The sequence below is a fragment of the Caballeronia terrestris genome, assembly GCF_001544515.1.
GTDB lineage: Bacteria > Pseudomonadota > Gammaproteobacteria > Burkholderiales > Burkholderiaceae > Caballeronia > Caballeronia terrestris.
Map to the genome: position 1 here is coordinate 1 of NZ_FCOL02000038.1, position 51,692 is coordinate 51,692.

The 51,692-nt window shown below is 60.4% G+C and carries 42 protein-coding genes and 4 pseudogenes; 30 read left to right on the top strand and 16 right to left on the bottom strand.

The features are described 5' to 3' along the window. From AWB67_RS24490 to AWB67_RS24500, 3 genes and pseudogenes are all read left to right on the top strand, one after another. A partial coding sequence (locus AWB67_RS24490) for a hypothetical protein (protein WP_235025293.1) occupies nt 1-279 on the top strand: 279 nt, incomplete at its 5' end. Between the two features lie 1,094 nt (nt 280-1,373). Further along, nucleotides 1,374-1,580: pseudogene (locus tag AWB67_RS24495) on the top strand (ATP-binding protein); the annotation flags it as partial. Nucleotides 1,581-1,901: 321 nt separating this feature from the next. Continuing rightward, entirely contained in the window at nt 1,902-2,840 is a 939-nt protein-coding gene (locus AWB67_RS24500) for a restriction endonuclease (RefSeq protein WP_087658814.1), read from the top strand. A 1,600-nt stretch (nt 2,841-4,440) separates the two neighbouring features. On the opposite strand, the gene AWB67_RS24505 is transcribed toward AWB67_RS24500, so the two are convergent. From AWB67_RS24505 to AWB67_RS24520, 4 genes and pseudogenes are all read right to left on the bottom strand, one after another. Further along, nucleotides 4,441-5,148, bottom strand: coding sequence for a hypothetical protein (locus AWB67_RS24505; RefSeq protein WP_125477655.1), 708 nt, complete (start codon nt 5,146-5,148; stop codon nt 4,441-4,443). Nucleotides 5,149-5,641: 493 nt separating this feature from the next. Then, a pseudogene (locus AWB67_RS24510) lies at nt 5,642-6,085 on the bottom strand (recombinase family protein); the annotation flags it as partial. A 36-nt stretch (nt 6,086-6,121) separates the two neighbouring features. Next, the gene (locus tag AWB67_RS24515; RefSeq protein WP_087658816.1) at nt 6,122-6,952 is read right to left on the bottom strand and encodes a hypothetical protein; all 831 of its coding nucleotides are present in this window, start codon (nt 6,950-6,952) and stop codon (nt 6,122-6,124) included. Nucleotides 6,953-7,013: 61 nt separating this feature from the next. Further along, nucleotides 7,014-7,580 carry a recombinase family protein gene (locus AWB67_RS24520; RefSeq protein ID WP_087658817.1) on the bottom strand — a complete coding sequence of 189 codons (567 nt, stop codon included), beginning with the start codon at nt 7,578-7,580 and terminating at the stop codon, nt 7,014-7,016. 278 nt (nt 7,581-7,858) lie between these two features. Here AWB67_RS24520 and AWB67_RS24525 point away from each other — a divergent pair, with 278 nt between their 5' ends. Next, nucleotides 7,859-8,521 (top strand): hypothetical protein, encoded by a 663-nt coding sequence (locus AWB67_RS24525; protein ID WP_125477656.1) that lies wholly within the window; start codon nt 7,859-7,861, stop codon nt 8,519-8,521. Nucleotides 8,522-8,523: 2 nt separating this feature from the next. Beyond that, nucleotides 8,524-9,726 (top strand): helix-turn-helix domain-containing protein, encoded by a 1,203-nt coding sequence (locus AWB67_RS24530; protein ID WP_087658819.1) that lies wholly within the window; start codon nt 8,524-8,526, stop codon nt 9,724-9,726. A gap of 717 nt (nt 9,727-10,443) precedes the next feature. On the opposite strand, the gene AWB67_RS24535 is transcribed toward AWB67_RS24530, so the two are convergent. Beyond that, nucleotides 10,444-15,414 carry a DEAD/DEAH box helicase gene (locus AWB67_RS24535; protein ID WP_087658820.1) on the bottom strand — a complete coding sequence of 1,657 codons (4,971 nt, stop codon included), beginning with the start codon at nt 15,412-15,414 and terminating at the stop codon, nt 10,444-10,446. A gap of 54 nt (nt 15,415-15,468) precedes the next feature. Further along, nucleotides 15,469-16,767 (bottom strand): tyrosine-type recombinase/integrase, encoded by a 1,299-nt coding sequence (locus AWB67_RS24540; protein WP_159964919.1) that lies wholly within the window; start codon nt 16,765-16,767, stop codon nt 15,469-15,471. Here AWB67_RS24540 and ychF point away from each other — a divergent pair. The 9 genes and pseudogenes from ychF (at nt 16,766) to AWB67_RS24585 (ending at nt 25,404) form a co-directional block, all read left to right on the top strand. Next, nucleotides 16,766-17,860, top strand: coding sequence for a redox-regulated ATPase YchF (gene ychF, locus AWB67_RS24545; RefSeq protein ID WP_087658822.1), 1,095 nt, complete (start codon nt 16,766-16,768; stop codon nt 17,858-17,860). The two genes, AWB67_RS24540 and ychF, sit on opposite strands and share 2 nt — an antisense overlap. 211 nt (nt 17,861-18,071) lie before the next feature. Beyond that, nucleotides 18,072-18,551, top strand: a complete 480-nt coding sequence (locus AWB67_RS24550) for a YkgB family protein (protein ID WP_087658823.1) — start codon at nt 18,072-18,074, stop codon at nt 18,549-18,551. Between the two features lie 31 nt (nt 18,552-18,582). Next, nucleotides 18,583-18,678: pseudogene (locus tag AWB67_RS24555) on the top strand (DUF3761 domain-containing protein); the annotation flags it as partial. 232 nt (nt 18,679-18,910) lie between these two features. Further along, nucleotides 18,911-20,578 (top strand): energy-dependent translational throttle protein EttA, encoded by a 1,668-nt coding sequence (gene ettA, locus AWB67_RS24560; RefSeq protein ID WP_087658824.1) that lies wholly within the window; start codon nt 18,911-18,913, stop codon nt 20,576-20,578. 141 nt (nt 20,579-20,719) lie between these two features. Next, complete coding sequence (locus AWB67_RS24565) at nt 20,720-21,847, top strand: DUF748 domain-containing protein (protein ID WP_087658825.1); 1,128 nt, start codon at nt 20,720-20,722, stop codon at nt 21,845-21,847. Nucleotides 21,848-21,947: 100 nt separating this feature from the next. Then, complete coding sequence (locus tag AWB67_RS24570) at nt 21,948-22,475, top strand: 2,4'-dihydroxyacetophenone dioxygenase family protein (RefSeq protein ID WP_087658826.1); 528 nt, start codon at nt 21,948-21,950, stop codon at nt 22,473-22,475. A 30-nt stretch (nt 22,476-22,505) separates the two neighbouring features. Next, a complete protein-coding gene (locus AWB67_RS24575) occupies nt 22,506-23,807 on the top strand; it encodes an MFS transporter (protein ID WP_087658827.1) in 1,302 nt (433 codons plus the stop codon). A gap of 16 nt (nt 23,808-23,823) precedes the next feature. Continuing rightward, nucleotides 23,824-24,552 carry an SDR family NAD(P)-dependent oxidoreductase gene (locus tag AWB67_RS24580; RefSeq protein ID WP_087658828.1) on the top strand — a complete coding sequence of 243 codons (729 nt, stop codon included), beginning with the start codon at nt 23,824-23,826 and terminating at the stop codon, nt 24,550-24,552. Nucleotides 24,553-24,606: 54 nt separating this feature from the next. Continuing rightward, the gene (locus AWB67_RS24585; protein ID WP_087658829.1) at nt 24,607-25,404 is read left to right on the top strand and encodes an IclR family transcriptional regulator; all 798 of its coding nucleotides are present in this window, start codon (nt 24,607-24,609) and stop codon (nt 25,402-25,404) included. 9 nt (nt 25,405-25,413) lie between these two features. On the opposite strand, the gene AWB67_RS24590 is transcribed toward AWB67_RS24585, so the two are convergent. The 3 genes from AWB67_RS24590 to AWB67_RS24600 all read right to left on the bottom strand — a co-directional run bounded on the left by AWB67_RS24590 (nt 25,414) and on the right by AWB67_RS24600 (nt 28,209). After that, entirely contained in the window at nt 25,414-26,037 is a 624-nt protein-coding gene (locus AWB67_RS24590; protein WP_087658830.1) for an HAD family hydrolase, read from the bottom strand. A gap of 15 nt (nt 26,038-26,052) precedes the next feature. Then, nucleotides 26,053-27,873, bottom strand: coding sequence for an aminopeptidase P family protein (locus AWB67_RS24595; protein WP_087658852.1), 1,821 nt, complete (start codon nt 27,871-27,873; stop codon nt 26,053-26,055). A gap of 78 nt (nt 27,874-27,951) precedes the next feature. Then, nucleotides 27,952-28,209, bottom strand: a complete 258-nt coding sequence (locus tag AWB67_RS24600; RefSeq protein ID WP_087658831.1) for a hypothetical protein — start codon at nt 28,207-28,209, stop codon at nt 27,952-27,954. 204 nt (nt 28,210-28,413) lie between these two features. Here AWB67_RS24600 and AWB67_RS24605 point away from each other — a divergent pair, with 204 nt between their 5' ends. The 7 genes from AWB67_RS24605 (at nt 28,414) to AWB67_RS24635 (ending at nt 34,474) form a co-directional block, all read left to right on the top strand. Continuing rightward, entirely contained in the window at nt 28,414-29,175 is a 762-nt protein-coding gene (locus tag AWB67_RS24605) for a response regulator transcription factor (RefSeq protein ID WP_087658832.1), read from the top strand. Nucleotides 29,176-29,237: 62 nt separating this feature from the next. Continuing rightward, entirely contained in the window at nt 29,238-30,551 is a 1,314-nt protein-coding gene (hemA, locus tag AWB67_RS24610; RefSeq protein ID WP_087658833.1) for a glutamyl-tRNA reductase, read from the top strand. Nucleotides 30,552-30,647: 96 nt separating this feature from the next. Beyond that, nucleotides 30,648-31,730 (top strand): peptide chain release factor 1, encoded by a 1,083-nt coding sequence (prfA, locus tag AWB67_RS24615; RefSeq protein ID WP_087658834.1) that lies wholly within the window; start codon nt 30,648-30,650, stop codon nt 31,728-31,730. After that, nucleotides 31,727-32,563 (top strand): peptide chain release factor N(5)-glutamine methyltransferase, encoded by an 837-nt coding sequence (prmC, locus tag AWB67_RS24620; RefSeq protein ID WP_087658835.1) that lies wholly within the window; start codon nt 31,727-31,729, stop codon nt 32,561-32,563. The genes prfA and prmC overlap by 4 nt, the downstream gene beginning before the upstream one ends. 109 nt (nt 32,564-32,672) lie before the next feature. Next, nucleotides 32,673-32,987, top strand: a complete 315-nt coding sequence (gene grxD / locus AWB67_RS24625) for a Grx4 family monothiol glutaredoxin (protein WP_087658836.1) — start codon at nt 32,673-32,675, stop codon at nt 32,985-32,987. Between the two features lie 13 nt (nt 32,988-33,000). After that, nucleotides 33,001-33,600 (top strand): UbiX family flavin prenyltransferase, encoded by a 600-nt coding sequence (locus tag AWB67_RS24630; protein WP_087658837.1) that lies wholly within the window; start codon nt 33,001-33,003, stop codon nt 33,598-33,600. A 94-nt stretch (nt 33,601-33,694) separates the two neighbouring features. Then, nucleotides 33,695-34,474 carry a DODA-type extradiol aromatic ring-opening family dioxygenase gene (locus AWB67_RS24635; RefSeq protein ID WP_087658838.1) on the top strand — a complete coding sequence of 260 codons (780 nt, stop codon included), beginning with the start codon at nt 33,695-33,697 and terminating at the stop codon, nt 34,472-34,474. 156 nt (nt 34,475-34,630) lie between these two features. On the opposite strand, the pseudogene AWB67_RS24640 reads toward AWB67_RS24635, so the two are convergent. Next, nucleotides 34,631-34,987: pseudogene (locus tag AWB67_RS24640) on the bottom strand (amino acid permease); the annotation flags it as partial. Between the two features lie 444 nt (nt 34,988-35,431). Between AWB67_RS24640 and AWB67_RS24645 the strand changes: the two are divergent. Continuing rightward, complete coding sequence (locus AWB67_RS24645) at nt 35,432-35,635, top strand: cold-shock protein (RefSeq protein WP_035936159.1); 204 nt, start codon at nt 35,432-35,434, stop codon at nt 35,633-35,635. A gap of 78 nt (nt 35,636-35,713) precedes the next feature. Here AWB67_RS24645 and AWB67_RS24650 read toward each other — a convergent pair whose 3' ends face one another. Continuing rightward, complete coding sequence (locus AWB67_RS24650) at nt 35,714-36,964, bottom strand: Hsp70 family protein (protein ID WP_087658839.1); 1,251 nt, start codon at nt 36,962-36,964, stop codon at nt 35,714-35,716. 211 nt (nt 36,965-37,175) lie between these two features. Between AWB67_RS24650 and AWB67_RS24655 the strand changes: the two genes are divergently transcribed. Continuing rightward, a complete protein-coding gene (locus AWB67_RS24655; protein WP_087658840.1) occupies nt 37,176-38,651 on the top strand; it encodes an MFS transporter in 1,476 nt (491 codons plus the stop codon). Between the two features lie 64 nt (nt 38,652-38,715). On the opposite strand, the gene AWB67_RS24660 is transcribed toward AWB67_RS24655, so the two are convergent. Next, nucleotides 38,716-39,309, bottom strand: coding sequence for a nitroreductase family protein (locus AWB67_RS24660; RefSeq protein WP_087658841.1), 594 nt, complete (start codon nt 39,307-39,309; stop codon nt 38,716-38,718). A 126-nt stretch (nt 39,310-39,435) separates the two neighbouring features. After that, the gene (locus AWB67_RS24665) at nt 39,436-40,719 is read right to left on the bottom strand and encodes an MFS transporter (RefSeq protein ID WP_087658842.1); all 1,284 of its coding nucleotides are present in this window, start codon (nt 40,717-40,719) and stop codon (nt 39,436-39,438) included. 123 nt (nt 40,720-40,842) lie between these two features. Here AWB67_RS24665 and AWB67_RS24670 point away from each other — a divergent pair, with 123 nt between their 5' ends. Then, the gene (locus tag AWB67_RS24670) at nt 40,843-41,508 is read left to right on the top strand and encodes a TetR/AcrR family transcriptional regulator (protein WP_087658843.1); all 666 of its coding nucleotides are present in this window, start codon (nt 40,843-40,845) and stop codon (nt 41,506-41,508) included. Continuing rightward, nucleotides 41,505-42,059, top strand: coding sequence for a DUF1415 domain-containing protein (locus AWB67_RS24675; protein WP_087658844.1), 555 nt, complete (start codon nt 41,505-41,507; stop codon nt 42,057-42,059). Before AWB67_RS24670 ends, AWB67_RS24675 begins: the two co-directional genes overlap by 4 nt. A gap of 8 nt (nt 42,060-42,067) precedes the next feature. On the opposite strand, the gene AWB67_RS24680 is transcribed toward AWB67_RS24675, so the two are convergent. Beyond that, nucleotides 42,068-42,937, bottom strand: coding sequence for a class I SAM-dependent methyltransferase (locus AWB67_RS24680; protein WP_087658845.1), 870 nt, complete (start codon nt 42,935-42,937; stop codon nt 42,068-42,070). Between the two features lie 169 nt (nt 42,938-43,106). Between AWB67_RS24680 and AWB67_RS40885 the strand changes: the two genes are divergently transcribed. Next, complete coding sequence (locus AWB67_RS40885; protein WP_159964921.1) at nt 43,107-43,283, top strand: hypothetical protein; 177 nt, start codon at nt 43,107-43,109, stop codon at nt 43,281-43,283. Nucleotides 43,284-43,336: 53 nt separating this feature from the next. Continuing rightward, nucleotides 43,337-43,657: a hypothetical protein gene (locus AWB67_RS24685; protein ID WP_008344375.1), complete on the top strand. Its 321-nt coding sequence runs from the start codon at nt 43,337-43,339 to the stop codon at nt 43,655-43,657. 97 nt (nt 43,658-43,754) lie between these two features. Here AWB67_RS24685 and AWB67_RS24690 read toward each other — a convergent pair whose 3' ends face one another. Next, the gene (locus AWB67_RS24690) at nt 43,755-44,456 is read right to left on the bottom strand and encodes a FadR/GntR family transcriptional regulator (protein ID WP_087658846.1); all 702 of its coding nucleotides are present in this window, start codon (nt 44,454-44,456) and stop codon (nt 43,755-43,757) included. 192 nt (nt 44,457-44,648) lie between these two features. Between AWB67_RS24690 and AWB67_RS24695 the strand changes: the two genes are divergently transcribed. The 3 genes from AWB67_RS24695 to AWB67_RS24705 all read left to right on the top strand — a co-directional run bounded on the left by AWB67_RS24695 (nt 44,649) and on the right by AWB67_RS24705 (nt 48,728). Then, nucleotides 44,649-45,767 (top strand): mannitol dehydrogenase family protein, encoded by a 1,119-nt coding sequence (locus AWB67_RS24695; protein ID WP_087658847.1) that lies wholly within the window; start codon nt 44,649-44,651, stop codon nt 45,765-45,767. 124 nt (nt 45,768-45,891) lie between these two features. Beyond that, nucleotides 45,892-47,181: an MFS transporter gene (locus tag AWB67_RS24700; protein WP_087658848.1), complete on the top strand. Its 1,290-nt coding sequence runs from the start codon at nt 45,892-45,894 to the stop codon at nt 47,179-47,181. A 5-nt stretch (nt 47,182-47,186) separates the two neighbouring features. Next, entirely contained in the window at nt 47,187-48,728 is a 1,542-nt protein-coding gene (locus AWB67_RS24705; RefSeq protein WP_087658853.1) for a D-arabinonate dehydratase, read from the top strand. A 794-nt stretch (nt 48,729-49,522) separates the two neighbouring features. Here AWB67_RS24705 and AWB67_RS24715 read toward each other — a convergent pair. Then, a complete protein-coding gene (locus tag AWB67_RS24715; protein ID WP_087658850.1) occupies nt 49,523-51,148 on the bottom strand; it encodes an NAD(P)/FAD-dependent oxidoreductase in 1,626 nt (541 codons plus the stop codon). Nucleotides 51,149-51,692: the final 544 nt, after the last annotated feature.

Below are 51,692 nucleotides of genomic sequence, written 5' to 3' on the forward strand. Positions count from 1 at the left end.
AAACATTACGCTGCCGAACTGCAGCGTCAACTGCGCGGCCTGCTCGGCCATGAGCAGATCGTCACGCAAGCCTACGGGCGTCACCTGCTGATCAAACGTCTGGACGATGAGGACCCGACCGTGGTGGCGCGGCTGACCGAGCTTGGCCGCAATCGTTATGGCGCGGCCTTTCGCAGTCATAGTGGACGTTGGGAACCTCTGCCAGGCGCCGGGTCGCTCGACGAGATGGCACAGCTGGTCGTCACGCTCCTGGAGCCGTATTTGCAACCCGATAATTAACGAGGCTAATTATTAAAGCTATTTAGGTGATGTTGTACTAGTGAAGTCGAAGGACTTGTCTTCGCGCAGCGCGTCCGTAGGACGGAACATCGTTCTCAATTGGTTCCGATTGAACTCAGTTTAGCCGTCGCTTCGCGCCGTCTAGGTGTATTAGTTGGTGACGATGTAGCACCTGCGGTGCGCTTCGCTTCGCTCAGGCAACTGGTTTGTTCTGAACTGGTGACTGACTAGTGCTGAACTATCTGGTAACTATGAACAGCGCGCTTCGCGCGAAGAAGGAAACGAGAACCCCCCTAAGAGAAAAGAAGGAGACTGAAACTGAAGCGTTACAGGATCTATAGACGAACAGGGGCCTTCCTAAGGGATGGGTCTACACTAGTTACGTAAGTTGGACTTAACTCCAATCCACCCCACGCTTTCGCGGACGGCTATTATTCCCGTCTCCATGTTTTTCTGCTCACCATCGTTTGATGGGTGGCTAATTGATCTTTCGATCTTTCGCTTTAACGACGACTGCACTTGTTGCTGGTGTTCTTCGTCTATGTCCACGCTGAGGAAGGTCTCAGACGTTTCGTTTCCATTTTGTCACACGGTTTGTTTCCGCGTTTGATGCAGGTGCGGGTCTGTTTCGCCCACCGTTCTGAATCTGCACAACTATTTATACAAATGAATTCTTTGAGAATCTCTCAGAGACTCTTCGCGGTGAGAAATATTCCCCTCGCCATAATATTTAGTCAGGAAATAGGTTCGGTTTCGTGCCGCAAGCATAGGATTCAACTGTTCGACCACTAATCCGTTCTTTATTGTGTAGTAGACTATAAAATCACAATCATTCAAGTAAAATGATGAAAAAATAACATCTTCCCACCGTTTTTCGAGCCAAATCAATGCACGAAATGTTGATTCTTACCGGCTGTTGATGAAATATTTCACCAAACTGGGTTGTTGAATGGCGCCAGCTTCGAAGATTGTCCCCTTCATCCAAATCTTCTCCAACGAATATTGATAACGCTCTCGTTCTATGACGATCACCAAGCAACCCTCACACGGTTCGAGAAGTGTCCCGACATCGGGCCTGATCTCGGACTTCAGCCGACCATCGCAGCAGCGGTCGCGGCATCCTCATCACCGCCCAACTACCCGTCGAGCACTGGCATGCATGGATCGGGGACCCTACCATCGCTGACGCCATTCTCGATCGGCTGATGCACCGCATTCACCGCATCACACTGGCAGGAGAGTCGTTAAGAAAGTCCGCTCAAAAAGCAGGCATCACGCTCAAAGCCGGCGACGCCGCGTAGCCCTTCAGGATAGAATTTGTTCCACGCAACACCTCCCGCCGACCGCCGGTCACGATCGCCGGAATTGCCGATCACGATCAACCGGAAACCGCGGTCACGATAAAACGGAATCAGCGGTCACGATGCCGGAAATGTCGGTCACGATCACCGGAATACGCAATCTCAGGAACTGCGGAAGCAATTTCGCCAAGTCCGAGTCGAAGAATTGACAGGAAATCTGTTTGCTGTGGCACATTGAACCGCTGGCGCTTTGTTTGCCCGACTCCAATCAGCCCGTTCGGCAGCATCCAACCCCAACCTGAGAACAATCAGTAACTTCCCATGCCGATACCGGATTACCAAACCCTGATGCTGCCCGTCTTACGCGCTGTTGCCGATGGACAAGAACATCGTTTCCGTAACGTGGTCGAGAGCCTTGCCGACGAATATCAACTCACTGACGAAGAACGGAACACCCTTCTCCCTAGTGGCACCGCACCACTGTTCGACAATCGGGTAGGTTGGGCGCGAACCTACCTAAAGCAGGCGGCGGTGATCGAGTCCCGAAAGCGGGGCTACTTCAATATCACCGAACGCGGGAAAATCTTGCTTGCGCAAGGTCCCACCCGAATTGATAACAGCACGCTGGATCAGTACCCGGAATTCGTCGCCTTCCGGCAAAAGAAGAGCAGCGATGTACAGGCCATAGTAGCGCCAGTGTCGAAACCCGGAGTATCCATACCCGAGATTGAGGAATCAACTCCCGAAGAATCGTTCGCACAGGCGTATCAGCGACTGCGAACCAATCTCGAAGCCGAGTTGCTGGAACAAGTCAAATCTTCGACTCCTAGCTTCTTCGAAAGGTTGGTGATCGATTTGCTGGTCGCGATGGGATATGGTGGTTCTCGGCAAGACGCCGGAAGCGTCATCGGGCGTAGTGGCGACGGCGGCATCGATGGCACCATCAAAGAAGACAAACTAGGTCTGGATGTGATCTACGTTCAGGCGAAAAGATGGGAAGATACGGTGGGCCGCCCAGAGATACAGAAGTTTGCCGGTGCGTTGCAAGGCCAACGAGCAAACAAAGGGGTCTTCATTACCACATCAGCGTTCACCCGTGAAGCGAAAGAATACGCGGGCCTGATCACATCGAAGATTATCCTTGTGGACGGCGATCAACTGGTCAAGTTGATGGTGGACCACAACGTCGGGGTTTCGACGGTTAGCACCTTTCATGTAAAGAAAGTCGATTCTGACTACTTTGAAGGCGATGCCGTGTAAACTGAGCGTTCGTCCGCCTTGAATCTACGGAATCAAGGCCATCACGAGGAAGCCTGTGACGACCTCCGAAGATGGGTGTAGGCGGCTGGCGTGAAGGTTCAGGGACTGGTGAATCGACATGAGGCGGAACGGGACATGTGCGTTCAACTGACGTTGACTGATGTCGAATGACGGTCCCGCAACAGAGGTTGATCGAAGAACGGAACATGTCTTCTCCGTCGCGCGGAACATGGCCTTGATCTTCACGGAACAAGGTCTTTCGGAACTGGTTGAAGAACCGTTGCTGAATAATGGCTGACCTGTTCGCTGTAGGCTGGATCACCAGTGCTCCACCGATGCCTGACCGGTGCGGAACAAGTAGAAATGAGATTGGACCTGATCTAGTCCAGATGTGGAACGCAGAACCGGTGACATGGAGTCGGATGCGAAGCGGACGGCGAACATGCTTGCGATGGAGCGCAGCGACTGAGCAAGCTGCCATGATGTCAGATGAAGTCCGATTGAATCCCGGTGATACAAACGAAAAAGAAGCCCTACTAGTCGATGACCGGTAGGGCTTCTTTTATTTCACCCATCCGAAGCAGGTGAATTCCAGAACTGGTTCTATGAGCGCAGCGAATGCACCGCAGGTGCTGACATGAAGCCCGATTGAATCCCCTTTTTCATCTGAAGCAGGTGAGTTCCAGAACTGGTTCTATGAGCGCAGCGAATGCACCGCAGGTGCTGACATGAGGTCCAACCAGTCGTATTCGTTCTTATTCGTCACTATGTCTCAATTGCGCAGCGCAGCGGAGCAATCATTGTAATCAATCAGTCACTAATCTGTCCCCTTCGGGGAACTCGCTTCGCTCGTCGTACCTCTTTTTTCAACTTGTTTCTTAACCGGTCGCCAAACCCGTTTAACCATAGTACCGCTTGCCTCAACGGTACTAAAGACGATGCCTACATCTATGGCTTCGAATCCTGAATGAACACTTCCTTTCGGAAGCCAGTTAGGTCATGCATGTTAACTGCTTACGGTCGTTACCCTACTAGCTGAGACAAGGACACGTCGTTCCTTCCTTGTTCAGTCTTCGATGTCGCCAGTGTTGGTCATCAAGCATTCAGGCACTTGATGCACTGCCGTGGTTTTTGGTATTCCACGGTCGATTCCCTTGACGATGCTCAGTCAAAGGCTTTCACTTGCTTCAGCCCGTAAGCCAAGGTGCAAGCTACCTTCACAGATTATTTGAAGACCGAAAACTCCACTCGTCAGCGCCAGCCCTTTCAGGTGGTTGACTTCCCTGTTGATCGTCCGGGAACAGACTTTATATTCGGTTTGTGTTTCTCACTACTATTTATACAAACGAAGATTTTGAGACTTCGTCACGCGTTCTCACGATTGATCATCGTTGAAGGCAGGCGAGTAATGCACGGTCGCGCACGGCTGCCGCACGACGGTCAAGCGAAGCACATCGACTCGGTAAGTCCGTAAGTCCGTAAGTCCGGGGGAGACTTGCTGTACTGCTTGAGGGATTTCATATAGCGCCCGACCAAACAGTCGAAGCGTTGCGACAGAAGTCGCTCCGTGAGGTTCAGCCAATGGCATGAACGAATTCGGTCACTGCATGCCCCAGCTTTGATGGGCTTTCGGGGCTTGGTTCTCTGTGAAGTCGGGCGACCAATCAAAGGAGCGCCCGCACTGAGCTTCCATTGAGAAAAAACGCTGACGCGAGATCGGGCAAGACGGAAATTGCAAACGCTGATCCGGCGACATGTAGGACGAGTTGATGATCCCGCGTAGCCGACTAAAACGCGTCGCAAAATTCATCGCGACAACTTTGTAATACTCTTCGGGGATCGGAGTGCTCAGTGCGACTATCAACTGATAACTGCCAGTGGGACGTGGCTTGACCGTATGGCTATGCGTGCTATACACAAAGGAAGCAAGTCCATCGACGCACGCGAGAATGTCCTCGGACTGCGTGAAAGCCCACATCTTCTCGAACTTGAACGATAGGAAGTTACATTCTCGTGCATTGTATCCGTCGTGGAGCAACGAAAACGTGAACGGCGAGAAGGTAGGACCGTCGTTTCTCGATCTGCTCTCGGGGGTCCTGCATCGCATCGCCAACTCTTGGAACGATTCCGTTATGCGTTGCGGGACCATCGAAGTTCGATCTTTGAAGCAAGAGTACGTCACTGCCGAATCGAACTGATCGTCGGCGCGATGAAATGCGTAAGAAGCTTTTACGACGGGAGCGAGCGTTGAACGTTGGATCGTTGGTTGTTGCCGAGTTGTCTGTTGGTTTTGATGTTTCAGATTCATTTCGGAATTACTGCGTCTATAGTCAGCACTTCAAGCCGTCAGCCTTACCCCTACGCATCGCCGAAATGACGTATGCGACGCAGGGAAAGCCTTAGGACGCTTGAAAAGATGAATGTTTTGCCAAGGAAAGTTCCCGGACATCGCTTTACGGCGACGGCAAAGCACAGCCAACATTCGCACGAATGCGACACCGGCTAGGGCAGGGAACTGCTAGGGAAATTCATATAGACGCGCAACGAGATGCGGTTGCCGCGTTGTGCGCGTTCGACATAACCCGCCAAACGTCACTCAGTAGAAGTCTTCTTAGGATGCTCAACATCTGGTGAACGCTTCGCTCACTGAAGAGCAACCATTATATCGCATTGCGAACGATCCGTCAACAGAAACATTGACATGCCGTCGATTTTGTTGCAATCGATTCAACATAACAGCGATGATGGACGGTCGCAACTCGAAACGACGATCAGTGCTGCTGTTCCCCTCAGTATCGCTGTCAGGCCACAGCGACTGCTTCCACCTTCACCGTTTCCCGCACCTGCATGATCGTCTGCCCGCTGGTCTTCATGTCTCTCGCGATCTGAGCGACAGGAATACCAGCGTCAAGTGATCCACGACCACGGCGCGTTGCGCTCCCGTTAAGGCCGAAGGCCGCCCAAACACCTTGCCCTCTGCCTTTGCTCTCCGAATCCCCCCGTGAGTCCGTTCAATGAGCAAGTCCCGCTCGAACGTAGCGACGGCGTTGATGACCTGCATCGTTATCTTCCCTGCCGGACTGGTCAGGTCTACCCCGCCGAGTGCCAAACAGTGAACCCGGACCCGGTGGCTTCCAGTCGTTCCACTGTCGCTCGGACATCAATGGCGTTTCGACCTAGTCGATCCAGCTTGTCACAATCAGCACATCGCCCTCTTCCAGCTTGTCGAGAAGCTTGGTGGCACCATCACTCGCTCCGTTTCGCGCCCGCCGCTATTGCCATCACGAACCCGGTAATTGGAAACCAAACGCAGAAGCAATCGCTTGCGCACTCTCGATCAAGGCAGGTACATCTTTAACGACGCCGATGCCACCCTTGATCAACGCCCTAATCCTGCCGGTATCCGGCTTGCCTGCGTTCACATCGGCTTCGCATGCTTGGGCCTCTTGAACGAGCGCATCCCGATTTGGTAGGCGGTCGGGCGAAACTTTGCGCAACTCCTCTATCAGGATCGCGAATTGATGCGCAACTTTAGAAAGGTCGTCACCGGTCAATCCCTGATGGACGTTCGCCGTGGCACCTTCGCCGGTCTGCAATGCACCCACGTTGCCTTGAATGTTGAAGGTGTTACTACCCGGTGGCTGCGCCATGCTTTGCCTCGCTGCGATATGTTGAAGTACTAGTAAGCGCACGTTTCTTTCGAGAGACGCACGCAATCGTGTGTTTGACTCAACGATCAGATCGCTGCCCGCCAGAAGCGCGTTCTCCGGAAAACTCGACGGAACGTTGGCTCTCAATAAAGCGTCGCCTATCGCCTCATCCACTAGTGCCGACAACGCCAAGGACTGCAATTGCGCCGTATCGCTGCTCTCAACCGGGATATGCAATGTTGTGCATAGGGTTCTAATCTCGCTTTCGATGTCCGCTGCCGCCCGCTGATTTGCCTGCGCAAGAATGGTAACAATTGCGTGAACGAAACCGCCGCCCATTCCATCCCTCGCAGCCCGTCGTTTGGCTGCTTCAATCTCAGCCTGAACAGGGTAGCGTGCATTGTCGCCTGCCGCCATGACATGATCGCGCAGCAAAGCCATGTGTTCGACCGAGATAGACATTCCATCTCCCATTTGTCCCGCCGTGATCGTTGACTGCCGCTGTTCCGCCATCACCGCACGTCTACGGATTCACGACAGCTAGTACGCTTGCACGCGAGATTCCGTACTGCCGCGCCAAAGCGCTGACTGTTTCGCCTGCCACGTACTTGCCCTTCATCTCTTCGCGTTGCGCTGGCGTCGTCTTTGACGGTCGGCCAAGGATTTTGCCTTCCGCCTTTGCGCGTGCAAGACCGGCTTGCGTTCGTTCGACCAGCAGATCGCGCTCCATAGCGGCGACAGCCGAGAGCATCGTGAGCATCAGTTTACCGGCGGACGATCCGAGATCAAGCTTGCCAAGCTGAAGGACGACGACCTCGATCTTCCGCTCAGCCAGTGTCCGTACTGTGCGCAGTACATCCTCCGCGTCCCGACCTAGCCGGTCAAGTTTCGTCACAACCAAGGTCTCACCATCCCTGATCTTGTCCAGCATCGCGACGAACTGCGGTCGCTGTGTCGCATGCGTCTTCCCACTGATTCCGTTGTCGGTGAACCAGTAATCGACCTTGTAACCAGCGTTCTCGATTTCCAGCCGCTGATTCTCTGTGGTCTGTTCCCGCGTACTCACCCGACCGTAACCGAAGATCGCCATTGACCACCCGAACCGTTGGAAATGGGTGTCAGAATATCACCGGATGTCGGAAACGGTCAACCCTATATTTTCAACATCCGCGCTATGGTATTTGGGCGCTGTTAGCAATCGGTCTGTTTCCAACGCCCCACCGGCACGCAAGTTTGCGTAGTCAATTGACGGTTTACATCCGATGCTGTCATTTCATATCCGGTTAGCGATATACTATTGATGCATTCAGCTTCAAAACGAAGAATTTTATGGCCTTAATCCGTATCACAGGTCGATAGGAGCCTACTTTGAACCTGCAAGCTGTCCGCCGTCCGCTGAAAGATGATCTGATCCAGTACATTGCTTCTCGCACGCCAGCAGTTTTCTTTCAGCGTGTCGTGGAAGAAATCGAAGCTGGACATTCCGATGCGCATCGGCACGCGGTCACGTTCGATGACCCGGAAAGGTTCCGGGTGCACCCGCAACTACAACACTACCGGTCGAGCGAAGCGTTGCGCAAGGCGGCAAATCACGCCGGGATGATTGTCGCGGCCCCGCACACCGAACCCAAAGGCGAACGCTTCAGTCTTGTCGCCAGCGGTGAGATACGCTTTGGTCAGATTTGCGTCCCCTTCAACAACAGCACGCCAAGACAGGCCAAGCATCGCCGGATGATTGCTGCCGTCAATGATCGACTGGAACCAGCAAACCGTGACCTGTTCACCGGGAATGCGGAACCACTTCCCGAGGGCTTGGGCTGCTTGATCGTTGCGATAAAACCGCACCGGCGAGAGCCGCAGTCGGTACCCTTCGGCGTAATGGTCGGAGTGCCGTATAGCAACCTCACAGACTGGCATCTGTTCGTACCTGTCTCCGATGTGATGGCTGCATACCACCCAGAAGAGAAGATCGAAGTCCCAGACTTGGCGTTTGCTACCTTGAAGCGCCGTATGGGCGAATCGGAAAAGTAACAATGCGAATCGGAGTTTCAGGCTTCCAGCCCGAACGCCTTACACAGGCACGTCTTTGCCGGGGATTGACGCAGACAGCGTTGGCGGCGAAGGTGGGGAAGTCGTCGGGTACCGTCTCGAAGTGGGAGAAGGGCGACCAAGTTCCTGAATCGGAAGCGCTTCAGCGCTTGGCCGATCATCTTGGTATGCCGACTTCTTGGTTTCTCACCGCACTGCCAGGCTACGGCGACAAGGTCTGTTTCTTCAGAAGTACGGCAGCAGTCACCAAAGAAGCACAGACCATAGCTGACATTCGCCTGAAGTGGCTGAATGAGATCAGTCTCGTTCTTCAGGATTGGGTAGATTGGCCTACGGTGAACGTTCCGCGTCTCGGCGCGAATGACCACCTGAAGATCACCGATGCCGACATCGAGCAAGCGGCGCAGGAGTGCCGACGACAGTGGAATCTCGGCCTTGGTCCGATCTCCGATATGGTGCTGGCGTTGGAGAACGCGGGCGTCATTTGTGTCCGGGAAGAACTTGGTTACACGCGGATGGACGGCGCATCACAATGGTTTGACACCGATGGACGTCCCTATGTGTTTCTTGCTGCGGACAAAGCAAACGGTGTTCGCAGTAGATTTGACGCGGCACACGAACTGGGGCATCTGGTACTCCATCGAGACATCGACGATGTGGAGTTCATGAAGCGGTATCCCGAGATCGAACGGCAAGCGCATCTGTTCGCCGCTGCATTCTTGCTACCAGCGGAAACGTTCGCAGCAGAAATGATTCGTCCTAGCCTTGACACCTTTCTCGCACTGAAGCTGCGTTGGAAGGTATCGGTTGCTGCAATGATTATGCGCTGCCGTCAGTTGGAGATCATCGACGAAGCCTACGCGACCCGCCTATGGAAAAACTACAGCGCACGCGGCTGGCGGAAAGGTGAACCTCTTGACGACCGACTTGGTTTTGAGTCGGTACGCCTACTTCCCCGAACTATCAATCTGCTTCTGTCCGAAGGCGGATTGACGAAGGAAGGGCTTCTTGTGTCAGTGGGGTTTGGCGCAACTGATTGCGAAGGGCTTTGCGGACTGCCGGAAGGATTCTTTAGTCATCAATCAAGCGTTTCATCGCTGGACGCGGTTCGATTGAAGAAGCAGTCCGTAGACGGGTCCCCGCCGTCCCCGGCAGGAACAGTGTTGCAATTCCCGCGTAAGGCTTGACAGTGAGATTTGCAGTGTCAGCGCCAACCGACCGGGCGGCGCTGCAATCACATCGGTCACGACAGTACTGGCGTAATCGACCATCGCGAAATGGTCGGCGGCTGGAACGACGGTGTACCGGCAGTTCGACCTCAACCGTTGCCGACACGACAGTTAACAGCATCACTGGCATACCGCCCTCATATCACCGTCACCGACGTACCACTATCGGTGGGTAGTACCATCACCGACTACCAACATCATCGACATACCGCCATTACGTGTAACAGGACCATCGTCGGCAACACCATCACTGGTAACACCATCACTGGTAACACCATTACTGGTAACACCTGTCACCGGCAACACCATCATTGGCAACATCTGTCATCGACACCACCGTCACTGGCAACACCTCACCGGCAACAACTGTCACCGGCAGCACCGTCATTGGCCCGCCGACAGGTACACGGCGAAACCATTGACCAAGCCGCCCACCGTCGAGACTAGGTTATTCGCGACCTGACCTGAGATGGCCCCGGTTCCAAGCCGTATCAACACGAAGCCGCCGAGCCATCCACCCATGAATGCCCGGAACCCCGAGAGCGCCTACGCCGAATTATCGCGGATGGTGTAGAGGAACCACTGTCGCACGAATTGCCGTACCTTCTTCCTATTCATCCGGCCAACCCGATGCTCGCCTTTTTCCCGTTCATATCTGCGGCTGATGAAAATCGCTCACGCCGTCATTGCATCCGAAGCACCAGTCGGTGCCACCAGCTTATCAACCGTGACGCCCGGCTGCTGAATATCGAGAGGCGGCAACGACTTCACGATCTTCATCGTTTCGAGACTGACGGTCACGACCCGTTGAAACAGTTCCAACGGGTAGCGAGGATTGTTCATCGTCTCAGTCGCGTAGTCGTTCGCGTCATTGACGATGCCGCTATCTTTCTCAGTCTTGACGCACTGCCGTTCGATGACCCAATCAAGCGCGGGCTTGCCGTTGACGACATATTCGTAGGCTTCCACGGGAATACCCGTCAGCGTGATCTTATTGTTGTATATCAACGTAGTTAGGTCTTTGTCCTTGCCATTCTTCCCGTTGCGCATCTTCTCGACACGGTAGTCGGCGTCGGTCAACAGCAGTCCACCACCCTCGATCTGCAACGGATGCTTCTCCACCGTCTCGTAATTGACGTGCAAGTCCGCCAGCTTGCGCCCAGCCTTCGAGAACGCCCAGAAGTCGGCAGCCGTCTTTACACAAGGAATGCGCGGTAGTTCCTTGCTGAGATTGTCAGCGTATCGTTCCCGGTACTCCGGCGAATGCAGCAAACCGTAAACGTAATAGAACAGGTCTTCCTTGCAGATTGCTTCGCCTTGATAGGCCCCTTGGAAGGATCGCAAGGCTTCGTCTGTAAGCGCATCGCGCCGCCGATGGCGCAGTGCTTCTACACTTTCGTCCGTTTCGAATAACTCTTCGTTGGCGGATACATCGAACGACGTTTCTTCTCCGGTGGCTTCGTAGAGATAAAGCGGAAAACACTGACCTGTTTGCATCAAGTGCAAATCGGCCAAGTGGTCCGACATAAGAACGGAGAAATCCTTCTGAGCGCCTACCGCATTCATACAGATAATTCGATTCTCCGCAACTTCGTTGGGGAAAATTCTGTTCATCTGGTAGACCATGTTATTCATGCGCCTGTTGAAGTACATCCACGTTTTTGTGAATGGACGATACATCGCACGAACTATTGACTTTGGTTCGAAATTTAGCGGCTTACCCCGCAAAATGTCGTTTTTGAGAGCGCGCCCCCAGCTTATCTTTGTTGAGTCAAAATCCAAGAAGATGTCAAGGTCTGCTTCTCCGCTCGTCTTCCCGCGAGTTATGTTGAAGCGCGCAAGCTCCGAATTGTAAAAATCAATGCTTTTCCGTATGTTGGGTTCAAGATGCGCTTTGGAGAAGTTATAGCACCACGCGTCCTTACTTGTGTCAATACCTTTCGAGTAATTAGCGAACACCTTCGCTTCGTCGCCCTTTTTATCGCCCAAGACAATAAAATCGGAAAAGCTCGTATTACGTTGACGAAGCCAATCGCCATGCTGATCGGGCGTGACGACTCGCCAACCTTCGCTTTTTGTTACCCCCGCCACGCTGCCGAAGTTTGCGACCCTCAATAGCTTTTCATCACGGCTCAGGTAGTCACCAATGTCATGATAAAAAATCTGCCCGTGTTGTGCGGCACGGGGATTCTTGACCAAGATCGAAATTGCGACCGGTGCACGGCTCCCGACGCCAAATATGTTGTCTTTTTCCTTTCGACGTGCCTCTCCTGACGTGCGGGCATTGCCGCGCAGATGAAATACGTAGATGCTAGAAAACTCTTCTGTCAAACACTGGCGCAAACCGCCAAAAGTGCCCGTTTCCAAGAAATTGGCGTTTGTCACGAATCCGATCACTCCACTGTCACCGACGCGATCACTAGCCCAGCGGATCGCGCGAACATAGCTATCATAGAGCGCATTCTTCAAAGTCGCATTTGACCTCTCGGCGTAAGTTCGGCGGATACGTTCGTCCAGGTGTGTATATGCGACGTTCTGGTTATTGTCGTTCGCATTCTCTTGGACACCTGAATACGGCGGGTTGCCTACGATAACTCTGATGTCTAACTTCTTCTGCTTCTTTCGCCGGGCGCTGTTCTGCACCAATAAAGCGTCAACCATGTCTTCCTTTTCGTACATCTGGAAGGTATCTGAAAGACAGATGCCTTCGAAAGGCTGGTACTCGCCGCCGACAATGCCGTGATACACGGCCTCAATATTGACCGCCGCAATGTAGTACGCCAGCAGCACGATCTCGTTCGCGTGAATTTCGTGTTTATACTTGTGCGGCAGTTCTTCCGGCTTTATGAGTCCGCTTTGTAACAGCCGCGTCACGAACGTGCCCGTACCGACGAACGGGTCGATGATGTGCACGCCCTTACTTCCCAAGGTCTGGCCGAACTCAGCTTGCAAGACGTGGGCGACGCTGTGGATGATGAAGTCCACGACTTCAATCGGCGTGTAAACAATTCCTAGTTTGTCTCTTAGAAGCGGGAACGCCTTCGCGAAGAAGTTGTTATAAAGTTCAACGACGATCTTTTGCTTACCAGCCGCGCTGTTGATGCCCTCGGCCCGCATCTTCACGCTTTCATAGAACCGGTCCAGCGTATCAGCTTCCTTGTCGAGTCGGTGTTCCTGCAACGCGTCCAGCACATCCTGCATCGCAATCGACATCGGGTTGTGCTTCGCGAAGCTGTAATCCTCGAACAACGCGTCGAACACTGGCTTGGTGATCAGGTGCTGCGCAAGCATCTCGACGATTTCGCCGTCCGTGATGCTGCCGTTCAGATCGTCACGCAGTTCATGGACGAACGCATCAAAGGCTTCACGTTCCTTTTTGTTCTCGGGGTTCTCGATAATGCCGGTAATGCGGTCGATATGCGTTCGGGCAATCTTCGCAATATCATTGGCCCAATCCTCCCAATGGTGCCGATTGCCGACCTTCTGGACCAGCTTCGCGTAAATCGCCTTCTCGATCTCGCCGATCTCGAATTCAAGGTCCCCTTGCGTCGGTTCCGTCTTCTTCTTTGCGACCTTTCCGAGGTTGAAGCTGCCTTTTCCGGCGTCCTTTTTCGTGCCTTTCCCCTTTTGCTTCTTCTGAACCTTGTCGGTGATGGCGATCACTTCCATCTTGCTGGTGTCCTTGCCGATCAGGTCCAGCTTGTTCACCATCGCATCGAACTTGTCGTCATGCGACCGCAGGGCTTGCAGCACCTGCCACACAACCTTGTAGGTCTGGTTGTCGTTCAAGGCTTCGTGCGGTTCGACCCCTGCCGGAATCACCACCGGAAGGATCACGTATCCGCGCTTCTTGCCGGGAGCGTTGCGCATCACCCGCCCCACTGACTGAACCACGTCCACTTGTGAATTTCGCGGTGTGAGAAACAACACGGCATCAAGCGCAGGAACATCAACGCCCTCTGACAAGCACCGCACATTGCTCAGAATCCGGCAAGTATTGTCGGGCACTTCGGCCTTCAACCACGCCAGCTTGGCGTCTTTCTGGCTGGCGTTCATGCTGCCATCGACGTGTTCCGCTTCACAAACCAGACGCGCCGCCTGTTCAAACTCTTCCGTCGCTTCCGCTTCTTGGTACGCTTCGACAACTTCTTGAAACATACCAGCGATCTGCTTTGAACTAACTTTCGCACCCTTCGAAATCTCGATGACCTGACAAAAGGCCACCGCACGTTTCATCGGATCACCATCGCCCACCAGTTGTTCGGTCAATCCTTGCTTCGAAAGCGCCTTCCAGCAGCCGACGATCCGGGCAGCGTCGTCTACCTTCAACTGGTTGTTCTCGTCCTTCAACAGGTCTTGAAGTCGTCGGCTGACGTGCGCCTCTTCGACTGCCAGAACGATCACCTTGTAGTCAACCAGAAGACCGCGCTTGACCGCTTCCGAGAATGTGAGGACGAAAAGCTCCTCGCCGTACAGTGCGCTGTCGTCCATCGAACACAGCGCGACGTTATCCCGTTCCGCAGTCACCTTGGCAGAATCACCATAGATGCGCGGCGTCGCCGTCATGTACAGGCGCTTGGCGGCACGGATGTAATCGGCATCATGAACACGAACAAAGGTGCTCTCGTCCTCGCTATCGAACGTTGCACCGGTCGTCCGGTGTGCCTCATCACAGACGATCAGGTCGAAGTCCGCCATCCCACAATCCTTCTGCGCGCGGCTGATAACCTCAATCGAGTGATAGGTGCTGAAAACCACGCTCATGTGGTCCGCGTCGTGGCGCTTTGCCATTTCGGCAGCGAGCTTCGCCGAATTCGTCGTCGCGGGATATTGAAGTTCGTGGACGTATGTCTGGATCGAGTCGTCTTCCTTCTTGCCCTTCTTCTTGCCAACGTCACTATCCGAGCAAACTGCGAAGCTGTGGAGCGGCGTCCCGCTCTCCTGCGTCCATTCAGTCAGTGTCTGCGACAAGAGCGAAAGGCTCGGTACGAGAAACAGAACCCGCTTACCAGCGCCCGCCAATTTTTCTGCGACTTTGAGGCTGGTAAAGGTCTTGCCGGTTCCGCAGGACATGATAAGTTTGCCTCGGTCGGCTTCGGTCAAACCGTGTTCGACTCCGTTCAAGGCAGCAATCTGATGGTCCCGCAACTTCTTCTTGGGCTTGATAACCGGCGCCGTCTTGGGCTGATACTTCGCCCAATCGATCTGGCTGATTTCGAGGGCAGCCATGTCGATCTTCGTTACCGGTGTTTGCTGGTCGAACAGCGCGTCCTCAGCGTGGTTGCTCCACGGGGCGCTGGTCGTGGCTACGATGATGCGATGCGTGAAAGGCTTCTTGCCGGAGGCAGTGAAGAAACTATCGATGTCCGACTTCTGAACCTTGTAGTCTGCCGCGTACATCTTGCACTGAACAGCATGGACCTCCCCGGTTGCTGTCTTCGCAACCAGATCAATGCCAGCGTCTTGTTTACTGAGACCATTCAGCGCCGCCCATTCCCCGTAAGTCCACACGTCGCTGTACAAGTCCCGATATGTGGCCTCGTTGCGGAGATAGCAGAGGATCAACTCCTCGAAATAGGTGCCCTTTTCTTTTTCTGATACGGCAGCTTTGCGGAAGGATTCTAGGAGCGTTTCGAGAGCGGTCATAATTTCCTGTTTTTCGATAAAACACTGCTGACATTATGCCGTCTGATGATACTTTTACAGTATCGGTTTTGCCGACGACTGAACGACGGTTGACTGAATTCGCTGCAACGATTCGCCGATGTCCGCCGCTTCAAGACTGACGTAGTGGCGGTGCAAAACGTCGCCGCGCTTGGGGGCGTGGCCCAGAATTCGTCGCAAGATGGCGTCCCCGATTTCCAACCTTGCGCCGATACTCGCGAGGAGCTTTCTTAGGTCATGTAGCGTGAATTCCGGCGCACCGGCTCGCGTTGCCATTTCCGTTACATGGTCCGCTGACAGGCCGTCGAATAACAATTGTTGCGGTTCCAGTCCGTGGCAACGCCGAACCAAGATATGCCGCATGGATTCGGTGATCGGTAGAGAGTGCGGCCTCTTTCCCTTTGTCTCCGGGATCGAAAGCACCTTGTTATCAAGGTCAACGTCTCTGCGTCGGACGGCACGACCCTCATTTTTTCGAAGCCCTGTGAACACGATCAGGCGGAGATAGTCGCCTTGTCTTTCGGGAAGGCTATCAACCGCCTTCCACCATGCAGGAAGGTCCCGCTCACCGAGGTTTCTCGAACGCGGTTGCGGGCGATCAGGCATCAGACCAGCAGCACTCAGGCGGAGAAACGGGTTCTCGATGCTGACGCTGTGGACCGCGAAGAGGAACTTGATGATCGATCCAACGAGTCCACGCCCCAGATCGACTATCGCAGCGCCCTTCGTCTGAGCGAACGCATAGCAATGGGCGCCAAATGCCGGTTCCTTCAAAGCGGAAACCGGTCTGTCAAACCAGTCGGCGAAATGGGTTTTGAGGACGGACTCGTAACGCGCCAAGCTGGACGCCTTCACTTTCTTTGCCTTCCCGTATTCCGGCAGAACCTGTCTGAGGGTCGGCAATTGCGCCCGTACCGGGGCGACGATGTACTCCCCGGCGCGGCAACGTCGAAGGATCGGCAACGCCAATTCCCGCGCCTCATCCACTGTCAGCAGCGGCCAACGCCCGAGAGTTACCCTGATTTGTTTTCCGCGAGAAGTCGTCGCAACAACAAAAGTCTGAGTTCGCGCCCCGATTCTGAGACAAAGACCGCAGAGCCTTCGATCCCGCAGAACGCTTCCAGCCTTCCCCGCACCCTTGCCTATCAGGGCATCCGAAAGAGTTACAATCGCCATTTCCGTGACAAAACTCGCACAAATCGTTGAGCCAACGCCCCGATTTGGTGGCTTGTCTTGTCCCGTTGCGGTCACTGCCCGCGTCTTGATCGGTGTCAATTGGACCGAGCTACTACGCAGAGTCATCACGCAACCTATTGATTTCCCGAAGGATTCCATGAGCCTCCAATGCGGCATCGTCGGCTTGCCTAACGTCGGCAAGTCCACTCTTTTCAATGCACTGACCAAGGCGGGGATCGCCGCCGAAAACTATCCGTTCTGCACGATCGAGCCGAATGTCGGCGTGGTCGAAGTGCCGGACGCGCGACTCCAGAAGCTCGCTGACATCGTCAAGCCGGAGCGCATCCTGCCGGCGGTGGTCGAATTCGTCGATATTGCCGGGCTGGTCGCGGGCGCGAGCAAGGGCGAGGGCCTGGGCAACCAGTTCCTCGCGAACATCCGCGAAACCGATGCGATCACGCACGTCGTACGCTGTTTCGAGGACGAGAACGTGATTCACGTCGCGAACAAGATCGATCCGCTCGCTGATATCGAAGTGATCAACACCGAACTCGCGCTCGCAGATTTGGCGACGGTCGAGAAGGCACTCACGCGCTATTCGAAGGCGGCGAAGTCGGGTAACGACAAGGAAGCGGGGAAGCTGGTCGCTGTGCTGGAGCGAGTGCGCGCGCAACTGGACCAGGCGAAGCCGGTCCGCGCGCTCGATTTCTCCGACGACGAGCGTCTGCTGATCAAACCGTTCTGCCTGATCACGTCGAAGCCGACGATGTACGTCGCCAACGTGAAGGAGAACGGGTTCGAGAACAATCCGTATCTGGATGCGGTGAGGAAGCATGCTGAGACGGAAGATGCGCCGGTGGTCGCGGTGTGCGCGGCGATCGAAGCGGAAATCGCTGATCTGGATGATGCCGACAAGCAGGAGTTTCTCGCGGATATCGGCATGGAAGAGCCGGGGTTGAATCGGGTTATTCGGGCGGGTTATAACCTGCTTGGTTTGCAGACTTATTTCACGGCGGGTGTGAAGGAAGTGCGCGCGTGGACGATTCATATTGGTGATACGGCGCCTCAGGCGGCGGGCGCGATTCATACTGACTTTGAGCGTGGGTTTATTCGCGCGCAGACTATCGCGTTTAATGATTTTATTGGTTTTAAGGGCGAGCAAGGCGCGAAAGAGGCTGGGAAGATGCGAGCGGAAGGGAAGGAGTATGTGGTTCATGACGGTGATGTGATGAACTTCCTTTTTAACGTGTAAGCGTCAAGAACTGTTGTAAAGCGCTTGTCAAAGAAAGCGGAGTCCCCGATAAAGGGGCTCCGCTTTTTTTTGCCCGTTTCATTCGCATAACAGATGAAGCGCCGGCATTCCTGATCTGCCGATCCCCAAACCGGAAGCGACGCTGAATCACGGAGAAGCGGAAAAATAAATGCAGCAGTTTAATAACCGTTAATCCTTAGGATAGCCACTGATGTCGTCAATCAAACAGACCTTGAACCGCTTCTCGCAACCGACGCTGGACATTTCGTATCTTCGCGGCGCAATGATCGTCATCTTTTTCTTCTTCGGCTATGCGAAGTGGTTTCCCTATGAAGCCGAAGGGCTCTTTCCGCTGCTGAGCCACAGCCCCGTTCTTTCGTGGATGCTCGACGCTTTTGGCAAGCAAGGCGCGAGTCATGCGCTGGGCATCGCTGAATGGACCATCTGCGCCTTGATGATTCTGGGGGTATGGTTCCCGCGTCTGGCGGTCGCGGGCGCATGCGGCTCCATCGCGACCTTCGCGACGACCACCACGCTGATTTTCTCGACGCCGGGTGCATGGGAAGCATCGGCCGGCGGCTTCCCGGCGATGGGCGGCGCAACCGGCTTCCTCCTCAAGGACATCGTGCTTTTCGGCGCATCGCTCGTGTTGCTGAAGGCGGGGTTGAACCGGGTCCAGCGGCGGGAGTGAGCCGCTGAGACCGTAAGCCGTCGTTGACGGTGGCGTCTCCGCGCAGTGCCGCGACGGCGCCTACAGCTTCAGCCGCCGTCGCTCCGGCATGTGCTCGCGGCATGGTGGCGTGGCGGCGCGGCAATAGCGCCGCGCTCGAATTCCCAGCGGCCTCGGCCCACCCCGCCCGTCCCCTCGAAGTACAATGACTCCTCTCCCGCAGGCGCCGTTCGCGCGACTCCGGGAACGCGCGCCGCCCGGTCAGCATCGGCGCAACGCGCGAAGCAGACGACGCATCGCATCCGCGGGGCTCGCGCATCCGTTGCCCGCGCGCGCAAACCGGGCCCTCTCCCCGACAACCCAACACCTACCGCACACACATGGCCCAATACGTCTTCACCATGAACCGCGTCGGCAAGATCGTGCCGCCGAAGCGCCAGATCCTGAAAGACATCTCCCTTTCCTTCTTCCCCGGCGCGAAGATCGGTCTGCTCGGCCTGAACGGTTCCGGCAAGTCCACGCTGATCCGCATCATGGCGGGCGTCGATAAAGACATCGAAGGCGACGCCACGCCGATGCCGAACCTCAACATCGGCTATCTCCCGCAGGAACCGCAGCTCGACCCGCAGCAAACCGTGCGCGAAGCGGTCGAATCCGGCCTCGGCGACGTCTTCAGCGCGCAAAAAAAGCTCGACGAAATCTACGCGGCCTACGCCGAACCCGACGCCGACTTCGACGCCCTCGCCGCCGAGCAAGCCAAATACGAAGCGATCCTCGCGACGAGCGACGGCGGCTCGCCCGAGCAGCAGCTCGAAGTCGCCGCCGATGCGCTGCGCCTGCCCGCGTGGGACGCGAAAATCGAACACCTGTCGGGCGGCGAAAAACGCCGCGTCGCGCTCTGCAAGCTGTTGCTGCAAAAGCCCGACATGCTGCTCCTCGACGAACCGACCAACCACCTGGACGCGGAATCCGTCGACTGGCTCGAACAGTTCCTGACGCGCTATCCGGGCACCGTCGTCGCCGTGACGCACGATCGCTACTTCCTCGATAACGCCGCCGAATGGATTCTCGAACTCGACCGCGGCCACGGCATCCCGTGGAAGGGTAATTACTCCAGTTGGCTCGACCAGAAACAGGACCGTCTGAAGCAGGAAGAATCGACGGAATCCGCGCGGCAGAAGGCGCTCAAGAAGGAACTCGAATGGGTGCGCCAGAACCCGAAGGGCCGTCAGGCGAAATCGAAGGCGCGGATCGCGCGATTCGAGGAACTGAACAGCCAGGAATACCAGAAGCGCAACGAAACGCAGGAAATCTTCATCCCCGTCGGCGACCGGCTGGGCAACGAAGTCATCGAGTTCAAGAACGTCACCAAGGCCTATGGCGATCGCCTGCTGATCGACAACCTCAGTATGAAGATTCCGGCGGGCGCGATCGTCGGGATCATCGGGCCGAACGGCGCCGGGAAATCGACGCTTTTCCGCATGCTTACCGGCAAGGAAACGCCGGATTCGGGCGAAATCGTCACTGGTCCGACCGTCAAGCTCGCCTATGTCGACCAGAGCCGCGACGCGCTCAATAGCACCAAGACCGTCTTCGAGGAAATCTCCGGCGGCGCCGATGTTCTCACGGTCGGCAAGTACGAAACGCCGTCGCGGGCGTATATCGGCCGCTTCAACTTCAAGGGCGGCGACCAGCAGAAGAACGTCGGCAGCCTCTCGGGCGGAGAGCGCGGGCGTCTGCATCTTGCGAAGACGCTGATCGCGGGCGGCAACGTGCTGCTGCTCGACGAACCGTCGAACGACCTCGACGTCGAAACGCTGCGCGCGCTCGAAGACGCGCTGCTCGAATTCGCCGGCTCGGTGATGGTGATTTCGCACGATCGCTGGTTCCTCGACCGGATCGCGACGCACATCATCGCGTTCGAAGGTGATTCGCAAGTGACGTTTTTCAACGGCAACTATCAGGAATACGAGGCCGACAAGCGCAATCGCCTCGGCGAGGAAGCGGCAAAGCCAAAGCGCCTGCGCTACAAGCCTATTACACGCTGATGAGCGCGCTAACCCGCTGATTTGTATTAGCAAAACCGCGCGCCCAATGCGGGCGCGCGCACCGACAACAGGCATAAAAATAGCGACCGTACAGCGCAATACGCCGCCTTGAAGCGCGGCGCCAACAAGGAGACTTGCGCAATGGCGGCAGCGAAAGCGCGGCGGGTGGGAACCTGGGCAGTCGGCATCGTCGTCGCGTTGCTCGTGATCGCGGTCGGCGGATGGTTCTTCCTCGTCCACGAGATGAAGCAGCGTATCGTCGAGACGCTCGGGCCGCTTGGCTCGGTGGAGGAAATCGACGTCGGCTTCCCGCAGATCACGCTCTCGCGCGTGCGCCTGCGCGGCCCCGAAGGCTGGCCGACCGCCGATGCCATGCGCGCCGAGCGCATCGTCCTTGAACTCGACTTGCGCGACGCGCTGCGCAATCGCGTGCATCTGCGCAACGTCACAGTCGACAACTATTACCTCTCGATCTACCGCTCGCCCGACGGCCGCGTGCGTCTCCTGCCCGACTTGAAGGAAGCCGCGCAAAAAGCGGACGCCAAGGCGAACGACGAAGCCATCAAGCGCGCGAACGAGGAAAAGCTGATCGATCACGTCTCGTTCGAGCGCGGATCGATGGAGTTCTTCGACGGCTCCGTGCAGCAACAGCAGCCATATCGCGTGCTGATCAGCGACGCGCGCGCGACCGTCGATCACGTTCATCTCCCCGCGCTCACCGAACGCACGTCGCTCTCGATGACGGGCTCGATCAAAGGTCCGTCGCACACGGGCGCCGTGACGTTCGGCGGCTGGATGGTGATCGCGACGAAAGACTCGCAGACGCGCACCACGTTGCGCAGCGTCGACATCTCGACGCTCGATCCCTATCTGCTGAAAAAATCCGGTGCGAAGGCGACGGTCACAGGCGGCACGATCGACCTCACGCTCGATGCCACCGTGCGCGATTACCGCATCCACGCGCCCGGCACGGTGGTGCTGAACCATCTGCAACTGAGCGAAGGCGGCAATCCGCTCGACACGTTCATGTCGATTCCGATCAAGGCCGCGATCGCGGCGCTGAAGGACCGCAAGGAACAGATCAAGCTCGATTTCGTCCTCGATGGCGATCTGCGCGATCCGAAGTTTTCGCTCAACGAAAGTCTCTCGAAGAAACTCGCGGCGGGATTCGCGAAGGCGCTCGGCGTCAGCGCGGAAGGCGTCGCGAAGGGAGCAGGAGACACCGTCAAAGGCATCGGCAACGCGCTGATGAACCTGCTCAAGAAGTGATGCACTGCACAACGATCGTGTCTTGACACTGCCCGCCTTCGAGGTGGAGCATATGTCCATAATCTGATTCATCGATCCACATTATGGACAAGGAGATGCGATGGCAGCCCCACAAGCTGCGGCGGACGCAATGACGCCGTACCAACTTCCCCAACCCGCCGAGGCGCTCAAGGAAATCGTCGTCGAATCGGCGATTCCGAAAGACGAGCGCCTGTGGGTCCCGCAAGCCGAGAACGTCTGGTTCCGGCCGCTTTGCCTGAACGTGTCCACCGGTTACTGGATGAATCTGCTGCGCGTGCGCAAGTCGGGCGTGCTGAGCCGTCATCGTCATCCGCAGGCGGTGCACGGCATGGTACTCAAGGGCCGTTGGCGTTATCTGGAGCACGACTGGGTCGCGACCGAAGGCAGCTACGTTTTCGAGCCGCCCGGCGAGACGCACACGCTGTACGTGCCGGAAGACGTGGAGGAAATGATCACGTATTTCCAGGTCAACGGCGTGATGTTCTATTGCGATCCGCAGGGCAACTACACCGGCTACGAAGACGTGTTCACGAAAGTCGACATGTGCCGCAAGCATTTCGAGGCGGTCGGCCTGGGTGCGGATTACGCCGACCAGTTCATCCGCTAAAAACTCAAAAGAGCACCGGAGGAGACACCCGTGCAAGCCAAATCACCGCGCTTAAAGCGCATCCAGTGGATCGCCCTCACCTTTCTCACGCTCGCGGGCATCGTGAATTATCTCGACCGCAGCACATTGTCCATCGCGAATCATTCGGTCAGCCAGGAGCTGGGGCTGTCGGCGTCGCAGATGGGGCTGCTGCTGTCCGCGTTTTCGTTCGCCTATGCGTTCTCGCAGCTGCCGATCGGCGTGATGCTCGACCGTTTCGGCGCGCGCATCATGCTCGGCCTCGGCATGTTCGTGTGGTCGGTTGCGCAACTGTGCGGCGGGCTCGTCACGACACTGCACCAGTTCCTGTTCGCGCGGATCGCGCTCGGGATCGGCGAGGCGCCGCAGTTTCCGGCGGGCGCGAAAGTCGTCAGCGAATGGTTCGCGCTACGCGAACGCGGCAAGCCGACCGGCATCTTCGTGACCTCGTCGACGATCGGCCCGGCCCTCGCGCCGCCGATTCTCACCGTGCTGCTGCTCAGCTTCGGCTGGCGCTACATGTTCGTGATCATGGGCGTGCTCGGAATCGCGGTCGCGATCGGCTGGTATATCGTCTACCGGAATCGCGCGGATATCGCGCTGGAACCCGCGGAAGTCCTGCATCTGACCGAAGACGAGCCGCAGCAGCGCGCCGAGCGCCGCATGACGTTCGCCGAATGGCGCGGCCTGTTCGGCAAGGCGACCACCTGGGGCATGATTTTCGGCTTCATGGGCGTCATTTACATGGTGTGGCTGTACCTGACGTGGCTGCCCGCGTATCTCGAACACGAACGCCATCTCACCATCGCGAAAACCGGCTGGATCGTGTCGATTCCGTATCTGTTCGGCACGCTCGGGATGCTGTCGAGCGGCTTTATCGCCGACGGCCTGATGAAGCGCGGCGTCGCGCCGATCCGCAGCCGCAAATGGCCGATCTGCACGGGCCTGCTCGGCGCGGCGCTCTTCACCGTGCCCGCCGCGTTCACCCCGAACCTGGCGCTCGCGATCACGTACCTCTCGGCGGCCATGTTCTTCGTGAACATGGCGAGCGGCGCCGCGTGGGCGCTCGTCAGCGTGGCCGCGCCGCGTCACATGGTCGCGTCGCTCGGGAGCATCCAGAACTTCGGCGGCTATTTCGGCGGCTCGTTCGCGCCGTTCGTCACGGGACTCGTCGTCGAACGGACGCATTCGTTCGTCAATGCGTTTCTGATCAGCGCGGCCGTCGCGTTCGCGGCGGCGCTCGTCTATATGTTCGTCGTGCGCTCGCCGATCCAGGATTCGGAAGCGAGCGTGGCGACGGTTCCGGCCATTTGAAAATGCACTGCACAACATGACTTTCCAAAAGGATCTGTTCGACGGTAAGACCGTTCTCGTGACAGGCGGCACGCAAGGCATCGGCGCGGGCATCGCGCAGCAGTTCGCGGCGCTCGGCGCGCGCGTGATCGCAGCGGGCATAGCGCCGACCGATGCGCAGCGTGAAGCGCTCGGCCCGCGCATCGAAGTCGCGCCGCTCGACGTCAGCGACGACGCAAGCGTCGCCGCGCTGCTCGAAAACGTCCCGTCACTCGACGTGCTCGTGAACTGCGCCGGCATGATCCGGCGCGGCGACGAGCACGCCATCGACGTGTTCGAACGCGTGATCGCCGTGAACCTGAGCGGCACGATGCGCCTGTGCGCCGCCACGCGCGAGCGGCTGAAGGCGACGCGCGGCGCGATCGTCAACACGGCGTCGATGCTGAGCTTTTTCGGCGGCGGCCTCGTGCCCGCGTACAGCGCGAGCAAGGGCGGCGTCGCGCAACTGACGAAATCGCTCGCGATCGCCTACGCCGCCGACGGTATCCGCGTGAACGCCGTCGCGCCCGGCTGGATCGTGACGCCGCTCACGCAGGCGCTGCAGGAAGACGAGGCGCGCTCGCAGCCGATCCTCGATCGCACGCCGATGAAGCGCTGGGGCACGCCGGAGGATGTCGCGCAGGTGGTGGCGTTTCTGGCGTCGCCGGCGGCGGCGTTCATGACGGGGGCGATCGTGCCGGTCGATGGCGGGTATTTGACGGCGTAGCGCGGGAGGGCGTCGATATAATCGTCGCCGCTCCCTCCGCTCACTACTCACGCCATGCCGCCCGCCGCCGATCCCGATTCCGCCAAAGCCACCGGCACCGCCGCGTTCTCGAAATTCATGGCGGTGTTGCAACTGATCGCCGATGCCGCCGAGCCGCAGTCCATCCCGCAACTCGCCGCCGCGTGCGGCTATCCGCGTCCGACGGTGTATCGGATCGTCGGAGCGTTGATCGCGGAGGGACTCGTCGTGGAGACGGCGCGCGGCAACACGTTTTCGCTTGGGCCACGCCTGTTGACGCTCGCGAGCCGAAGCTGGGAGCGCTCGGATTTACGCGTCGCCGCCGCCGATGCGCTCCACGAACTGCGCGACGCGACGCAGGAAACCGTGCATCTCGCGGTGAAAAGCGGTCCGGACATGGTGTACATCGAGAAGCTGGAGAGTCCGCACGCGGTGCGGATGGCGTCGCGGATCGGCACGCGTGTGACGCTTTATTCGAGCTCGGTCGGCAAGGCGTATCTCTCGACGCTCTCAGGCGACGAACGCGCCGCGCTGCTGCAAAACGTCACGCTCGAACGCTTCACGCCGAACACGATCACCGATCGCGACGCACTCGACGCCGAACTCGACGCCACCGCCGAGCGCGGCTATGCGGAAGATCGCGAGGAAAACGAAGCGCAGATTTTTTGCTACGGCTGCGCGATCCGCGATGCAAACGGCCGGCCTCTCGCGTGCGTGAGCATCAGCATCCCGCTGTTCCGGAAATGCGCGACGCCGCTCGATACCTACGTCGCGCCGCTGCGCGAAGCGTGCCGCGTGATCGGCGAGCGGATGGGACCGGCCGCCGCGCGCTGAAAAAACGCGTCAGATCGGCACACCGAGCGCGCGGAGTTGCGCTTCGGTATGCGCCGCGTCCGTGTGATGCACGCCGTGCCAGCCGAGTGCCGTCGCGGCCTCGGCGTTGTGCAGGTTGTCGTCGATGAAGACGAGTTCGTGCGGCGCGATGCCCGGCAGATGCCGCTCGATCTCCGCACGCATCAGCGCGAAGATCACCGGATCGGGCTTCACGACGCCCACCCGCCCCGACACGATCACCTCCCTGAACCGCTGCAGCACCGGATAGCACTCCCACGCATACGGGAACGTCTCCGCCGACCAGTTCGTCAGGCCGAAGAGCGGCATTTGCGCGCCTTCGAGCGCATCGACGAGTGCGACGCCGTCCGCCAGCACGCCGCCGAGCATCTCGTGCCAGCGCTCGTAGAACGCGCGAATCAGCGCCTCGTGCTCGGGAAACTTCGCGATCAGCTCGGCGGTGCCATCGGCGATCGTCTGGCCGCCGTCCTGCTGCACGACCCACTCCATCTTGCAGACGTTGTCGAGAAACCAGCGGCGCTCGGTTTCATCGGGAATCAGGCGGCTGTAGACGTACTCGCGCTTCCAGTCGATCAGCACGCCGCCGAAATCGAACACCACTGCCTTGATCGCCATGCGTCGCCGCTCCGTTCAGATGGGTTGAGTGCGCGTTTCAAGCCACGCCTTCGCCGCGCCCGATACATGCGGCGACACGCGCTCGCGCACCGTCGCGTGATAGGCGTTCAGCCACGCGCGCTCGTCGTCGCGCAGGAGCGCAAGGTCAATGCAGCGCGTGTCGATCGGGCAGAGCGTGAGCGTCTCGAATTCGAGGAAATCGCCGAATTCAGTCTTGCCGGCCGGCTGGTTCAGCACCAGATTCTCGATGCGAATGCCCCACTTGCCCGGCCGGTAAATGCCCGGCTCGATCGACGTGATCATGCCCTCTTCCATCGCCGTCCACGGCTCGGCGGGCGCGTAGTGTGAGATCACCTGCGGGCCTTCGTGCACGTTCAGGAAATAGCCGACGCCGTGGCCCGTGCCATGGCCGTAGTCCGCGCCCGCTTCCCAGATCGGCGCGCGCGCGATCGAATCGAGCATCGGCGAGCGGACGCCGCGCGGGAATTTCGCGCGCGAAAGCGCCATCGTGCCCTTCAGCACGACGGTGAAATCGCGCTTGTGTTCGGCCGTGATCGACCCGATCGGCACGACGCGCGTGATGTCGGTCGTGCCGCTCAGGTACTGACCGCCCGAGTCGATCAGCAGCAATCCGTCGCCTTCGATCACCGAATGCGACGCTTCGGTCGCGCGGTAATGCGGCATCGCGCCGTTCGCGTTGAAGCCGGCGATCGTCGCGAAACTCAGCGTGACGAAGCCCGGCCGGCGTGCGCGCGCCGCCGTGAGCTTTTCGTCGATGGTGAGTTCCGTGATGCGCTCGCGGCCGAGCGCGTCCTCGAACCACGCGAAGAATTCAGCGAGCGCGGCGCCGTCCTGCTCCATCGTCGCGCGGATGTGCTCCGCTTCCGCCGCGGTCTTGCGCGATTTTGCGAAAGTCGACGGATTCACGGCTTCGACGATTTTCACCGTCGACGGCACTTTTTCCAGCAAGCCGAACGTGATGCGGCGCGGGTCGATCAGCAGCGCGGAGTCGGCGGGCAGCGCGGCGAGCGCTTCGCCCGCGCGGGCATACGGTTCGACGCGCACGTTTTCGCGCGCGAGCGAATCGGTGAGCGCGCCGGGCACCTTGCCGTCGGCGACGAAGAGCACGGCATCGTCGAGGCCGATCAGCGCGTGCGCGACGAACACCGGGTTATAGCTGACGTCAGCGCCGCGCAGGTTGAAGAGCCAGGCGAGGTCGTCGAGCGTCGAGACGAAGTGCCATTGCGCGCCCTTTTCCTGCATCGCGCGGCGCACTTCCGCCAGTTTTTCGCCGCGCGCGACGCTCGCGTGCGGGGCGGCGTGCTCGTAAACGCCGCCTTCCGGCAAGCCCGGCCGCCCGGGCCAGACGGCATCGAGCAAATCGAGATCCGTGCGCAGCACGATGCCGCGCGCGGTCAGCGCATCGGCAAGCGCGCGCGCCGCCGCGACGCCGAGCACGGTGCCGTCGACGGCCACTGTCGCGCCCGACGGCACGTTCTGCGCGAGCCAGTCGACGTGTGGCGCGCTCTGCTGCCCGCCCATCATCTTCATCAACTCGATGCCGGTGCCGGAGAGCTGCGTTTCGGCCTGCGTCCAGTAGCGGCTGTCGACCCAGACGCCCGCGAAATCCGCCGTGACGACGAGCGTGCCGACCGAGCCTGTGAAGCCCGACAGCCATTGCCGCCCCTGCCAGCGCTCCGGCAGATATTCGGACAGATGCGGGTCAGCCGAGGGAATCAGCACGGCGGCGAGGTTTTCGCGTGCCATCGCACCGCGCAGCAATTCGATGCGTTCGGAGAAAGTGGCTGCGCCGGGGCAGTCGAGTCGATCGTTCATGAAGGTCACCCTTGTAGGAGCCGTTGAGGCTTAAAAGCTTCGATGCGCCGCTCGTGACCGCGCATCGACGGGGAAGATTCAGCGCCGCGCCGCCACACCGACCGTCACGGCCACGACGGCGAGCGCAAAGAGGGAGCACGAGAGCCATTCGAGCGTATCGCCGTCGTGATACACCCAGGCGACGTTGCCGGCCATATGCGCGACGATGGTGGCAAGGACGCCCGCGCCGAGCGCCAGCAAGACGTGCCCGGCATGGCGCGAGCGCCGCAGCGGATGCAGCCACCATCCCGCGAGCCCGATCACCGCGCCCAGCACGACGAGACCGGCCCAACCCATCAGCGACGCGTCCCGGCCGAATTCAGAGAAACCGTATGGGTTGGCACGGGTCGTTCAACTAGCATTTTCGCTCTCGTCAACTATAGGTAGCAACGCGCTCGCAGCGCAGCGGTTGAGTTTAGGGGGCCAGGTTGGTGATGGCAAGCGCGCCGCCTCAGGCGCACCGGGCTCCCGGCCACTCAGCCCCGCGGCGGCGTCCAACTCATGCGAATCGCCATTATCGACCCGGACGAACACCACGCGGCCCTAATCGGCGCGGCGTTGTCGGCTGGCGGTCACTTTTGCCATTTCTTCCGCGCCCCGCTTTCGTTCCTGACGCAGTTGAAACGCGAAACCTACGACCTGCTGATTTCGTCCGCCGGCCTGCGCGAGTTGAGCGACGCGGATATCGTCGCGCGCGTGCGCTCGGCGGTGCCGCACATGCCGGTCATGCTGATGGCGGGCAAGCCGGGCGAGGCGGATATCGTCGATCGCCTGCGCGCTGGCGCCGACGATTGCGTCGCGAAGCCAGTGCGCTGCGCCGAGCTGATCGCCCGCATCGACGCGCTCACGCGCCGCCACACCGCGCGGTCGAGCGTGCCAGAGCGCTTCGGCGAGTATCTGTTCAACGTATCGGAACTGAGCGTGAGCTTCGGCGGCGAACGCGTGATGCTCACACCGAAGGAATACCGCTTCGCGCACCTGCTGTTCTCGAACCTGTCCCGGCCGATGTCGCGCGGGCACATTCTGGAGATCGTCTGGACGCGCGGCAGCGACATACAGTCGCGCACGCTCGATACCCACGCCTGCCGCCTGCGCAGTAAATTGCGCCTGCGTCCGGAGCACGGCTACCGCCTGACGCCGCTCTACGCCTACGGCTACCAGCTTGACCGCGTCGAGACAATGAGCGAAGCGTTCGGCGCCGTCGAGCCGCTTTTGCCCGCCGTGCCGTCCACCCCGCTCATGCCTTATGCCGCCTATAAATGAAGGAATCCGGGAAACGCTATAATATTCGGCTATCTACAAGGCCATCAGATCAGGCCCAATACATGCAGCTCCTCACGATCGGAATCAATCATCACACTGCGCCCGTCGCCTTGCGCGAACGCGTGGCGTTTCCGCTCGAACAGATCAAACCTGCACTTGGCGCCCTGAAGGACATCTGGCTGGGGCCTCTCGCGAAGACTTCGCCAGAAGCGGCGATTCTCTCGACCTGCAATCGCACGGAGCTCTACTGCGCCACCGACGATCGGGCCGCGCGCGAAGCCGCCGTCCACTGGCTTTCGAAGTACCACAATCTTCCTGTTTCAGAACTCGCGCCGCATGTCTATTCGCTGCCGCAGTCGGAAGCTGTGCGGCATGCGTTTCGCGTGGCGTCCGGGCTCGATTCGATGGTGCTCGGCGAAACGCAAATCGTCGGACAAATGAAGGACGCCGTGCGCACTGCGTCCGAAGCCGGTGCGCTCGGCACCTATCTCAACCAGTTGTTCCAGCGCACGTTCGCCGTCGCGAAGGAAGTCCGCACGACTACGGAAATCGGGGCGCAATCCGTTTCGATGGCCGCCGCCGCCGTGCGCCTCGCGCAGCGCATCTTCGAAAACATTTCGGGCCAGCGCGTGCTGTTCATCGGCGCGGGCGAAATGATCGAACTCTGCGCCACGCACTTCGCCGCGCAGAGTCCGCGTGAGCTGGTCGTCGCGAATCGCACCGCCGAGCGCGGCGAAAAGCTCGCGGGCCGCTTCAACGGCCGCGCGATCCCGCTCTCCGAGCTGCCCGCGCGCATGCACGAATTCGACATCATCGTGTCGTGCACGGCGTCGACGCTGCCGATCATCGGCCTGGGCGCGGTCGAGCGTGCGGTTCGCAAGCGCCGTCATCGGCCGATTTTCATGGTCGATCTGGCCGTTCCGCGCGACATCGAACCCGAAGTCGGCAAGCTGAACGACGTGTTCCTCTACACCGTCGACGACCTCGGCGCGATCGTGCGCGAAGGCAATGCGTCGCGTCAGGCGGCGGTCGCGCAGGCCGAAGCGATCATCGAGACGCGCGTCCAGAACTTCATGCAATGGCTCGACGCGCGCAGCATCGTGCCGGTGATCCGCCACATGCACACACAAGCCGACGCGCTGCGCCGCGCCGAAGTCGAACGCGCGCGCAAGCTGCTCGCGCGCGGCGACGACCCGGCGGCGGTGCTCGAAGCGCTCTCGCAATCGCTCACGAACAAGCTGATCCACGGCCCGACGCACGCCTTGAACCGCGCGAGCCGTGAAAACCGCGACCAGCTCATCGACCTGATGGGCGGTTTCTACAAGCACGGCGGCACGCTGCCCGACCCTTCGGACTCAGGTTCTTCAGACCGTTAGCGGCCTGTTCCTTGCTCATCCCGTTGCTCCGCAGCTAAAAAGCGCGGACGCTTCCTTCCAGCACCATCCTTCGGAGCCCCGCTCCACTCCCGCCCGATGAAAACGAGCATGCAAGGCAAGCTCGACCAGCTTGCAAGACGGCTGGCCGATCTCAATGGCCTGTTGAGCCACGAAGGCGCGACCTCCGATATGGATCAATACCGGAAGCTCTCGCGCGAACACGCGGAAATCGGTCCGATCGTCGAGCAGTACGGGCTGTGGCGCCAGGCACTCACCGACGAAGCCACTGCGCAGGATCTGCTCACCGATCCCTCGATGCGCGATTTCGCCGAAGATGAAATCGGCGAGGCGCGCACGCGCATGGCGAAAATCGAAAGCGACTTGCAGACGATGCTCCTGCCGAAAGATCCCAACGACGAGCGCAATATCTTCATCGAAATCCGCGCGGGCACCGGCGGCGACGAATCCGCGCTCTTCGCCGGTGACCTGCTGCGCATGTATCTGAGGTACGCGGAGCGCAACCGCTGGTCGGTCGAGACGATGTCGGAGAGCGCGTCCGATCTTGGCGGCTACAAGGAAGTGATCGTGCGGATCGCCGGCCAGGGCGCGTACTCGCGGCTCAAGTTCGAATCGGGCGGGCATCGCGTGCAGCGCGTCCCGGCGACCGAAACGCAGGGCCGCATCCACACGTCGGCGTGCACGGTCGCGGTGATGCCGGAAGCCGACGAACTCAGCGAAGTCGTGATCAATCCGGCCGACCTGCGCATCGACACGTTCCGCGCGTCGGGCGCGGGCGGGCAGCACATCAACAAGACCGATTCCGCCGTGCGCGTGACGCACTTGCCGACGGGGATCGTCGTCGAGTGTCAGGACGACCGCTCGCAGCACAAGAACAAGGATCGCGCGCTGAAGGTGCTCGCCGCGCGCATCAAGGACAAGCAGGCGCACGAGCAGCACGCGAAGGAAGCCGCGACGCGCAAGAGCCTGATCGGCTCGGGCGACCGGTCGGAACGGATTCGCACCTATAACTTTCCGCAGGGGCGCATGACCGATCATCGGATCAATCTGACGCTCTACAAGCTCGAAGCCATCATGGACGGCGATCTCGACGAACTGATCGGTGCGCTCGTCAGCGAGCATCAGGCCGAATTGCTCGCGGCGCTGGGTGACGCGGAGTGACGACGGTCGCCGAGTTGCTGCGCGCGTCGCCGCTGCCTGCGCTCGAAACGCGGATTCTGCTCACACACGTGCTTGACTGGCGGCGCACGGAGCTGATTACGCGCGACCAGGAAGCGCTCGACGCGGATTTTGTCGAGCGATATCAAGCACTTGAGGCACGTCGCGCGGCGGGCGTTCCGATTGCGCAGATCGTCGGATCGCGTGAATTTTTCGGGCTCGACTTCGACGTGACGCCCGATGTGCTGATTCCGCGGCCCGAGACCGAACTGCTGGTCGAAACGGCGCTCGCGGCGCTCGACGGTCGCGGAAACCCCCGCGTGCTCGATCTCGGCACGGGCAGCGGCGCGATCGCGGTCGCTATCGCTCACGCGCGCGGCGATGCGCGAGTCTGGTCGGTGGATCGGTCGGAAGCGGCGCTGGAAGTCGCCGGGCGCAATGCAGCGAAACTCCTCGACCCGGCGCGCCCCGGCGGTCCGCTCACGTTCGTGCAAAGCGACTGGACGCAGGCCGTCGATCAGTCGCTGCGTTTCGATGTAATCGTCAGCAACCCGCCTTACATCGCCGACGACGACCCGCACCTGACGCAAGGCGACTTGCGCTTCGAACCGCGCGCCGCCCTCACCGATGCCGCCGACGGCCTCTCCGCCATCCGCGCGATCGTCCAGAGCGCGCCGTTTCTGCTCGTGCCGGCGGGCGCGCTGTGGCTCGAACACGGCTACGACCAGGCCGCCGAAGTACGCGCGCTGCTCACCGCTCGCGGATTCACCGAAGTACGCTCGGCGACCGATCTCGCCGGCATCGAACGCATCAGCGGCGGCGTTTTCACCGCGTAAGCCGCGCGCCGGAAGCCCCGCTGCGCCTCCAACTCGTTTGAGCGAAATCCGCTATCATTTCACTCTAATTCCGTTCAATCCCAGTACAAAACCGCCCCGCAGGAACGTCATGGACACCCAAGAACGCATCAAGCAAATCGTCGATCAAAACCAGGTCGTCCTTTTCATGAAAGGCACGGCGCAGTTCCCGATGTGCGGCTTCTCGGGCCGCGCGATCCAGGTGCTGAAGGCATGCGGCGTCGATAACATCACGACCGTCAACGTGCTCGAAGACGAAGGCGTCCGCCAGGGCATCAAGGAATTCTCGAACTGGCCGACCATCCCGCAGCTCTACGTAAACGGCGAGTTCATCGGCGGCTCGGACATCATGATGGAGATGTACCAGTCGGGCGAATTGCAGCAACTGTTCGCCGCGGCCGCCTGATTCCCACGCCGACGTGAACGCGCCCGCTGCCGTGCCGCGACGGCTGATCGTCGCCATCACCGGGGCAACGGGCGCCATCTACGGCGTGCGTCTCCTCGAGACGCTTCGCCGTCTTCCGGGCGTCGAGACACATCTGCTCGTCTCCACTGCTGGCTGGCTCAACATCCAGCACGAACTCCAACTCGATAAAGCCGACGTCCAGGCGCTCGCCAACGTCGTCCACAGCGTGCGCGACGTCGGCGCGAGCATCGCGTCCGGCTCGTTCGCGACCGACGGCATGATCGTCGCGCCGTGTTCGATGAAGACGCTCGCGAGCATCGCGCACGGTCTCTCGGACAACCTCATCACGCGCGCCGCCGATGTCGTGCTGAAAGAGCGCCGCCGGCTGGTGCTGCTCGTGCGCGAGACGCCATTCAACCTCGCGCATCTGCGCAACATGACTGCCGTCACCGAAATGGGCGGCATCATTTTTCCGCCGATGCCGGCGTTTTATCACCGTCCCGCGTCGATCGACGAGATGGTCGATCACACGGTCGAGCGCGTGATCGACATGTTCGGCGTTCGCGCGCCCGCCGCCGCCGAATGGCGCGGCATGCGCGGCGAGACCGATTAGCAACGCCCGCGACACAATTCGTTGCTCGGGCCACCGTTTATCAACCGGGCAGTGGCGCCTATAGTGACAGCAACCCCCTTTGAGGCTTGCTGCAATGTCCCGACTTCCCAGCGTTTTCATCTCCCACGGCGCGCCGACGCTGCCCATCGACCCGTCGATGCCGTCCGCCGAATTCGCCTCTTTGGCCGATCAATTGCCGCGTCCGCGCGCCATCCTGATGCTGTCGGCGCATTGGGGCACGGCACAGCCGGTTGCGAGCATCGCTACGCAGCCTGAAACGATCCACGATTTTTACGGCTTTCCGCCTGCGCTGTATGAACTGCGTTATCCGGCACCGGGCGCGCCCGAATTGGGCAAGCGCGCGGCCGATTTGCTCGCCGAGCAAGGCGTTCCCGCCGCGACGGCCGATCACGGGCTCGATCACGGCGCCTGGGTGCCGCTGCTTCTGATGTTCCCGCAAGCCGACGTGCCGGTCGCGCAGTTGTCTATCCAGCCGCGCCTCGACGCCGCGCATCACTATCGCGTGGGCCGCGCACTGCGGGCGTTGCGCGACGAGGGCGTGATGATCGTCGGATCGGGGCAGATCACGCATAACCTGCGCGCCGCCGATTTCGGCGCGCGTCCGGAAGACGCCGACCCGCGCGTGACCGAATTCACCGACTGGTTCGAGGCGCGTCTCGCCGAGCGCGACATCGACGCTTTGCTCGACTATCGCAGACGTGCGCCGCACGCAGTGCTGATGCATCCGACGGACGAGCATCTGCTGCCGGTGTTCAGCGCGCTGGGCGCAGCAAGCGACGATTTCACGCTCGGCATCCAGTCGCTCGGCACGTTCCAGAAAACGCTCGCCATGACGAATTACGTGTTCAGCTAGGCACAAAAAAGCCCGCCTTGATCGCTCTGGCGGGCTTTTCACCGTAAAAAATTCACGCACCGACTTCGTGAAGATATCGTCGCGGCTTTCGCGTTTGTCGAGACACTCGCTGCAATAGCCGGTGTGCACGCCCCAGTAATAGAAAACGAGCGCCTACGCCCACGGATACGGCCACGTGCTCGTGTACTGAATCGACGCTTCGGCTTCGATCGGAATGACGGACACGATGGCGATCCAGTTCGCCCACGCGCTGATAAAACCGACCAGCGCGCCGTGCGAATGGCGTGCATAACGCACCATCCCACCGATTCCGGGAAGATTGCGCCGAGTTCAGCATAGATGAGCGCGATCGCGAGAATGACTACCGCGCCGATCACCCAAGCGACGATAGACGCCGGCCCGGCAAATCCCGCGACCCGCCCAGGCGCCGAAAAGCCACGTCGATCCGATAATGAAACCGAGACCCGTCAGCAGCGCCATCGGCCTGATGTTCCGTTGAATTGCACTCGTCATTTACTTCTGTTCATCTCGAAAGCCAAAACCGGCGGCGGCGCCGATCGCTCTTAAGCCTTGCGGGCCGGGCGTCCGGCGACTACGCGCACAATTGGTGCAACCGGCTAAAAGCCGCGTAGTTTAACGGTTGCACCCGTCGAATGCAGAGGAGAGGAGGCAGAAAACAGCGAGAAATTCGCCGTGACTAGCGGAATGCAACCAAAGATGCAAGCTTCGTAGGAACGGGCATTGGCGAATCTCACAAATGTCCCTCCGGCGTTGTCGGATTTATTGACCTTCCGATTGTTTCGCCGTATAAAGCTTCTTGCAGGATTTCAAGTGGCGAGTGAATTGGTCTTTCGTAGTTCGCCCATCACGGTACTCCGGTTGGTCCCATTGCCCCTTCCTTGATTTTCATGCACACCCGGGCTTCGGCCTTATTCAACTTCTTCAGGAACAAGTAACATGGAAACCGGTACCGTCAAGTGGTTCAATGACGCAAAGGGCTTTGGCTTTATCACGCCGGACGGCGGCGGCGAAGATCTGTTCGCCCATTTCTCGGAAATTCGCGTGGAAGGCTTCAAGACGCTTCAGGAAAACCAAAAGGTTACCTTCGAAGTGAAGACCGGCCCGAAGGGCAAGCAAGCTGCGAACATCAAGCCGGCCTAAGCCTCTTGGGTTCACACACGAAAAACCCCGCCTCGGCGGGGTTTTTTGTTTTCTGGGGGATTGGAAGGCCCGCCGAGGTCAGGAGAACACGCGGCGCGCATAGATCCCGAGTCCGGTAGCGACGCTGGCGAGCCGGTCGCCGAACACGGCCTGGGCGTCCGGAAACGCCGCCGCCAGCCCGTCCGACAGGAACTTGAGCCCCGTCGATCCGCCCGTGAAATAGACGGCTCCCACGTCGCCCGGATTGACGCCCGCGCGGCGCACCGTTTCCCCCGCCGCTTCCACGATCCGGCGCATCTCGTCGCGGCCCGCGTCGATCAGTTGCGATTCGTCGAACGCAATCCGCAGCGCTTCTTCCACTTCTTCCATGTCGATTTCGGTCGTGCCGCCCGCCGCCACGTCGATCTTCGCCTCTTCCGCGTGCGCAGTAAGCGCGTGCCCGAGCCGCCGGTCGACGACGCGCATCAGCCGCTCGTGATGCCGCACGTCGGTGTACAGATGGCGCATCAGTTGCAATTCGCCCGTGCGCTTCGGCGCGTACACCGTGTTGATCAGGTGCCACGTCGCGAGATCGAAGTAGACGCGGTTCGGCACCTCGCGCCCTTCCGTGTCGATCGACTGGTAACCGAGTTCGCGCAGCACCGTCGCGAGTTCGACGCGCCGGTCGAAATCCGTTCCCGCGACGTGCACGCCGTAGTGCGCCAGCACGTCGCTCTTGCGATCGAGCTGTTTCGCACGCTCCGGCCCCACGCGCACGAGCGAAAAGTCCGAGGTACCACCGCCGATGTCCGCGACGAGCACGAGCCCTTCCTGCATCAGCCGCGCCTCGTAATCAAACGCGGCGGCGATCGGCTCGTACTGGAAGTGGATGTCGCGCAGCCCGATCGCGTGCGCGCAAGCTTCGAGTTGCTTTTGCGCGAGCTTGTCGGCGCGCGGGTCGTCGTCGACGAAGAAGACCGGGCGGCCGAGCACCGCGCGCGTGATCGGCTCGGGAGCGAGCGCCTGCGCCTTCTGTTTCAGATGCTGCAGGAACAGCGTGATGACATCGGTGTACTTGATCGCGGAGCCGTCGCCGAGGTCGGTACTCTGTTCGGCGAGCGGCGAGCCGAGGATGCTCTTCATCGAGCGCATCAGGCGGCCGTCGAAGCCGTCGATGTACGCCTCCAGCGCCGCGCGCCCGTAGGACTGGTTATCCTCGTCGGTGTTGAAGAAGACGGCGGTGGGCAGCGTCAGCGCCTCGCCTTCGACCGGCGCCAGCCGGATCGATTCGCCTGCGGGCAGTGCGACGGCGGAATTCGACGTGCCGAAATCGATCGCGCAATAGGTCATGGACTTGGCGGCTCCGGCCAAAGCCGGGTCGCGAGCAAAAGTGGAGCGCGTTTTTATCACGTTCCGGGGAAGGCATCAACCGGCACGCGGCATTCCGGCGTGACGGAACAGAACTTGCTCGGAACGCCGGTAATTTGTGCTTACCGGCCCTCTGGCTGGTTCCGTATCTTCACCTGAAAGAATACGCGGCGATACCCAGATACCAACGCAAATGACGCAAACGACGACGGAGCATCATTCGAGCCACGACCCATCCACGATCATCGAAACCGACCTGCCCGGCCGGCTCGATCGCCTGCCGTGGGGCCGCTTTCACACGCTGATCGTACTCGCGCTCGGCATCACCTGGTTGCTCGACGGGCTAGAGGTGACGCTCGCGGGCGCCGTGGCGAGCGCGCTCAAAACGAGTCACGTCCTGCGGTTTTCCAACGCCGATGTCGGTATCGCGGGCAGCGCGTATATCGCGGGCGCGGTGCTCGGCGCGCTGGGTTTCGGCTGGCTGACCGACCGGCTCGGGCGCCGCAAGCTCTTCTTCATCACGCTCTTTCTCTACGTCGCGGCGACGGCGGCCACCGCGTTCTCGTGGAATCTCGCCAGCTTCGTGCTGTTTCGCTTCCTGACGGGCGCGGGCATCGGCGGGGAATATACGGCGATCAACTCGACGATCCAGGAATTCACGCCTGCCCGCGTGCGCGGCTGGACCGATCTCGCGATCAACGGCACGTTCTGGGTCGGCGCGGGCATCGGTGCGGCGGGATCGATCGTGCTGCTCGATCCGGCGCTCTTGCCGCCCGACTGGGGCTGGCGCGCGTGTTTCCTGATCGGCGCGGTGCTCGGGCTCGCGATTTTGCTGATGCGCATGTGGGTCCCCGAAAGCCCGCGCTGGCTGATCACGCACAATCGCGCGGACGAGGCGCGGGAAATCGTCGAGGGCATCGAGGCGCAGTTCCGCGCGCACGGCGTCGCGATTCCCGATACGCCTATCAAGCCGCTGCGCCTGCACGCGCGCGAGCACACGAAGCTCGGCGAAGTCGTACATACGCTCTTTCACGCGCATCGGCGGCGTTCACTCGTCGGCCTTACGTTGATGACGGCGCAGGCGTTCTTCTACAACGCGATTTTTTTCACCTATGCGCTCGTGCTGACCGACTTCTACGGCGTGCCGGGCGATCACATCGGCTGGTACGTGCTGCCGTTCGCAGCGGGCAATTTCCTCGGTCCGATTGTGCTCGGCAAGCTCTTTGACGTGCTCGGGCGACGCCGCATGATCGCGTTCACCTACGCGATTTCGGGCGTGCTGCTGACCGTTTCCGGCTATCTGTTCGCGCACGGCCTGCTCACTGTCACGACGCAAACCATCTCGTGGATGGTGATTTTCTTCTTCGCGTCGGCTGCGGCGAGTTCGGCTTATCTGACCGTCAGCGAGACGTTTCCGCTCGAAATCCGCGCGCTCGCGATCGCCGTGTTCTATGCGTTCGGGACGGCGCTCGGGGGAATCATCGGACCGACGCTCTTCGGCCATCTGATCGATACGCACGAGCGCAGTGCGGTGTTCGCGGGCTATCTGATAGGCTCGGCGCTGATGATCGCGGCGGCGGTCGTCGCGGGAATCTGGGGGGTCGCGGCCGAGCGTAAATCGCTCGAAGAGGTCGCGCGGCCGCTTTCGGCGGTGGCCGACGAGCCTTGAGCGCGCAGAGAAAAACCCGCCCCGGATCGCTCCCGAGCGGCCCCTCATATCGAGCGCGCGGCTGTCAGAACGCCTTTCCCCAAGCCCCATCGAACGCGATCTCGCCCAGCGGCACCCGCGAGCGCGGCGCCGCTTCCCGCTCCCGCAACTTGTCTTCGAGCGCGTTCGCATCGCCGTAATGGCCGAGCGCGATCATCGCGATCACCTGCACGTCTTCCGGCACCGCGAATTTTTCACGGAACGCGCCGGCATCGAAACCGCCCATCTGGTGCGCCGCGAGACCCAGCGCATGCGCCTGCAAAACCAGCGCCATCGCCGCAGCGCCCGTGTCGTACAACGCGCTCCGGTTCACGTCGCCCTTCGGACCGACCGTTTGCGCGGTCGCGCAGATCAGCACCGGCACGTTAGCGTTCCAGCCCTGGTTGAACGGCACGAGTGTGTCGAATGCGGTCTTGAACGCGGCCTCATGGCGATGCCGATCGAACGTGACGAAGCGCCACGGCTGCAAATTGCTCGACGAAGGCGCCCAGCGCGCCGCTTCCAGCACCTGATGCAACTGCTCGCGCGTCACGGGCTCATTGGAATACGCGCGCGGACTCCATCGGCCGGCGATCAGATCGTGGATATCGATTTCAGTCGGCGCTTTCTTCTCGGTCATGGATGATTCCCTGTTCGTTGAAAAACGGCGCCAATCGGAAGGCCGATCAGCGCCGCAAACGACAAGGATAACCAAGGTCGCGGCCGCGCGCCGAAGCTCGTCGCGCCGCGTCTGCCCGAGCGCCGGTCAGGTCGCCGCGACGCCCACGCGTTGCACCGGACGGTTGATCCGCAGCACGAGAATCGAGGCGACGAGGCACAGGCCGCCGGAAATCATCGTCGCGACGGTGTAGGTGCCGAGGCTCGAACGCAGCATACCGCCGCCGAGCGCCGCGAACGCCGCGCCCAGTTGATGCCCCGCCACGACCCAGCCGAACACGATCGGCGCCGAGTCCCTGCCGTACACGTCTGTAGCGAGGCGCACGGTCGGCGGGACGGTCGCGATCCAGTCGAGGCCGTAGAACACGGCGAAGAGCGGCAAGCCGAAGAAATCGATACCGAACGCATACGGCAGGTAGATCAGCGACAACCCGCGCAGCCCGTAGTACCAGAAGAGCAAGTAGCGCGCGTTGAAACGGTCCGAAAGCCAGCCCGAGAGCGTCGTGCCGAAGAGATCGAAGATGCCCATCGCCGCGAGCAGCGACGCGCCCTGAACCTGCGTCATGCCGTAGTCGGCGCACATCGCGATCAAATGCGTGCCGACGTAGCCGTTCGTGCTCGCGCCGCAAATGAAGAAGCTGAAGAAGAGCAGCCAGAAGTCGCGCGTCTTGCTCGCCATGCTGAGCGTGCTGAACGCCACCTTGATCGGATTTTGCTGAGGAAGCGTCGATGCCGGCGGTTGCTCGGCCGTCTCGCCGATCGGACGCAGCGCCAGGTTCGCCGGCCGTTCCGGCAACAGCCACGCGACGAGCGGAATCACGAGCGCGGCCGCGCAGGCCACGATCAGCACGACGGGCTGCCAGCCGACGCGCTCCGAAATCGCCGCCAGAATCGGCAAAAACACGAGCTGGCCCGTGGCCGAACTCGCGGTGAGGATGCCCATCGCGAGGCCGCGATGCTTCGTGAACCAACGATTCACGATCGTCGCCGACAAGGTCAGCGCCGCAACACCCGTCGCCCCGCCGACCAGCACGCCCCACACGAGCACCATCTGCCACGGGGCCGTCATCATCGACGACACGCCGACGCCCGCTGCCAGCGTCGCGAGCGCTGTAAGCAGCGTCGGGCGCACGCCGAAGCGCTGCATCGCCGCCGCCGCGAACGGGCCGGCCAAGCCGTACAACGCGAGATTGACCGAAATCGCGAGCGAGATCGTGCCGCGGCTCCAGCCGAACTGCTTTTCGAGCGGCAGCATCATCACGCTCGGCGTCGCGCGCGTGCCGGCCGCCGCGAGCAGCACGAAGAACACGACGCCGACCACGATCCATCCGTAATGCAATCGGCCCTGAAACCGTCTCGCTACCCAATTCATCGCTGCTCCAGTTCTGGATGTCGCCCTGCGACATTATGTAACGTTACTGAACAGTAACAATAGGTTGCGAGCTTAGTTACCGATCGGTAACATGTCAAGTATCGCCTCTCGAAATTTAAGGACATGACTTTGGCACGCGCAACGGGTGAAGCGGGCAAGACCGCCGGCAAGAAGGCCGTCCGCACGGACGGCGCCACCGCGCAGGAACAACTGCTCGACGCCGCGCAGGATCTCTTCTATCGCGAGGGGATTCGCGCGATCGGCGTGGATGCGGTCGTCGAGCGCGCGGGCGTCAACAAGATGAGCCTGTACCGGCAGTTTTCGTCGAAGGAGGAGTTGGTCGTCGCTTATCTGAACCGGATGGACGAGCGATTCCGGCGACGCGTGGAGGCGAGTTTCGCGCTGCATCCCGACGATCCCGCGAAGCAGCTCGTGCAGAGCATCGACGATCTGGTCAGGCGCGCGTCGGCGCCCGAGTATCGCGGCTGTCCGTTTGTGAACGTCGCGTGCGAGTTCTCCGATCCGGCGCATCCGGCGCGTCAGTCTGTGGGGCGCAACAAGCAGTATCTGATGCGGCGGCTCGTCGAGATCGCGACGGCGGCGGGCGCCGCGAACCCCGCCGAACTCGCCGATTCGCTCGCGCTCTTGGTCGACGGCATCTATGCGACGAGTCAGACCTATGGCCCCGGCTCAGGCCCGATGCGCGCGGCACCGCGCGTCGCGGCATTACTCGTCGCCGACGCTTGCCCGCCGTCTGCCGCCGAAGCTAAGGAAAAGGAAGCACCATGATGGAGCGCAGCACCCGCGAAGCCATCGTCGCGGCGACGCAGCACTGGCTGACGCGCGCGGTGATCGGGCTGAACCTGTGTCCGTTCGCGAAGAGCGTGCATGTGAAGAATCAGATCCGCTATGTGGTGAGCGAGGCACGGACGATCGAGGACGTGGTCGTCGATTTGTCGAAAGAACTGACGGCGCTCGCGGACGCATCACCGGAGCAAATCGATACGACGCTATTGATCGTGCCCGACGCCCTCGCCGACTTCACCGACTACAACGACGCCCTCTTTTTCGCCGAGCGCCTCGTGAAGCAGATGGGTTTCGCGGGCGAATTGCAGATCGCGAGCTTTCATCCGGCTTACCGGTTCGAAGGCACCGCTCCCGACGATATCGAGAACTACACGAATCGCGCGCCCTATCCGATCTTCCACGTGCTGCGCGAGGCGAGCATCGAGCGCGCCGTCGATGCGTTCCCTGACGCCGCCGACATCTATGAACGCAACATGGAAACGCTCCGCCGCTTAGGCCACGACGGCTGGAAAGACTGGATGACCAAGCCCTGATCGGCCAGTCAGTGTGTGAAGAAACGTTCGCGCAGTTCGTCGAGACCGAGCGTTTCGAGCACATCGGAGAGACGCTCGGCAGGCTTGCCGCGCGGCAGGTCCTTGAACTGGGCGATGATCAGTTCATTCTTCATCGAATGCTCCCAGCCGACGAGTTCCGTCACGCTCACCTGATACCCGTGCGATTCAAGCTGCAGGCAGCGCAGCACGTTCGTGATCTGGCTGCCGAACTCGCGCGTATGCAGCGGATGGCGCCACATTTCGGTGAGCACATTTTTCGATAGCGAGTGGCCTTTGTTCTTGCGCAGCACGCTCGCGACCTCCGCCTGACAGCACGGCACGACCACGATGTACTTCGCTTTCTTATGGAGGGCGAACTGGATTGCGTCGTCGGTAGCGGTGTTGCAGGCGTGAAGCGCGGTGACGATATCGATCGAATCGGGCAACTGATCAGACGTAATCGATTCGGCCACCGACAGATTCAGGAAAGACATTCCGTCAAATCCCAGTCGAGTAGCCAATTCTTTCGATTTTGTCACAAGCTCTTCACGGAACTCAATGCCGTAGATGTGTGACCGATCCCGCAGAGTCTTGAAGAACAAATCGTAGAGAATGAACCCAAGATAAGACTTGCCCGCGCCGTGATCGGCAAGGGACACCGAACCTTCGCGCGCATGGACGTCCGCGAGGAGCGGCTCGATGAAATGAAACAGGTGGTACACCTGTTTCAGCTTGCGACGGCTGTCCTGATTCATCTTGCCGTCGCGAGTCAGGATGTGCAGTTCCTTCAGCAGTTCGATCGACTGGCCGGGGCGGATTTCGTGTTTGGTGGGAGCGTCGGCGTTGCCGGCCGCGGACGCGGGAGACTTCTTTGCCATCGTGTTAGGTGCCTTACCGGTAGAACGCAGGATGAAAGCGTAAAAAAAGCGGAGCTTGTTCGCGTGAATGTGCGCTAACCGCTGGACCCGCAGTTGCAAAAGGGGAAGTTTACCCAAAAGCGCACAGACGCTCTCGTTCCGACGCCCGTGACACGGCATGGAAATGAGTATGGAACATTTTGTGCATCGTCTGACGAACGAAGGTCAGTTGGAACGACGATGCAGCGGCGGCACAGGCAGCAACGTACCGTCCCCGCAGGAGGAGGGACAAGCTGGTGGCGAGCCCGCGCCGCTCGACGACGTAGATGTTGTCACCCGCGACTGGCTTTTGCTACGTAACACCTAACGCATAGCGCGACGATGCGACTCGTACGACGCCATGAACATGAGAGGACGGCGATGGACGCGATCCCGGACAAGAAAGCCGAGAAGCAGTTTCAGGAAATGCTCGCGGCATTGACCGCAATGCCCGCGTGGAGTGAGAAGCAGCAGCTCGAGCTGGAGATGGCCCGCGAAATATCGGTGGAAATGTTGCGCCTGGCTGAGTCGATGCGCGACGGCAGCACCGATATCGAGACGTGCCTGACGATGCTCAAGTACGCCAAAGTGATGGACTTCGTATTGACTACGCTGGCCTCGCGGCGGGAGATCGCGCCGCAGACGCTGCGCGTGATCTTCAAGCTCGCGGGCCTGAAGGTCGACGAGGCTTATCCTGGCTGATCAGCTGGCTGATCACGCACGTTGACCGGGCTGGCTGGCCTGGTCAGGTGAAACGGCGACAGCATCCGGCGGCCCGCTTGTCAAAAAGCGGGCCGTTTTACCCTTTGCGACGCGTCATCAGTCGCGCGCAGGAGGCTTTCATGTGCCGCTGCATCGCGGCTTGCGCCTGAATGGCGTCGTGATCTTCCAGCGCTTCAAGAATTTCCCTGTGCTCGGCAAGCGCTGCCGCCCACGTATCTTCCCCCTCGAAGTGCCCACGAAGTTTCGACGACAGCGGACTATGCCGTTCGTCGAACAGATTCGCGACCGTTCTCACCAGCACGTCGTTGCCCGAGAGTTGCGCGATCGCCAGGTGGAACGCGCGATCGGCGGCCATCGGCACCTGGCCGTTCGCCACTTCGCGCGCCATCGTTTCATATAGCGTACGCAGCGCCTTGAGCGCCTTCGGCTTGGCGAACGGCGCCACGCTCGCCGCGATCGCGCCCTCGATCACGAGCCGCGCGGTCATGATTTCCTGCGGACTTTCGCCGAGTTCCGCCGTCGATTGCGGCGCGGCCGCAGCCGCCGGCGTCGCGCTGATGTAGACGCCCGAGCCCATGCGGATTTCCACGCGTCCTTCCAGTTCCAGCGCAACCAGCGCTTCCCGCACCGACGGCCGCGACACACCGAGCGTCTGCGCCAGTTCACGCTCCGACGGCAGACGGCCATTCGGCGCGAATCCCTGCTGCTGGATCAGGTCGCGCAGCTTGTCAGCGATCTGAAGATAGAGACGGCGCGTCTCGACAGGTTTCACGCTCACTTCGCGGCTCCTCTCAAAGGCTCGGGGAAAACGTGGATTGTAATCAGCGCAAGCGTTGACAGGCGGTAAAGCGTGCTCAAGTACTTCGCCGACCGCTTACAAGTGGCTTGACCAGTTAGTTTTACAGACACTAACATGCAATCTGGTAAGGCCAAAACAACGATCCCCAACGATGCGAATCACCCCAACACGATGAGCAATCCGATCTTGCAATTCGGCACGAGCCGCTTCCTGCAGGCGCATGTCGACTTCTTCGTCGCAGAGGCTGCGCAGCGCGAGCCGTCGAAGGCGCTCGGCAAGATCACCGTCGTACAGACGACGGCGAGCGCCGAAAGTCGCGCGCGCCTCGACGCACTACGGGCGACCGGCCGCTATCCGGTGCGCATTCGCGGGCGCCGCCACGGCGAGACGGTCGACACGACCGTCGAGTGCAACGCGATCACCGAGGCGCTGCACGCCGACGACGACTGGACGCTCCTGCGCGAACGCGTCGCGCATGACGTGCAAACGATCGTCTCCAACACCGCCGACACCGGCTACGCCCTCTTCGATGACGATACCGCCGACCTCTTCGAGGGCCGTCGCACGCCGCGCGGCTTCGCGGCGAAACTGGCGGTGCTGCTGCACGAGCGCCATCGCGCGGGCGGTGCGCCGATCACGCTCTTGCCGTGCGAGCTCATCTCGAATAACGGCGACACGTTGCGCGATCTGGTCACGCAGGTGGCACGCGGCTGGAACGCCGACGACGCATTCATCGACTATCTCACGCAGCGCTGCGTATGGGTCAATTCGCTGGTGGATCGCATCGTGTCCGAAGCGATCCAGCCGGTCGGCGCGATCGCCGAGCCGTATGCGCTCTGGGCGATCGAGCGTCGCGCGGGCATGACGCTGCCGTGCGAACACGATGACATCGTCGTCACCGACGATCTGGCTCACTTCGAGCGCCTCAAGCTGCTGCTGCTCAACCTGGGCCACACGATGCTCGTCGAATCGTGGCTCAGGCAGAACGGCGCGCCCGACATGACCGTGCTCGACGCGATGCGCACCGCCTCCCATCGCGATGCGCTCGAAGCCGTGTGGCAGGACGAAGTGCTGCCCGTCTTCGACGCGCTCGGCCAGCACGACACCGCGCGCGCCTATCTCGCCGACGTGCGCGATCGCTTCGAGAATCCGTTTCTCGTGCATCGTCTCGCCGATATCGCGCGCAATCACGAGGAAAAGAAGGAACGGCGCTTCCGGCCGGTGATCGATCTCGCGCAGCAGTTGAATGTGCGCGTCGATCAATCGCGGCTTCTGGCGGCGCTCGCTTGAAGCAGTGAAGCGCACAGGCCCGCCACAGAAGCGGGCCCAGCGCGGCAGCAAAGACGAACCGGTGCCACGGCGCCGGTCCATTACATGACATGACAGACATGGCCGCTTCTGGAGGAGACAAACGATGCGCAAGATGCGTTGGATGGTGATTTTTCTATGCTTTCTGGCAATCGCCGTGAACTACATTGACCGCGCGAATCTCGCGGTCGCAGCACCGCAGATCGAAAAGGCGCTCGGGATCGGGCCCGCCGAAATGGGCCTCGTGATGAGCGGCTTCTTCTGGACCTATGCGCTCATGCAGATGCCGTTCGGCTGGTTCGTCGATCGCGTCGGCGCGCGGATTGCGTTGCCGCTCGCCGTCGGCTGGTGGTCGCTTTTCACCGCGCTCACCGCCGCCGCGACCAGCGTCGCGGGCATGTTCGGCTGCCGCCTGATGCTCGGCATCGGCGAGGCGGGCGCGTATCCGTCGTGTGCGAAACTCGTCGCGCAATGGTTCAAGCCGGAGCAGCGCGCGTTCGCGACCAGCATCTTCGACAGCGGCTCGCGCGTCGGCTCGGCGCTCTCGATCCCGGTCGTCGCGCTGATCATCAGTTCGTTCGGCTGGGAAGCGTCGTTCGTCATCACGGGTGCGCTCGGCTTCGTCTGGATTCTCGGCTGGTTCCTGATCTACCGCAATCCGTCGCGCGGCGATCTGACGGGCGCCGTCGATGCGCCGCCGGTCGTCCGGGCCGCGCCGAAGACCAAGGTCACCTGGGGCTCGCTCTTCAAGTACCGCACGCTGTGGGGCATGATGCTCGGCTTCTTCTGCCTGAACTTCGTGATCTACTTCTTCATCACCTGGTTCCCGAGCTATCTCGTGCAGACGCACGGATTCTCGCTGAAATCGCTCGGCACGCTCGGCATGATTCCGGCGCTGATGTCGATTCCCGGCGGCTGGCTCGGCGGCGTCGTATCCGATTCGCTCTACAAGCGCGGCTGGAGCCTGACGGCAGCGCGCAAGACCTGCATGGTCGGCGGCATGCTGCTATCGTCGATCATCACGCTCTCCGCGTTCACGACCGACATCCACCTGATGCTCGCGTTCTTCGGCATCGCGTACGGCAGCCTCGCGTTCGCGGCGGCCAGCATCTGGTCGCTGCCCGGCGACGTCGCGCCGACGCCCGATCACGTCGCATCGATCGGCGGCATCCAGAACTTCGCGTCGAACCTCGCGGGCATCGTCATCACGACGTTCACCGGCTTCATGGTCGAGATGACGAAGGGCTCTTTCACGATTCCGCTCTGCGTCGCGGGCGGCTTCTGCTTCCTCGGCGCGTTCAGCTATCTTGTAATCGTCGGCAAGATCGAACCGCTCACCCGCGACGACGACGATTCCACCGCGGCCTCCGACCGCCGCGCTGCCACCCCGGTATGAACATCATGTCCACACTCCCTACCGATCATGCAGTCATCCGGCTGCATCCCAACGACGACGTCGTGATTGCGACGCGCCAATTGATGTCCGGCGCGCGCATCGCGTCGGAAGATCTCGTCGTAACCGGGCTGATTCCGCCCGGCCACAAGATCGCCACACGCGATATCGCGAAGGGCGAGCCGGTCAAGCGCTACAACCAGATCATCGGCGTGGCGCGCGAGGCGATCGCGCGCGGCCAGCACGTGCACACGCAGAACCTCGGCATGGCTGAATTCGCGCGCGAGCATGAATTCGGCGTCGACCGTCATCCGACCGACTTCGTCGAAACGCCCGCGACCTTCATGGGCATCCGCCGCGACGACGGACGTGTCGCGACGCGCAACTTCATCGGCGTGTTGACGAGCGTCAACTGCTCGGCGACGGTCGCGCGCGCGATCGCCGACTACTTCCGCCGCGACGTGCATCCGGAAGTGCTCGCGGATTATCCGAACGTCGACGGCGTGATTGCGCTGACGCACGGGCTCGGCTGCGGTATCGACATGCAGGGCGAAGGCCTCGCGATCCTGCGGCGCACGCTGGCCGGTTACGCGGTGCATCCGAATTTCCACGCGGTGCTGTTCGTCGGGCTCGGCTGCGAGACGAACCAGATCGCTGGCGTGCTCGAATCGAGCGGACTGAAGGAAGGCGAGCGGCTGAAAAGCTTCACGATTCAGGACAGCGGTGGATCGAGGAAGACGGTCGAGCACGGCATCGCGCTGGTGAAGGAAATGCTCGACGACGCGAACCGCGTGAAGCGTGAGCCGGTGCCGGCGTCGCATATCGTGGTCGGGTTGCAATGCGGCGGGTCGGATGGCTATTCGGGAATTTCGGCGAATCCGGCGCTGGGTGCGGCGGTCGATCGGCTCGTGCGGCATGGCGGCACGGCGATTCTTTCCGAGACGCCCGAGGTCTACGGCGCCGAGCATTTGCTGACGCGACGTGCGGTGAGTCGTGAGGTCGGCGAGAAGTTGCTGGCGCGCATCGCTTGGTGGGAGGGCTATTGCGCGCGGAACGGCGCGGCGATGGACAACAATCCGTCGGCGGGCAACAAGGTCGGCGGGCTCACGACGATTCTTGAAAAATCGCTCGGCGCGGTCGCGAAAGGCGGGACGACGAATCTCGTCGAGGTGTATGAGTATGCGCAGCGGATCGATGCGAAGGGCTTCGTGTTCATGGATTCGCCCGGCTACGATCCGATGTCCGCGACCGGGCAGGTCGCGTCCGGCGCGAATTTGATCTGCTTTACGACGGGGCGCGGGTCGGCTTATGGATGCGCGCCGTCGCCGTCGTTGAAACTCGCGACGAATACGGCGCTCTGGGACAGGCAGGAAGACGATATCGATATCAACTGCGGAGGGGTGATCGATGGGACCGCTTCGATCGATCAGCTTGGAGAAGCGATTTTCCAGATGATGCTGGATTGCGCGTCGGGAGTGGCGTCGAAGAGCGAGTTGCACGGATATGGACAGAATGAATTCGTGCCCTGGCAGGTGGGGGTGGTGACGTAAGTTTTTGCGTTTTTGCGTTTTTGCGTTTGAGCGGTGAGAGGCGCGCGTGCCGGTGAATAGCCGGCGCTCGGCTTTTGGGAAGACGTCGCTTTACCGCTTTACCGCTTTACCGCTTTACCGCTTTACCGCTTTACCGCTTTACCGCTTTACCGCTTTACCGCTTTACCGCTTTACCGCTTTACCGCTTTACCGCTTTACCAAATGCCGCCGAGGTTGATCAGTGGAACAGCGCTCGCCTCGCTCGCGCAGATACTGACCAGCCAGCCGACGCATCAACACAAACATATGCCATGCCGCTACGCGGTCCTTCCCGCATATGCCGTGCCGTGCCGTCCGCATTTGACTCGAACGACAGTGTCAAATCATTTGGTCGCTCTGACGGTGGCTGGCGTTTTGGGACGAGCAAAAGGTTAGTACTTAAGTCACGAAACGGTGCGCGAGAGGACGCTGAATCAGTTCCTCCGTCCAAATGGACGAAATCCCGGTGGACGTTGTCTCGTTGTCTGACCGACTGGACAAACAGACGAAGCGATGGCTCGGTGGAACTACGTGCTCGCCATTCCCCGGCCACAGGCCGCCATGCTAGTTTGAGCGCGAGCGCCCTGGCGATCGCGATTCCGTTGATCGCTGCCGGTTGGACCCCGTCGGCATGCCCGCACCGTCGCCGGACGCTTGAATCGCTTCGGCGCTCAAGCCACTCAAGCCACTCAAGCCACTCAAGCTTTGATTTTCATCCGTGCCCCCGCCCGAATCGGCGACGACGTGCGCGTCTCGACGCCAGCTAATGCGTCACCTCAAGCTAGCGCGTGCTTCTCAACCATCTTGAGCGCGAGCGCTTCAGCGACCTCGATCCCATCGATCGCCGCCGAATAAATCCCGCCGGCGTACCCCGCGCCCTCGCCCGCCGGATACAGCCCTTCCACGTTCAGGCTCTGAAAATCGTCCTTGCGCCGCACCCGAATCGGCGATGACGTGCGTGTCTCGACGCCCGTCAGCACCGCATCATGCATCGAAAAACCCGGAATTTTCTTGTCGAGTTGAGGCAGCGCCTCGCGGATCGCCTCGATCACATAATCCGGCAGCGCGGTGCTGAGATCGGTCGGCCGCACGCCCGGTTTGTACGACGGTTCGACCGAACCGAGCGACGTCGACGCCCGCCCCGCGATGAAATCTCCGACGAGTTGTCCGGGAGCGCAATAGTCGCCGCCGCCGAGTTCGAACGCTCGCTCTTCCCACTTGCGCTGGAACGCGATGCCCGCGAGCGGACCCCCGGGAAAATCCTCGGGCGTAATGCCGACCACAATCCCCGCGTTCGCGTTGCGTTCGTTGCGCGAGTACTGGCTCATGCCATTGGTGACGACGCGCCCCGGCTCCGACGTCGCCGCGACGACGGTCCCACCTGGGCACATGCAGAAACTGTAGACGGCGCGCCCGTTGCTGCAATGATGGACGACCTTGTAGTCGGCGGCGCCGAGCAACTTATGCCCGGCGAATTTCCCGAAACGACTCCGGTCGATCACGCCTTGCGGATGCTCGATCCGGAATCCGAGCGAAAACGGCTTCGCTTCCATGTAAACACCGCGCTCGTGCAGCATCTCGAACGTATCGCGCGCACTGTGGCCGACCGCCAGTACGACGTGTTCGCAGCGCAGCGTCTCGCCGTTCGCGAGCTTGAGCCCGCGCACTTTGCCGCCGTCGATCTCGATATCCTCCACGCGACTTTCGAACCGCACTTCGCCGCCGAGCTGATGAATGGTAGCGCGCATCTTTTCGACCATGCTCACCAGACGGAACGTCCCGATGTGTGGTCGGCTCAGATAAAGAATGTCCTCCGGCGCGCCGGCCTTGACGAATTCGTCGAGCACTTTACGACCATAGTGCTTTGGATCCTTGATCTGGCTGTAGAGCTTGCCGTCGGAAAACGTGCCGGCACCGCCCTCGCCAAATTGCACATTCGATTCCGGATTCAGCACGTTCTTGCGCCACAGGCCCCAGGTGTCCTTGGTCCGTTCGCGCACAGCCTTGCCGCGTTCGAGGATGATCGGGCGAAAACCCATCTGCGCGAGAATCAATCCGGCGAACAGCCCGCACGGCCCCATACCGATCACGACCGGTCGCGACAGTTCCGATTTCTCAGGCGCCTTCGCGACGAAGCGATATGCCATATCGGGTGTGACGCTGCAGTGCGGAACGGCGTCGAGACGCTTGATCGCGGATGCCTCGTCTCTCACCTCGACATCGACGATGTACGTGAGTTTGATGTCCGAGCGCTTGCGCGCATCGTGAGCGCGACGAAACACGGTGTATCGGATGAGATCACCCGATGGGACGCCGAGACTTTTGAGGCGCGCGCGAATGGCGGCTTCGAGGTCTGCGTCGGCGTGATCGAGGGGGAGTTTGACTTCGCTTAGACGTAGCATGAGAACCTGTATGCGGCGCCCGTCGGGCAGGCCTGTTTGCGATTTTAATGCGTTTGAGTTCGCGGAAGGGCGAATCGTCGAAGGTGAGCGAGAGCTCGTGGGACCTTGGAGCCGTGGCTAGCACCGAAGCGGATTGGAGATCAGCCGTCCGTGCGACCAGGCAGCTTTTCGCGGTCAATCGCGACAAGCTCGCGGGGAGGTCGTCGTCTCGGCTCGTTAGGCGGCGCCGTAGGCACCGATCTTTAGCCGTTCACCACATACCGTAACAAGCGATTCGTTGAAATACCGACACTGGGCACGAAGTAGAGCAGTTGAAACGAGGGGCCATCGCTCTATCGTTGCCGGGTCATTAACCGCGCCACCGAGGTACGGCGTCCGCACGGATGGGCCGCGCGCGTCGGGTTTGCGCGACTTCAGGAAGATCTAGTCGCCTAAATGCCGCGCCCCAACGCAAAAACCCCACTTTGAGGGTGGGGTTTTTGTTTAACGCATGAGGAGCCTGACGATTACCTACTTTCACACGGGAGATCCGCACTATCATCGG

What these genes read in the sequence shown, in the direction of transcription:
- AWB67_RS24500 (WP_087658814.1), top strand. Translation starts at nt 1,902, where the DNA reads ATGCCGATACCGGATTACCAAACCCTGATGCTGCCCGTCTTACGCGCT.
- AWB67_RS24505 (WP_125477655.1), bottom strand. Translation starts at nt 5,148, where the DNA reads ATGAATCTGAAACATCAAAACCAACAGACAACTCGGCAACAACCAACG.
- AWB67_RS24515 (WP_087658816.1), bottom strand. Translation starts at nt 6,952, where the DNA reads ATGTCTATCTCGGTCGAACACATGGCTTTGCTGCGCGATCATGTCATG.
- AWB67_RS24520 (WP_087658817.1), bottom strand. Translation starts at nt 7,580, where the DNA reads ATGGCGATCTTCGGTTACGGTCGGGTGAGTACGCGGGAACAGACCACA.
- AWB67_RS24530 (WP_087658819.1), top strand. Translation starts at nt 8,524, where the DNA reads ATGCGAATCGGAGTTTCAGGCTTCCAGCCCGAACGCCTTACACAGGCA.
- AWB67_RS24535 (WP_087658820.1), bottom strand. Translation starts at nt 15,414, where the DNA reads ATGACCGCTCTCGAAACGCTCCTAGAATCCTTCCGCAAAGCTGCCGTA.
- ychF (WP_087658822.1), top strand. Translation starts at nt 16,766, where the DNA reads ATGAGCCTCCAATGCGGCATCGTCGGCTTGCCTAACGTCGGCAAGTCC.
- AWB67_RS24540 (WP_159964919.1), bottom strand. Translation starts at nt 16,767, where the DNA reads ATGGAATCCTTCGGGAAATCAATAGGTTGCGTGATGACTCTGCGTAGT.
- AWB67_RS24550 (WP_087658823.1), top strand. Translation starts at nt 18,072, where the DNA reads ATGTCGTCAATCAAACAGACCTTGAACCGCTTCTCGCAACCGACGCTG.
- ettA (WP_087658824.1), top strand. Translation starts at nt 18,911, where the DNA reads ATGGCCCAATACGTCTTCACCATGAACCGCGTCGGCAAGATCGTGCCG.
- AWB67_RS24565 (WP_087658825.1), top strand. Translation starts at nt 20,720, where the DNA reads ATGGCGGCAGCGAAAGCGCGGCGGGTGGGAACCTGGGCAGTCGGCATC.
- AWB67_RS24570 (WP_087658826.1), top strand. Translation starts at nt 21,948, where the DNA reads ATGGCAGCCCCACAAGCTGCGGCGGACGCAATGACGCCGTACCAACTT.
- AWB67_RS24580 (WP_087658828.1), top strand. Translation starts at nt 23,824, where the DNA reads ATGACTTTCCAAAAGGATCTGTTCGACGGTAAGACCGTTCTCGTGACA.
- AWB67_RS24585 (WP_087658829.1), top strand. Translation starts at nt 24,607, where the DNA reads ATGCCGCCCGCCGCCGATCCCGATTCCGCCAAAGCCACCGGCACCGCC.
- AWB67_RS24590 (WP_087658830.1), bottom strand. Translation starts at nt 26,037, where the DNA reads ATGGCGATCAAGGCAGTGGTGTTCGATTTCGGCGGCGTGCTGATCGAC.
- AWB67_RS24595 (WP_087658852.1), bottom strand. Translation starts at nt 27,873, where the DNA reads ATGAACGATCGACTCGACTGCCCCGGCGCAGCCACTTTCTCCGAACGC.
- AWB67_RS24600 (WP_087658831.1), bottom strand. Translation starts at nt 28,209, where the DNA reads ATGGGTTGGGCCGGTCTCGTCGTGCTGGGCGCGGTGATCGGGCTCGCG.
- AWB67_RS24605 (WP_087658832.1), top strand. Translation starts at nt 28,414, where the DNA reads ATGCGAATCGCCATTATCGACCCGGACGAACACCACGCGGCCCTAATC.
- hemA (WP_087658833.1), top strand. Translation starts at nt 29,238, where the DNA reads ATGCAGCTCCTCACGATCGGAATCAATCATCACACTGCGCCCGTCGCC.
- prfA (WP_087658834.1), top strand. Translation starts at nt 30,648, where the DNA reads ATGAAAACGAGCATGCAAGGCAAGCTCGACCAGCTTGCAAGACGGCTG.
- grxD (WP_087658836.1), top strand. Translation starts at nt 32,673, where the DNA reads ATGGACACCCAAGAACGCATCAAGCAAATCGTCGATCAAAACCAGGTC.
- AWB67_RS24635 (WP_087658838.1), top strand. Translation starts at nt 33,695, where the DNA reads ATGTCCCGACTTCCCAGCGTTTTCATCTCCCACGGCGCGCCGACGCTG.
- AWB67_RS24645 (WP_035936159.1), top strand. Translation starts at nt 35,432, where the DNA reads ATGGAAACCGGTACCGTCAAGTGGTTCAATGACGCAAAGGGCTTTGGC.
- AWB67_RS24650 (WP_087658839.1), bottom strand. Translation starts at nt 36,964, where the DNA reads ATGACCTATTGCGCGATCGATTTCGGCACGTCGAATTCCGCCGTCGCA.
- AWB67_RS24655 (WP_087658840.1), top strand. Translation starts at nt 37,176, where the DNA reads ATGACGCAAACGACGACGGAGCATCATTCGAGCCACGACCCATCCACG.
- AWB67_RS24660 (WP_087658841.1), bottom strand. Translation starts at nt 39,309, where the DNA reads ATGACCGAGAAGAAAGCGCCGACTGAAATCGATATCCACGATCTGATC.
- AWB67_RS24665 (WP_087658842.1), bottom strand. Translation starts at nt 40,719, where the DNA reads ATGAATTGGGTAGCGAGACGGTTTCAGGGCCGATTGCATTACGGATGG.
- AWB67_RS24670 (WP_087658843.1), top strand. Translation starts at nt 40,843, where the DNA reads ATGACTTTGGCACGCGCAACGGGTGAAGCGGGCAAGACCGCCGGCAAG.
- AWB67_RS24675 (WP_087658844.1), top strand. Translation starts at nt 41,505, where the DNA reads ATGATGGAGCGCAGCACCCGCGAAGCCATCGTCGCGGCGACGCAGCAC.
- AWB67_RS24680 (WP_087658845.1), bottom strand. Translation starts at nt 42,937, where the DNA reads ATGGCAAAGAAGTCTCCCGCGTCCGCGGCCGGCAACGCCGACGCTCCC.
- AWB67_RS40885 (WP_159964921.1), top strand. Translation starts at nt 43,107, where the DNA reads ATGGAACATTTTGTGCATCGTCTGACGAACGAAGGTCAGTTGGAACGA.
- AWB67_RS24685 (WP_008344375.1), top strand. Translation starts at nt 43,337, where the DNA reads ATGGACGCGATCCCGGACAAGAAAGCCGAGAAGCAGTTTCAGGAAATG.
- AWB67_RS24695 (WP_087658847.1), top strand. Translation starts at nt 44,649, where the DNA reads ATGAGCAATCCGATCTTGCAATTCGGCACGAGCCGCTTCCTGCAGGCG.
- AWB67_RS24700 (WP_087658848.1), top strand. Translation starts at nt 45,892, where the DNA reads ATGCGCAAGATGCGTTGGATGGTGATTTTTCTATGCTTTCTGGCAATC.
- AWB67_RS24705 (WP_087658853.1), top strand. Translation starts at nt 47,187, where the DNA reads ATGTCCACACTCCCTACCGATCATGCAGTCATCCGGCTGCATCCCAAC.
- AWB67_RS24715 (WP_087658850.1), bottom strand. Translation starts at nt 51,148, where the DNA reads ATGCTACGTCTAAGCGAAGTCAAACTCCCCCTCGATCACGCCGACGCA.